Raw genomic sequence first — 45208 nt, 5'->3', positions numbered from 1 at the left:
CCGTCCTGCGCCGCCCTGCCCCCCGCCCCCCCCGGCGGGGGGCGGCGGGGGGGGGGGCGTTCGTGGTGGGGGGGGGGCCCCCCCCCCCCCACGCCCCGCCCGGCGGGGCTTCGCCCCCCGGACCCCCCTTCGTAGGTGGTTGCGTTGGGGTTGTTTTGGGGCGGTTTGTTGGTGGGTGCTTTATTTGGGGGCCTGGTAGGACGTGGTCTTACGGCTGGACAGCTTGGCGGGCTTTTCGTGTAGTGAGCACGTCGAATCGGGTGGGTTCGCAGGACCGCAGAACCCTGGGCACCGCGGTGCAGCGTTGAAAGGCCCGTCGTTTATGCGCTCCTGCTGAAAACGAGGAAGGGGCTTCCCTTTTCGATCTCGGGCTGGCCGCGAACTGCTGCGATGGCGGCGGCACTGACGTGGTCTCGTTCGCGCCTGGACGAGTCACGGCCGGTGGGTCGGGCGAGGCCACTGGCTTATACCCGGCCCGGAATCTGCTGTGCCGGTGGGTATTTGTGTTCGAGCTTGCGTTGTCAACGGAAGTTGTTGGCTACCAAGGTGATCGAGTTTCGGATGGCGTCGGTCAATGAAGTGTCGGTGTTGAGGGCGAGGCGGGCGGCGGCTATGGCGGCGCCGGTGAAGGCGCCGACGATGGTGGTGGCGGTGAATTCGTCGAGTTCGTCGGGGTAGGCGTTGTGGAGGGCGGTGGCCAGTTGTTCCTGGCGGGTGAAGGTGCGTTGGAGCATGGTCGCGTAGACGGATGGCACGGTGAGTACCAGGCGGGCTCGGTGTTGTTCGAATTCGTCACCCGGATCTGTGCGGGTGGCGGTGAGCATGGCGGCGAAGGCACGCAGTAGGGCGTCGGCGGGGCGGTCGGTGGGGTGGCGGGCGGCGATCGCTTCCAGGCCCGCGGTGATGATGTTGGAGCGGTCGCCGAAGAGCAGATCTTCCTTCGTTGCGAAGTAGTTGAAGAAGGTGCCGGGGGAAACCTCTGCGGCCCTTGCGATTTCGGTTGTGGTGGTCTTGTCGTAGCCCTTTTCGGCGAACAGTTGGTAGGCCGCGCGCATCAGGGCTCGGCGGGTGCGTTCCTTCTTCAGTTCGCGGAGTCCGGGGTCGGCTGTGCGGTGGGGTATCGATTCGCTACCGGGCTCGTCCATGGTCGAACTCTACTATGGTGACCACAAAATTATAGTTGCATCAAATTTATAGTCACTTCAAACTGGTGGCATGTGTGGAATCACTGGATGGGTCGACTTCAGCGGCGACCTCACCGACAAACGGACCATCGTCGAGGCGATGACGGCGACCATGGCCGAGCGCGGCCCGGACGCGGGTGGCGTCTGGCTCGATCGGCACGCGGCGCTCGGTCATCGGCGCCTCGCGGTCATCGATATCGAGGGCGGCGCGCAGCCGATGACCGTGCAAACCCCGAACGGCACTGTGGCACTGGTGTATTCGGGTGAGGCCTATAACTTCACCGAGTTGCGCGCGGAACTCGTGGCCCGCGGCCATCGCTTCCGCAGCCGCTCGGATACCGAGGTGGTGCTGCGCGGCTACCTGGAATGGGGTGACGCAGTCGCCGAAAAGCTCACCGGCATGTGGGCTTTCGCGCTCTGGGACGCTCGTGACGAGCGGCTGGTGCTGATCCGGGACCGGCTCGGCATCAAACCGCTCTACCTGTGGCCGACCGCCGACGGGGTGCTGTTCGGTTCGGAACCCAAAGCGATATTTGCCAATCCGCTCGCCCGCCCGGTGCTCGGGCTGGACGGTCTGCGGGAACTGTTCACCATGATCATCAACCCGCGCGACGCGGTGTGGGACGGTATGCGCCAGGTGGATCCGGGCACGGTCGTCACCGTGACCAGGGACGGTATCCGGACGCGTCGTTACTGGTCGCTGCCGGTCACCGAGCACACCGACGATCTGCCGACCACCGTCGCGACCATCCGCGGCATGCTCGAGGAGAGCGTAGCGGGCCAACTGGTGGCCGACGTGCCGCTGTGCACGCTGCTTTCGGGCGGACTGGACTCGTCGGCGCTCACCGCCCTCGCCGCGGCCCGCCTCGCCGAATCCGGTGAGAAGGTCCGGTGTTTCACCGTCGATTTCGCGGATCAGTCGGAGAATTTCGTCGCCGACGAATGGCATGCGACACCCGATTCACCATTCGCGGTGGAGGTCGCCCGGCATGTCGATGCCGAACACACACGGGTCGTGATCAATTCGGCCGCGCTCGCCGCACCCGAGGTCCGGGCGGCCGTGGTGGCGGCCAGAGATCTGCCGCTCGGCTTCGGTGATGTCGACGCCTCGCTGCTGCTGTTGGCGCGGGCGGTGCGCGACCACTCCACCGTCGCGCTGTCCGGCGAAGCGTCCGACGAGATCTTCGCGGGTTACCGCTGGTTCCACGACCCGGCGGTCCGGGACGCCGACGGATTTCCGTGGCTGGCGGTCATGCCCGCAGGCACCGGGATACGCACCGAAGTGCTGCGGCCGGAGGTTGTCCGGACGCTGGATCTGGAAACCTATGCGCGGGATGCGTATCGGGACGCGATCGCCGAGGTGGCGGCGCTACCTGGGGAGGGCGAGTTCGACCGCAGGATCCGCGAGATCTCGCATCTGCACCTGACCCGTTTCCTGCGGTCCATGCTGGATCGCAAGGATCGCATGAGCATGGCGACCGGCCTGGAGGTCCGGGTCCCGTATTGCGATCACCGGCTCGTCGAATACGTGTACAACGTGCCGTGGTCGATGCGGACCCATGACGGCAGGGAGAAGAGCCTGCTGCGCGCGGCGACCGCGGACATATTGCCGGAATCGGTGGTGCGGCGGGTCAAGGGCCACTATCCGATGGCTAAGGACAGCGCCTACTTCGAAGCGATACAGCGGCAGGCCGGCGCGGTGCTGCGCGAGCGGCCCGACCATCCGGTCCTGGAGTTGATGGACCGGGCCGTCGTCGCCGAACTCGTCGCCAAAGCGCCGGACGGTTTATCCCTCGGGCACCGGTTCGGCTTGGAACAGTTCCTCGATTTTGTTGTCTGGATCGACCACTATCATCCTGAATTGCCTTGACGCACAAACAAAAACGGGACGGCACCGAGCCGTCCCGTTTTCTTATTCGAATCAGCTTGCCGTCGAACGGAATCCGCGCAGCCGCAGGCTGTTGCTGACGACGAACACCGAGGAGAACGCCATCGCGGCCCCGGCGAGCATCGGGTTCAACAGTCCCGCCATCGCGAGCGGAATCGCCGCGACGTTGTAGGCGAAGGCCCAGAACAGGTTGCCCTTGATGGTGCCGAGGGTGCGGCGGGAGAGCCGGATGGCGTCGACGGCGGCACGCAGATCGCCGCGCACCAGGGTCAGGTCGGCGGCCTCGATGGCGACATCGGTGCCGGTGCCCATGGCCAGACCCAGATCGGCCCTGGCCAGCGCCGCCGCATCGTTGACGCCGTCGCCGACCATGGCGACCACCTTGCCGTCGGCCTGTAGCCGTTCGATCACCGCAACCTTGTCCTGCGGCAGGACCTCCGCGATGACCTGTTCGATGCCGACCTGATCGGCGATGGTGCGGGCGGCGGCCGCATTGTCACCGGTCAGCATGACGGGTGTCAGTCCGAGCGCACGCAGCCGCGTAATCGCCTCGGCCGAGGTCGGTTTCACCGCGTCGGCGACGATGAGCACGCCGCGCGCGCTGCCGTCCCAGCCCACCGCGACAGCTGTCCTGCCCTCGGATTCCGCTGTGCGCATGGCCTTTTCGAGGTCCGCCGACAGGTGCTGCGACCAGTCGGCGAGCAGTCGGGCCCGGCCGACGATCACCGCGTGACCATCCACCACGCCCTGTACGCCGAGTCCCTCGATATTGGCGAATCCCTCGACCGCGGGCAGCTCGCCGAACTTCTCCTTCGCGGCCTTAGCGATCGCCTGCGCGATCGGGTGCTCCGACGAATCCTCCAGCGCGCCAGCCAGTTCCAGGACACGGTCCGCATCCGTGCCGTCGGTGGCGACGGTTTCGATCAGTGTCATCCGGCCGGTGGTGACGGTGCCGGTCTTGTCCAGCACCACGGTGTCCACCCGACGGGTCGACTCCAAAACCTCCGGACCCTTGATCAGGATGCCGAGCTGCGCGCCGCGTCCGGTGCCGACCAGCAGCGCCGTCGGCGTGGCGAGGCCGAGCGCGCACGGGCAGGCGATGATGAGCACCGCCACCGCGGCGGTGAAGGCCGCGGCGACGGAACCGCCGGTGCCGAGCCAGAATCCGAGCGTCGCCACCGCCAGCGCGAGCACAACGGGAACGAAGATGCCGGAGATCCGGTCGGCCAGCCGCTGCGCCTGCGCCTTGCCGGTCTGTGCGTCCTCGACCAGCTTTGCCATCTGCGCGAGTTGGGTATCCGCACCGATTCGGTTGGCCCGCAGCATGATTCGTCCGCCGACGTTTACCGTCGCGCCGACGACCGTGTCACCGGGGCTGACCTCCACCGGCGCCGATTCACCGGTCAGCATCGAGGCGTCGACCGCCGATGAGCCGTCGACCACAACGCCGTCGGTGGCGATCTTCTCGCCGGGCCGCACCACGAAGCTATCGCCGACGGTCAACTGCTCCACCGGAATTCGCTGCTCAACGCCACCGCGCAGCACCGAGACCTCCTTGGCCCCGAGCTCCAGTAGCGCGCGCAGCGCCGCACCGGCCCGGCGCTTGGATCGCGCCTCGAAGTAGCGTCCGGCCAGGATGAAGGTGGTGACGCCAGCCGCGGCCTCCAGGTAGATGCTGCCGCTGCCGTCGGTGTGCGAGACGGTGAATTCGAATGGGTGCCGCATGCCCGGCATCCCCGCGGTGCCCCAGAACAGGGCGTATACCGACCAGCCAAGCGCCGCAAGGGTTCCCATCGACACCAGGGTGTCCATGGTCGCGGTGTAGTGCCGCAGGTTGGTCCAGGCGGCCTGGTGGAAGGGGAGCGCGCCCCACACCACCACCGGTGCGGCCAGCGTCAGCGAAAGCCATTGCCAGTTGGTGAATTGCAGCGCCGGGATCATGGCCATGGCGATCACCGGCACGGTCAGAACGAGGGAGACCAGCAGCCGGGTGCGCAGCGCCGCGGTCGGATCGGCCTCGGCCGCCGCCGTTTCCGGCTCCGCCTTCCCGGCGGGTAGCGCCGCGGTGTAACCGGCCTGCTCGACGGTGGCGATGAGCCGCGCGGGCGAGACGTCGCCGGTGAATTCGACGCGCGCCTTCTCGGTGGCGTAGTTGACCGTCGCGGTCACGCCGTCGAGCCGGTTCAGTTTCTTCTCGATGCGGTTGGCGCAGGACGCGCAGGTCATACCGCCGATCACCAGCTCGACCTGGCCGGTGGCCGTTGATTCTGTCGTGAGGGTCATCGGGGCTCCTCTCATCGCCGATATCCGTACCATACCCCCCTAGGGTAATTAGATGTCAAGGCTGAGTGTGCCGAGTGCCCGGCCGAATGGCCGGGCACAGCGGATATCAGGGCCGATAGGTGACGAGCCGAACGGCGGGCGCCGAAACCACCTGGGCGTCGCCGTCGGGGTCGAGTCGGATGTGCAGGAAACCGCCCTCGATCCGGATCAGCACATCGTCCACCTCGTCGGTCGGCCTGCCATCCCGTCCGGTGATCAGGTATCCGCTCACCAGCTGGACCCGGTGTGCCTGGCGCCAATTCGATTGCATGACGGTCTCTTTCGGTTCGGCCGCCGGTGCGGGCGGGAAGTCCAGCTCGGGCCGGGCGACGTGGTTGAAGTAGTTGGAGAGGGTATTGAGCGCGACATGTCCGATGGTTTCGGCTATTTCGGCATCCGTTACGTCCCGCGCCCGGGCCGCTGCCAGTGCGTCGTCGGTGATATCGCCGCGGGTGCGCATGACCGCGGCGGCGAGCTGAAGTACCGCGTCGGTGTGCGGATCGTCGGCGTGTGCGTCGCGCGTGGCCCGGATCTCGTCATCGGTCAGCCCCAACTTTCCGGCGCGCATGGTGTGCGCGGCGACGCAGTAGTCACAGCCGTTCTCGGCGGCGACCAGTAGCGCGAGGCGTTCGCGGGTGCGGGCGCGCAGGTTGCCGCGGGTGAGCGCGTCGCGGAAATTCAGGTAGCCGCGCAGGGTGGCCGGGCTGTTCGCCATGGTGGCGTAGAGGTTCGGTACGCGACCGAGCTGGCGCCGCACCTCGGTGAGCAGTTCGCCCTGTTCGGCATCGGCGGTTTCGGCGGTCAGCAGGGGTAGCCGGGACATCTGCACTCCAAGTTGTTCGAAATCTGGTGGTACCGAACGGTTCCGAACAAGACGGTACTGATCGGTACCGTCTTCGTCAAGAGGAACGGTACCGATCGGTTCCGTTCTGCTACGGTGGGTGCATGGCAACACGGGCGAGGCAGCGGCTGCTCGATACCGCTGAAGAGCTGTTCTATGTGGAGGGTGTCCGCGCGGTCGGGCTGGAGCGATTGCTCCAGGAGTCCGGTGTCGGCCGCGCGTCGTTCTATCGGCACTTCGCGAGCAAGGACGACCTGGTGGTCGCGGTGCTGACGGAGCGAGACCAGCGCTGGCTGGCCTGGCTGCGAGAAGCGGTGGCGGACAAGACATCCGATCCGGTGGACCGGCCACTCGCCGTCTTCGACGCGCTGGCGGAGCGGTTCGCCCGCGACGACTTCCGCGGATGCGCCTTCATCAACACCATGATCGAGGTGGCCGATCGCGACTGTGCCGCACATCAGGTGGCGGACCGGCACAAACAGCATGTGGCCGAGTACTTGGCCGAGCTGTTGACGGCGGCGGGGCAACCCGACGCGTCAACGCTGGCAAAAGAATTCGCGCTGCTCGTGGACGGTGCGATCGTCACCGCGTTGCGCGAGGGTACGCCGGAGGCGGCCGCCAGGGCGCGCGCCATCGCGGAGCGTCTGCTCGCGTAGTCGCGATCGGCCCATCGCTTCTCGTACTTCCGAACGATTCCGCTCGACTACTACTGCCCGTAGTATCCGATTTGTGTGGATCGGTGATCGGCGATGAATTTCGGACTCGGTGGGCTGCTGACGGTGCTCGCGCCTGTCAGGCCTGGTACGGCCCGCAGGACGTCAGCTCGGGTCGGAGCCGCGAATGGCGGCGAACCAGAGCGCGGACGCCGCGGCGACGCAGGTGGCGCCGAGGAAGCCCGCGAGACCGCCCCCGGCGATGTAGACCCATAGCAATCCGGCGAAGGGTGCGGCGACCGCCGACTGTGCGTCGAACAGGAGCCGTCGTGAAATCCGCAGCGTGCCAGGGGCATTCGGGTCAGGACGGGACGGATTGTCGATGAGCCTGCCGGGCGGCTCACTGGAGCGCACCCGTCCCGACGGGTACACGCGCAACTCGCCGACACGCGGAATGCGACCGTCGAGCGTCGCGGTGGTTTCCGTCATCGGCAGCAGTGCGGGCTCGAAGTACACCGGCAGCCAGAGGTTTCGGCCGCCGACGGTGAGTTCCAGCCAGGACCGGCTGTCCAACCGGTGCTGTTGGCGCACCCGTTTCGCCGCGCCGGTCGCGCCGGTCAGGCCGTTCGGCAGGTATCCCAACGCCGTTGCGACCCGAAAGACGCTGTATCCCAACACAAGCACCGCGACGGTGACCAGTCCGGCAACCTGATCCGAATCGCCGAACGGCGCCCAAGCGGCACACACCGCGAGGACGCCGATCGTCACAATCGTTGGATAGGCCAGCGGGTGGCCCGATCCGGAACTCACTTCAGGAAGCCGACTTTGGTGTAGTCGGGCGACGCCATGCCGAACGCGCCCCAGTTGGCGAGGTCGGCGCGCACCGCATGGGTGCCTGAGGCCTGGGACAACGGCAGCGAATGGCCCTCCGCCCAAATCATCTGGTCGCAGCGATTGGCGAGTTCGAGCGCCTTGTTCTCGTCGAGCTCACTCATCGTCTGGTCGATCAGCGCGTTCAGCTCGGGTGAGCCGACGCGGGCCTTGTTGCTCTGCCAGTTGGCCGGGTCGTACCAGTAGATTTGCGGGAGGGAGATCAACGGCAGCACGCTACCACCCCAACCATGTTGCGCCAGTTCGAAATTGCCCGGATCGATAACGTCGGTGAAAAGGCCCGTGCCCGGCACGGTTTGGATCTCCACCTTGACGCCGACCTTGGCCAGGTTGTCCTGGATGATCTTGGCCGTATCCACCCACTGCTGCTGCTGATACATGACGTCGCGGAGCACCAGCTTGCGGCCATCCTTCTCGCGCACGTCACCGTTGAGCTTCCAGCCGAGCGCGTCGAGATCGGCCGCCGCCTGCTGCGGATTGTAGGCCATCGGCGCCGAATTGTCCTGGTAGCCCTTCTGTCCCGCCATGAAGATGTGGTTGTTGAGCGTCTTGGGGTTGGCCACGATGCCGTTCTGGCCCGAGTTCACGATGGTCTGCCTGTCGATGGCCTTGCCGATCGCCAACCGCAGCTTCGGATCCTCCAGAATCGATCCGGGGGCGCCGTTCAAGGTGACCACGTTGAAAGACGGCTCCGGCGCTCGGCGCAGCACGACGCCGGGTGCGTTGCGTGCGCCCGTCACATTCGCCAGCCCGGACATGTACGCCTCGTCGAGCTCGTTGTTCTGGATCGCGGTCAACCACGCACCCGCATCGAGCACGCTGAAGGTGATGGTGTCCAGCTTCGGGGTCTCACCCCACCATTTCGGGTTGCGGCTCAACGTGATTCGCCGCTGCGTCCGGTCGATATTGGTGATGACGAACGGACCGGAGCTCAGCGGCAGGCTGTTGCGCGCGAAATCATTGAAGGTCTGCGGACTTTCGGTCACCTGCTTCGGGTAGAGCGGGCCGAACTGACCCTTCCATTCCGAATACGGTTTCGCGAAGGTGATGATCGCCTGCCGATCGTCGACGCCGCGTTCGACCTTCGCGACACGCTCGAAGCCGGCGGTCGTGGTGATCAGGAAATCCTTGTTCGCACCGGACATGGCCGCGGCCTGTGATCGCAGATCCTCCCAGGTGATGGGCGAACCGTCGGACCAGACGGCCTTCGGGTTGATCGTGTACGTGACCTGCTGCGGGTTGGTATTCGTCAGTTGGATGTCGGTGAAGTAGTTGTGGTCGACGGTCAGGTTGCCCGACGCGTCGCTGATGAACGGCGCCGGCATCAGCGGCCCGATCACCGCCCCGACATCCGCGTCGCCGCCGTCGACATGCAGGTTATTGAACGTAGCCGGGAATGAAGTGATCGCGAGCCGCAGATTGCCACCGTCTTTCAGCTCGCTGCGGTCGTGCGGATTGATGTCGTTGGTGGTGCCGATATCCACGTTGGCCGGCTGCGACGTATCGCCCGCACCGCCGCACCCCGACAGCAACAATCCGAGCGCGACCACCGGGATCGCCATCCGTACCACCGTTGAACGCGTCCGCATGGATCGCTCCTTCCGTCGACCGGTCATTTCACGAAGCCGATTCTGGGACATCAACCTCTCCTAACGCGCGACGACCGGAACCGGCACCGCATCGATCAGCTGACGGGTGTATTCGTGCGTCGGCGCGCCGAGAATCTGTTCGGCGGGCCCGGATTCGACGATCCGGCCGCGGAACATCACCGCGATATCGTGCGCCAGGTTGCGCACCACCGAAAGATCGTGCGAGACGAACAGATACGACAGACCACGCTCGATCTGCAAGCGGCGCAACAGATTCAGCACTCCGGCTTGAATCGAGACGTCGAGCGAGGACACCGGCTCGTCCAGCACCAACAGTTCCGGATCGAGGGCGAGTGCGCGCGCGATATTGATGCGCTGCTTCTGGCCGCCGGAGAAGTCGGCCGGGTAGCGGTCCGCGTGTTCGCGGCGCAGGCCGACCTGTTCCAGCAATTCCGGTACCCGGCGGTCGATTTCGGCGCGGGGGCGGCCGTCGATACGCAGCGGTTGGGCCAGCGCGTCGAAGATCGGCAGGCGCGGATCCAGCGAGGCCGCCGGATCCTGGAAGACGATCTGCATCTTGCGCCGGATCTCCCGCTTGCGGGCCTTGGTGAGCGCGGCGACATCGCTGCCGAGCACCTCGATGCGGCCCGCCTCCGGTGCCACCAGATCCATGATCTGGGTGAGCGTCGTCGATTTCCCGGAGCCCGACTCCCCGACCAGGGCCAGCGTGCGGCCCGCGCGCACCTCGAAACTGATGCCGTCCACCGCGCGCACCTCGCCGCGCCGCCTGCGGAACACCACGCCGGAGGTGATCGGATAGGTCTTGTGCAACTCCGAAACCCGCAGCACCACTGTGGCGTCCACGTCCCGCTCGGTCTGCGGCTCCGTGACCTCCGCACGGTATGCGGTGAACAGGCCCGCCGTATCCACCTCGGCGGTGCGGATGCAGGCCGCGCGGTGCCCCGGGCTCGTATCCTCCAGTGGCGGTTCCGCGGCCCGGCAATCGTCGATCGCGACCGGGCAGCGCGGTGCGAACGAGCAGCCGGACGGCAGATCGTGCATCGCGGGCGGTGCGCCGACGATCGGTGTGAGCGGCGCGCGGGCGGGGCCGTCCATGCGTGGGATGGAACCGAGCAGGCCCACCGTGTACGGCATCCGTGGTGCGTTGAAAAGCTCTGCGGCCACGGCTGTTTCGACGATCTTTCCGGCATACATCACCGCGACCCGATCGGCCAGCGTCGCCGCGATCCCCATATCGTGGGTGATCATGATGACGCCGGCGCCGGTGATATCGCGCGCCTTGCGCAGCAGGTCGAGGATCTGCTTCTGCACCGTCACATCCAGCGCGGTGGTCGGCTCATCGCAGATGATCAGCTCCGGATCGTTGGCGATGGCCATCGCGATCACCACCCGCTGGCGCATGCCACCGGAGAATTCGTGCGGAAAGGCCTTGGCGCGCAGGGCCGCATCCTCGATGCCGACCAGCTGCAGCAGCTCGATCGCGCGCTGCCCCGCCTGCTTCGCCGTCAAATTCCCGTGTGCCAGAAGCGCTTCGGCGATCTGATCGCCGATTCGGTAGACCGGGGTGAGCGCCGACAGCGGATCCTGGAACACCATGCTGATCGCCGAGCCGCGCAGTTTCGACAGTTGCTGATCACCGAGGGTGAGCAGTTCGCGTCCGCGCAACCGGATCGAACCGCGCACCCGTGCCTGCTCGGGCAGCAGGCCGATCACCGAAAGCGCGGAAACCGACTTGCCGGAACCGGATTCGCCGACGATGGCCAGCACTTCACCGTCGTAAACGGTGTAGTTCACCCCGCGTACGGCGTCGACGCGGCCCTCTTCGCTCGGAAACGAGACGTACAGGTCGGACACCTCGAGCAGCGGTGCGGTCGTATTCCGCATGATCACACCTTCGCCTTCCGTCGCGATCTGGCCCGTTTGGCGCTGGGATCGAATGCGTCGCGCAGTCCGTCGCCGATCAGGTTCGCGCACAGCACGATGGTGATCAGCACGCCGCCGGAGAACATGAACAGCCACGGGTAGGTGAACGCCGATGGTCCGCCTTCCGAAATCAGCGAGCCCAGCGACACATCCGGCGGCTGGACACCGAATCCCAGATAGCTCAAACCGGTTTCGGCCAGGATCGCCGAACCGACGTTCAGCGTGGTGTCGATGATCAGGATCGAGGCGATGTTCGGCAGGATGTGGGTGAGAATCACGGTGCGCGTCGGAGCGCCCATATACCTTGCCGCCCTGACGAATTCGCGGTCGCGCAGGCTCAGGGTGAGGCCGCGCACAATGCGTGCGCTGATCATCCAGCCGAATAGACTGAGCAGCACGATCAGCAGGATGATCGAACCGCTGCCCTTCGTCTTCGGCGCGAACAGCGCGATGATGATGAAGCTCGGCACCACGAGCAACAGGTCGACCAGCCACATGATGGCGCGATCGGTCCAGCCGCCGAGCAAACCGGCGACGGTGCCCGCGAGGGCCGCGATCGAGGTCGAGACGACCGCCACGCACAAGCCGATGATCAGCGATTTCTGCATGCCGCGCACGGTGCGCGCGAGCACGTCCTCACCGGGCGCCGTGGTACCGAACGGGTGCCGTGCACTCGGCGGTTTGAGGAATGCGCTGCGATCGAGATCGTGATAGCCGTACGGCAGGAAATGCGGCAGCACGAAACTCGCGACGAACAGCGCGATGAGCACGACCGCCGCGATAACCGCCGGTCTGTTGCGTAAAAACCTGCGCACCACCAGCTTTCGGCGGCCGGCTGCCATCGGCTCCGGCGCGCCCTGCGTGATCACTTCGACTTCGGTCATGACACCCGCACCCGTGGATCGAGAATCGCGTACACCACATCGGACAGCAGACCCGAGACCAGCACCACCAAACCGGCGAAGGCCGTCACGGTCACCACCGGATACAGATCCTGCCCGTTGATCGAATCGATCAACCATTCGCCGACGCCGTGCCAGCCGAAGATCTTCTCGGTGAAGGCGGCGCCGGTGATCAAACCGCCGAGGCCGTAGGCGAACAGGGTGGCCATCGGGATGAGCGCGGTGCGCAGCCCGTGCTTGTACAGTGCGCGCCGCCTGGTCAGGCCCTTCGCGCGGGCGGTGCGGATGAAATCGCTCTGCAGCACGTCGAGCATCGCGTTGCGCTGGTAGCGGCTGTACCCGGCCATGCCGGCGAGGGCGAGGCCGAGCGTCGGCACGATGATGTGTTTGAAGCGATCGACGAACTGATTCCACAGGCCGTGCACGGCATTCGCCGACGTCTCACCGGTATACATCAGCAACTGCTGCCCGCTGATCGTATTGATTTGCAGCGCACCGTATTTCAACAGCGTCGCGAGCAGGAACACCGGCGTGCTCAGCAGCACCAGCGAAATAATGGTGGTGAAGTAATCGCTGAATTTGTATTGCCGGATCGCGCCCGCCGCGCCGATCAGCACGCCGAGTACCGTGCCGACCACCGAACCGATGATCAGCAACCGCAGACTGACCCCGATCCGACGGCCCAGTTCGGTGCTCACCGGCTGATCCGCGAGCGTTTTCCCGAAATCGCCGTGTACGACGCCCTTCAACCATTCTCCGTAGCGCTGCGGGATCGGATCGTTGAGGTGCAGCTCCGCCGCCTTCGCGTCGATCACCGACTGCGGTGGCCGCGGATTGCGCTGCTCGAGGCTGTCCAGCGGCTTGAAAGTGAGCGAGGCCAGGCTGAACGTCATGAACGATGCCAGCAGGAGTAGTACGACATAGTTGAGCGCACGTCGCAGCAGAAAGCCGGTCATCGGTCCCCTGGTTCTCGGTCGGGTATCTGGTCGATCATAAAGACGCGCCCGGCTCGACGTGCGCTACGCGCGCATTCGACTTAGACCTCTATTCTGGCGGCACAGCCGCACGTGGCAATGTCAACACGGGGGGAGAAGCATGAACTATCCACAATTTCCGTCGCGGTACGAGCCGTACCCGGGATATCCGGCGCACACCGCGCCGCCCAGCGGCACGACCGCGATCATCGCCGGGGTGCTCGCCGCCATCGGCGCGGTCGGGCAATTGCTCAGCGGCGCGGTAAACGTCGCCTTCGGCCTCTCGGACGCGATCGACAGGTTGCGCGACTACGACTCGACCGGGCTAATGGCGCAGAGCTGGTACAAGCCGTTCGTGGTTAGCACCGGGCTGACCGCCATCGTGGCCGGGGCATTGCTCGGCGGCGGCGCGATCGCACTGCTCAAGCGGCGACGATTCGGGGTGATCACGATCGTCATCGGCTGCGCGATCGTCGTCGTGCTCGGCGTCATCTCGTTGATCATGACACTGAACTACTCCGCGGATAGCGAGCCGCCGGTACAACTCGGCGGTGTGGCCGGGGCGATCGGGCTGCTGTTCCCGGTGTCAACAGCGGTGCTCGCGTTGGTGCCGAACACCCGGCGCTGGTTGGAATTCAAGGCGACCCAGCCCTATCCCGTCCCTGCGGGCTACCCATACGGAAATCCGCAAATGTACAGCACGCCAACCGGTTTCGGTTCCCCGCCGCCTTATCCGGCCGCACCGGGAGCGCCGAGCATGCCGGGATCCCCGCTCGCCGCAGGAACCCCGGCTGTGCCGGGAACCTCGGTCGGGCCGGAAACTTCTGCTGCGCCAGGACTGTCAGTTGGTCCGGGAACTTCGGCTAAGCCGGGAGCGTCGGTCGGGCCGGAAACTCCTGCTGCGCCAGGACCGTCAGCCGTGCCGGGAATCCCGGTCGCTTCGCAGTGGTCTTCTCCGCCCGCGCAATCCGATCAGCCGCTCGGCGCGTTCGACTATCCGCCGATGCCCGAGTCCGGCGCGTCCGAACCGTCGGCCGATGATCAGTGGCGGCGTCCGTCGTCCTGAGGTTCGGCCCGCGCCCACCGGGTATGGGCCGTCCGGCAGGATGGAATAGGTGACACCCCTGCACCTGCCCAAGCCGAAATTGGTGGCCACCGATGTCGACGGCACCCTGATCGACCACAACGAGCGGGTCACCGCGCGCACCAGGGCCGCGGTGGCCGCGCTGCTCGCCGACGGCGTGCCGTTCGTGCTGGCCACCGGCCGCCCGCCGCGCTGGATCGAACCGGTGGTGCAGGGGCTCGGTCACGCGCCGCTGTGTGTCTGCGGCAACGGCGCGGTCATCTACGACAGCGCCACCGACCGCGTGCTCGACAGCAGGACACTCGACGTGGAAACCCTCGCCTGGATCGCCGAGCTGGCCGAACGGGCGCTCCCCGGCTGCGGTCTGGCGGCCGAGCGGGTCGGGGCACGGGCGCACGACGCGGCGACACCACAGTTCGTCAGCTCACCCGAATACGAACACGCCTGGCTCAACCCGGACGACACCGCGGTCTCCCGCGCCGAGGTGGTCGACGCACCCGCCATCAAAATGCTCATCCGGCTACCCGGCGCGGCCAGCGGTGCGATGCGCGCGGCGCTGACACCGCTGATCGGCGACCGCGCCGATATCACCTACTCCACCGATCACGGTTTGATCGAACTGTCCGCGCCCGGTGTCACCAAGGCATCCGGCCTGGCCACCGTAGCGCAGCGATTCGGGGTGGCCGACGCGGCGATCGTCGCCTTCGGCGATATGCCCAACGACGTCCCCATGCTGACCATGGCCGGCCGCGGCGTCGCCATGGCCAACGCCCACCCGGAGGCACTCGCCGCCGCCGACGAGGTGACCGCGGCGAACTCCGCCGACGGCGTCGCCGTCGTGCTCGAACGCTGGTGGGGCTGAACCGAAGGCGACCATTTGGCGGGGAGCTATCCGGCCGTCGAAGCTACTATTTGCGCACCACGTAGCGCAGATGCAGGACGCCGGGATCCTCCAGCGTGCGTACCAGCTCGAGTTCTATGTGCTCGGCCGGGAGCCCATCGAACAGTCGTCGGCCGCGGCCGAGCAGCACCGGCCGGAGCTGGATGTCGATCATGTCGAGTACGCCCGCCTTCAGAGCCTGCTGGCCTGTGTAGGCGCCGTGCATCATCACGTTCCGCCCGCCCGCGGCCTGTTTGGCCTGTTCGACACAGGCGGCGATGCCCTCGGTGACGTAATGCACTCGGTCGTAAGGGTTCTCGGTCGGCGGCCGGTGTGTCGGCACGAAGATCGGCACCCCGTCGTGGTGGTCCCCGCCCCAGTAACCGGCGAAGTCTCCGGTCCGTTTCCCGGTGATCACGGCCCCGGTCGCCATGGCCTCGTCGAATACGAGTCGGCTGTTGGGGTACGTGGGGCGGAAGGTGTGGGGCACGCCCGCGTCGGACGCGCCTCCGCCGCTGAGCCAGTCCATCAGCCGCATCCCGTTGGTGCCGGCGGGGTTCTCGGCGTTGTCGTCCGGACCGGTGATGAACCCGTCGAGTGACATGGCCATGGTCAGGAATACTTCAGACATTCCATTTTCATCCTTCACATCCAGTTGGCGATATGCGTTAGGACGAAGCGGGCGTCGGAAACTCATCGTGGGCGTGCCAGTCCAATGCGAGGCATTCTCATCGGCATCACCGCGCGTTCGGGGCATCAGCTAACAATGTGCTCTGCACGCGAACTGGCCTATGGGGAATCGGAGCTGGCTGTCCGCGGGAATTCTTACTGGCCGCTGTCAGGCGCTGTCGTCCGCGGACCGCGCACAGCTGGCGAGAATGCGGGGTCCGTCTGCTGGGCGCTGTCGACGACGTCGTCTTCAGTCTGCGCGCGGGCGGAGCGGGGGCTTAGGTATGCCTATCGGTTGGTGGTGTGCCCCGAGGGGATGGCGACGCCGGGAGTTGGAGGTGGGGTCGGTGTCGATGCGGTGCTCGGTGCGACCGTGCCCGGCTGTGATGATGAACGATCCTGCGGCGCATCGCGTTCCGGCGTCGCTTTGGCCGGTGCGCTCTGGTCCGCGATCGCGCCCGGTGTGGGCACCTCGTCGCGTTGAAATGAATCCTGCTGCGGCACAGCACCTTCGGTGGTGAGTGATGAGTCGGCCGGCTTCTGCTCATCGGGCGCGGTGACCGTCGCGGACGGAAGGCTACCGCTCCGCGTGGCCGCGTGGTCGGATACGGAATCCGAGCTGGCCGATGGTCGGGCCGGAACATCGTGCGGAGCAACGCTTCCGGATGTCGATAGACCGGTAGGGGCATTCGCGCCGAGCGTGGCCGGACCGAGGCGGACCGAGACAGGTTCTATCGCCGAGTCCGCGGTATCGGATTGCGCCGGAGCATCGGCCGACGGCTCTGGTGCGGTTGCCTCGTCGGATTGGGGCGAATCGGGTTGTGCGGCAGGCGGTTCAGGCGCGGCGGCCGGTCCGGGCTGCGTGGGCGGGGTTTGTGCTCCGGGATGCCCGGTCGGTGCGACACCGACGTTCCCGGCCCCCGGTGCGGCGCTGCCCGGCGAGGCCGAACCACGCTGCCCCGGTGCGGATTCCCCCGGGCGGATCGAATTCGGTTGTGCGGCAGTCGAACCAGGAGAGATCGGTGCATTCGGGCGCGGTGCGGTCACCGGTCCGGGAACGACGGGCGGGACCGAACCGGATCGAGGGGCAGATCCGGCATTCGGGCTCGTCGCGAGTGGGGGCAAAGCGGCTGATCCGGGAGCCGCGGACGGGGTCGGTGCGGATTGGGCGGGTCCGGCGTTCGGCTTCGCGCGGGGTGGGGGCGCAGCGGCCGTGGTGGGCGAGATAGCACCGGATCGGGGGTCCACTACGGCATTTGGGCTAGTGCCGACCGAGGGCGCGGTGGTGGATTTGGGGGCGGCGTTGAGTCCGGCCTGTGGGGCGGTAGCCGATTGTGTGGCCGGTCCGGTATTCGGTGCGCCGACCGGGGGCGTGGCGGCAGGTAATTGGGGCGATGAGTTGGATCCGGTGTTGGGCGCGGCGGCCGCTTGTGGGGCGGGTCCGGTGTTCGGCGTGCCGACTGCGGGTGCGGCGACAGGTGGTTGAGCCGTTGTGTCATATCCGGCGTTGGGTGCGGCGGCGGGGTCGGTGTTCGGTGTGCCGACTGCGGGGGCAGGTGGTTGAGCCGTTACGTCGGATCCAGTGTCGGGCGTGGCGGCTGGTTGTGCGGCTGGCCCGGTATTCGGTGTGTCGACTGCGGGTGCGGTGGCAGGTGGTTGGGGTGCGTCGGATCCGGTGTCGGGCGTGGCGGCCGCTTGTGGGGCGGGTCCGGTGTTCGGCGTGCCGACGGCGGGTGCGGTGGCAGATAGTTGGGGCGTTGAGCCGGGCCCGGCGTCGGGCGCAGCGGGTTGTGGGGCGGAATCGGGTTGGGGTGGAACTGCTTGTGGGGCAGCGGGTTCCGGGGTGGGGGTGGTGCGGCCGGGGACTGAGCGGCCGGAGGGGTCGCCCTGTGCGTCGGGGATGAGTTGGAGCAGGGTGGAGAAGTCGACTACCTGGGCGCCGAGGGTCGGGGTCGCGATAATGACGCCGTTGGTGAAGAGGCGGTAGAGGCCCGCGTGTCCCGGTAGCGACATCTCGGGGCCGAGTGGTGTGCCGACGCTGCTGTTCGGGCCGCCGATCCTGCGGTATTCGACCTCGATCGGAGATTCGATGCCGGAACGCGGATCCGGTGTGCCGCTTGGTACTTCGCGGCCCGCGAGTTCGCCGGGCGTCGGGCCGACGGCGAAGGTGCCGATATCGGCCGGGCTGCCGCCGTCGGGTGCGGCGGAGTATTCCGAGCGCAGGATCCGGCCCTCGCGCAGCAGTACGGTTCCGGCGGTGGCGGCGACCGCCGCGGCCGAGCGCGCATCCTCCTTCGCGGTGCCCGGATACATCTGGCAGTCGTCGGTGTCGCAGGTCTGCGCGTACGAATACCGTTGTTCGGCAAGGGCATACGAGCGGGCGGCGATGGCCTGCGCGCGCAGCGCCTCGACCCCGCCCTGATCGGCCCAGTTGGCCAATACCTCGGCGGGCACCACACCGAGCAGATAGTCCTCGACCGCCACCTGGTTGACGGTGCGTGCCTCGCCGTTGTCCATGGCGACACCGAGCGCACCGCGATATTCGCCGCCGCCGCACAGTTTCAGGTGCTCGACCGCAGGGCGTCCGGGTCCGGGATCCATCGGATAGGCCCACGGGTCGTCGGTGGTGGCCTGCCAGACGGTATCGCCGTCGCAGCCGACGGTGACGACCACATTGGCTCGCCCATCGGGCAGCGCGGTGAGGTGAGCGGCCTGGTCCGGGTTCAGCATTCGGCCAGCGACCCGTAGACCGGCCTCCGCGTACGTATCGAGCGCGCTGCCGTCGCGGCCCATCAACCGCACCCGCACCGGAACATCCGGCACCGTGCCGAGCGCGGCGCCCGGATAGTAGTGGTCGAGGATGTGCTCGGCGGTCCAGCCCTGCACGGCGCTGTCGAACGCGCCGACCTGACTCATGCCGCGGCCGTGCCCGTAGCCCGCCGCGCCGCGCAACAGCGGCGTATCCGGGTGCCACCAAAGCAGTACGGTGCCGGTGAGCAGCACGGTTCCCCCGGTGATCAGGGCAGGTGTGAGTCGCGGCAGGCCGGGTGTGCGCCGCCCGAGCGGGGCGAACGTCACGCGCGAGAGCCACGCGAGGTCAGGGCGCGACCATCCCGCGGGCCGCGCCGCGTGCCCGCGTAGTCGGTCCTTCTCGTCCCCGTTCCGGTGCTGCCTGCCTCGCATCCGTTCACTCCCACGGTTTTCCAGGACCGGCCGGGTTTGCTACCTGTCGGCATGTCGCCCAGCGCCGTCGCCACTCGAGAGCTACATTCGAGCAATTGAATAAACCTCAATCAGAGGTTTAGCATATGTGACAGTTGTGACTAAAGTGATCTTTGATGCGTCCGGCGCGACCCTATTTTTCGCGACCGAGACGACAGCAGGCGCAGCGATCACTGGTTCGACCTGAATGGAGACGCGCGTGCCGTACCGAAAAGCGAAACGTTCCTACGTGCTCCCGGTGGTCACCACGCTCGCGGTAGCGGCCCCGCTCGCGACCCTCACGCTGAGCGATTCGTCCGACTACCGCACCACCACCGATTCCGGTATCGCGGCGGTACCGGCTCAACTCGCCGAGGTGGTGCTCAGCCAGGCGCCCGATATCGTGCTCCCACTGCGCGAGCTGACCGGCCTGAACCTGCCCGATCTGCATCTGTCCGATCTGCGGATGCTGCCGCTGCCGACCTCCATCCCGGTGCCCGCGGGCATTCCGGTGCCGCCGGGCATCGAGCTGCCTTCGGAAATACCGCTGCCGAAGCTGAATCCCCCACAGGCTCAAGCCAATCCGAGCCCCGCCCCGGCGCCGAACGCGAATTCCGGTCAGCCCGGCCCGATTTCTCCGCAGGCCGGGCAGCCCGCACCACAAGCCGGGCAGCCCGCACCCCAGACCGGGCAGCCCGCGCCACAGCCCGCACAGCAGGCGGGCCAGCCCGCACCGCAGGTCGGCCAAGCCGCCCCGCAGACCGGACAACCCATCCCGCAGACCGTACAGCCCGCGCCCAGGCAACCCGCCAAAGCCCCTGCGGTCCAATACATTTCCGACAGCACCCAGCTGGCGCCCGGCACGACGCCGGACACTCCGGCCCTAGCGCCGGGCGCGATACCGCCCGACCTGCTGAACAAGGTCGGCGCCCAGGTGAAGGAACTCACCAGGGATAAGCCGTTCAGCGTCGTCGCGCTCACCGCGCCGACCCTGGCCGACACCACCGCGCTGATCCGCGCCAAACAGTCCGACGGCACCTGGGGTCCCTGGTTCAACACCGAATCCGTGGACACCCGGCGCACCGATCGCGGCCCGGCCGACCGCACCACCGGCACCGAGCCGATCTACGTCGGCAACACCAACGCGGTGCAGATCCTGGTGACCCGCAAGCAGGCGGCCGCGCAGGTCCCGCCCGCGCCGCAGCCGCCGCTCACCGATCCGGTGGTGCCACCGCCGCCCGCACCGGCGCCGGCCGCCGCGCGCGGTGACGACCCGGCCCAACTCGGCGCGGCCGCGCTCAAGGCGGTGCTGATCGATCCGGGCCGCGGCGCGATCGATGCCGCCCTCTCCGATGTCGCGGGCGCGCTGCCCGGCGGCGGGCCGAATGTGATCAGCCGCTCCCAGTGGGGCGCCGACGAATCCATCCGCTGCGAAAACCCCACCTACGACGATCGTCTCGGCGGTATCACTGTGCATCACACCGCCGGACGCAATGACTACAGCAAGGCCGAATCCGCCGCCATCGTCCGGGCGATCTACACCTATCACGCGAAAACGCTCGGCTGGTGCGATATCGGCTACAACGCGCTCGTCGACAAGTACGGCCAGATCTTCGAGGGCCGCTACGGTGGGCTTGACCGCCCGGTGCAGGGCGCGCACGCGGGCGGCTTCAACGAGAACACCTCGGGTGTCGCGCTGATGGGCAATCACGAATCCGAGCCGCCGACCGATGCGGCGCTCAACGCGATCGGCCAGTTCATCGGCTGGCGGGCCAAGATGGCCGGACTCGATCCCAAGGCCAATACCACCATGTATTCCGAGGGCACCGAGTTCACCTCGTATGCCCAGGGTCAAGCGGTGCAGCTGCCGGTCGTATTCGCGCACCGCGACGTCGGCAACACCAGCTGCCCCGGTGACGCGGCCTACGCGCTGATGGATCGCATCCGCGATATCGCCGCGAGCGTCGTCGCGGGTGCGCCCGCCGCAGCAGCACCGAAACCCGCTGATCCGCAGCCGGATTCGAATGTCCCGGCACCCAGTCAACCGGACCAGCCCGCGCCGCGACAGCGGACCGGGCAGCCGGATCTGACCGCGCTGGCCGCGCTCACCGCCAAACTGCTCGGCATGGTCAACGACAACCTCGTCGCCAGGCACTGGTCCGAGCGCGGCGGCGCGAACGGACCGCTCGGCGCGCCGCAATCCGACGTGCTGCCCGCGGCGCAGGGCCAGCAGTACGCGAAGTTCGTCAACGGTTACGTCTACACGACGCCCACCGGGCAGGTCTTCGAGGTGGCCGGGGCGATCCTGGACCGATTCCTCCAACTCGGCGCGGATGCCGGTGTCCTCGGCCTGCCGTTGAGCAACGCCTACCCGGTGCCGGACGGCTTGCGCTCCGACTTCCAGAACGGCTCGCTGATCCTCAACCAGGTGACCGGCCTCGTCAGCACGGTCTGGAAGACCTACAACGACACCTATCAGCAGGGAATGGGCAACAATCCACCGACCGGCACCGCAACGCCCGCTCCGGCGAAGTGAATTCGGTTCAGCCGCATCGGTATTGATCTCGGGTCAGGCTCGGTCCGCACCGGACCGAGCCTGCCGCATATCCGGACCAGCCCGCCGAACCATCAACTTTCGGTGCGCAATCACCGCCGATAGGCCACGTGAGCGCCGATCAGACCGCGCGCTCGACATCGTCGGGCACCGCATCGCCGAGGGATTCGGTGAGCGCGCGCAGCAATCCGGCGAGCTGGGCACGAGACTCGGTGTCGAGTGCGGCGAGCATGCGCTGCTCGTTTTCCAGGTGGATGGGTAGCAACTCGTCGACCAGCGCGCGGCCCGCCGGGGTGAGGCGGACGCGAATCGCGCGCCGGTCCTCGGGACACTGGGCGCGTTCGACCCAGCCCCGCGCCACCAGGCGGTCGATGCGGTTGGTGATCGCGCCCGAGGTGACCATGGCGACCTTGATCAGCGCGCCCGCGGTGAGCCCGTCGGCGCCCCCGGACCGGCGCAGCGTCGCCAGCACGTCGAACTCCCAGAACTCCATCTCGTATTCGGCAAAGAACTGCTTCAGACCCTGTTCGAAGAGTCGGTTGAGCCGCTGGACCCGTCCGATCACCGCCATCGGCGAGGTGTCGACCTCGGGCCGCTCGCGCCTCCAGTGCGCCGTGAACAGGTCGATCGCATCGGCCACGGCCCTCTCCTCTCGATAACCAAATATCTCAACATTGATCTACTTGACGATGAGACATCCGAAGGAGTAGATATCTCAACGTTGAGAATATCAATGAGGAGTCACCGATATGACCACACTCGCCGAGCGCAACGGATCCTCGGTCGCGGGCACCCTCGCCGTCACCGCGCTCACCCCGATCGTCTGGGGTTCGACCTACGCCGTCACCACGGAATTCCTGCCGCCGGAGCGCCCGCTGTTCACCGCGCTGATGCGCGCGCTGCCCGCGGGTCTCGCGCTGCTCGCGATCACCAGGACGCTGCCGCGCGGCGCGTGGCTCTGGCGCTCGGCGGCACTGGGCTTCCTGAATATCGGCGCCTTCTTTCCGCTGCTGTTCCTGGCCGCGTACCGACTGCCCGGCGGCGTCGCCGGTGTGCTCGGCGCGGTCGCCCCGGTGTTCGCGCTGCTGTTCGCGATCGGCGTGCTGCGGGAAAAGCCCAACGGGCGCAAGCTGATCGCGGGCCTGATCGGCGTGCTCGGCGTCTCCCTGGTCGTCCTGCGGGCCAACGCTCAGCTCGACACCGTCGGCGTGCTCGCCGGACTGGCCGGTGCGGCATCGATGGCCATGGGTACGGTGCTCACCCAGCGCTGGGGGCGGCCCGACGGCGTCGGCCCGCTGGCGATAACCGGTTGGCAGCTCACCGCGGGCGGTCTGTTCATCCTGCCGCTCGCGCTGCTCGTCGAGGGTGCGCCGCCCGCGCTGGACGGCCGGGCCATCGGCGGCTACCTGTACATCGGCGTGCTCGGCACCGCGGCGGCATACTGGCTGTGGTTCCGGGGCATTTCCAAGGTGCCCGCCACCTCGGTCGCCTTCCTCGGCCTGCTCAGCCCGGTGTCGGCGGCGGTGATCGGCTGGGTCGCGCTGGGTCAGGCATTGAGCCCGCTGCAGGTCGCCGGAATCGTCATCGCGCTCGGTAGCACCGTTGTCGGTCAGTTGGTGCGCAAGCCCGCGGCGGTCCGCCCAGCGGAACGGGCACTGGCCGACGTCGAGGTTGCTGTCTGATAATTGGGCTTGACCTTGACGTTACGTCAACTTGCAAGCTGTATGCACCGACGAAATCGAAAGGAGGAACGGTCGTGAATAACGGGGAATGGTCCATTCAGGATCTGGCGAAGGCGGCCCGTACGACCAGCCGGACGCTGCGCCACTACGGCGAGCTCGGGCTGTTGCCGCCGAGCCGGACCGGTACCAACGGCTACCGCTATTACGACCAGGACTCCTTGGTGCGGCTGCAACGCATCCTGCTGCTCCGCGAACTAGGCCTCGGCCTTCCGGTCATCGCCGAGGTGCTCGCGGGCGAGCAGGACACCAGCGCCGCATTGCGTACGCACCTGGAATTGCTTCGGCAGGAACAGGATCGGATCCGGCGCCAGATCGAATCGGTCCAAACAACGCTGCACAAGACGGAACGAGGTGAACAACTCATGGCGGCAGAGGTTTTCGACGGCTTCGACCACACCCGGTACAAGGATGAGGTGGTCGAGCGCTGGGGCAAGGACGCGTATGAGCGCGGCGACCGCTGGTGGCGTTCGATGTCGAAGGATGAGCAGAACGCGCACTTTCAAAAGCATCTGGATATCGCGGCCGACTACGGCCGGACGCATGCGGCCGGGCTCGCGCCCGACAGCGACGAGGTGCAGGCCATCGTGCAACGCCACTACGACTGGGTCGCCCTCGGCTGGCAGACCCCGGTGCCGGAGCTGGACTATTTCGCCAACCTCGGCGAAATGTACGTAGCGGACCCGCGTTTCGCGGACAACTACGACAAGCACGGGGCAGGCACGGCCGAATTCGTCCGTGACGCGATGAAGGCCTTCGTGGCTGCTAGGCGGTAACCGGCACCCCGGTTGCCATCCGCCCGAGGGGAACGCCCGCACAGCACGAGCTGTGCGGGCGCTTTCGCGTCCGGATAACGCCGGTCGTACGATCGGAAGTATCGGCCCAGCTGGGGAGGATGGCTTCACAATGACGTATAGCTATTTACCCGCGCGACCGGACGTCCGGTTCCGTGTGCGCAGCGTCTTCGGTCCCGCGGCCGTGACGCTCGGAATTCTCTTGGCGCTGAACAACTTCTGGGGCGCCCGCGGCGTCCTGTTCGGCATGATCAGGAACGATCAGCATCTGGACCGCTCGTTCGCGATCTTCGCGCTCGCGGGCGCGATCCTGCTCGGTGTCGCCCTCACCTACGGTGCCTTCCTGTTGGCGCTGCGGGACGAGGCCGGGCGCTACACGATTCAGGTCGCGTCCGGCCTGCAGGTGTTGGTCGCCGCGGTGGCGCTGATCTGTTCGCTGGTCGGCTACCGGCCCGAGTACGGCATCGATTGGCTACCGAGTGGCCGGATCGCCTACGACATCTGGTGGGCGGCGTCGAACGGCCTGCCCGGTGAGCTGACCGCGCTGCTGCACAATGCCTGGCTGCCGAGTCTGATCAGCGGCGTCCCGGCGCTGCTCACCTTCCTCGTCACCGGATCCCGCCACACCGAGCGTTGGGTCGCGCGCGGTCGCCCGAGCCGTTCGGTGTTCGCGACGCGAACCTCATGAGCGCAGCGCCCGCAGCAGCTGCTCCTCGGTGATCGGCGGCACCGGGACCGGATGGGCGGCCGCGGCGCGCAGGCCGTCCAGTATGAAGGCCAGGTTCCGCCGCCAGGCATCCGGAGCGATCGCTGCGGTGAATTCGACGACTCGAGTGTGCGACCAGGTGATGAAGGCGATGTCCTCCAGCGCCCAGTCGGCCCGCAGCGCACCGGATTCCTGTGCGCGCGTGACGATTCGGCGCATCAGCCCGTGCCCGTACTCCTGCGCCCTGGCGAATGCCGCGCTGGGTGCGGCGCGCAGGGACAGCTCGTTGAGGATGCGATCGGACGCGTGTAGTTCGCAGATCTTTTCCACGAGGTAGACGAAAGCGTCCCAGGGGTCGTCGATTTCGAGCGCTTCCTCGGCGATGCGGGTGCCCGCCTCGATCCGGTCCTCGACGGCGGCCGCGATCAGGTCCTCGCGGGTGGGGAAGCGGTTGTAGAGGGTGCCGATAGCAACGCCCGCCCGGGCCGCTATCTGCTTGAGCGGCGCGTCCAGCCCGCGCTCGTCGAATACGGCGCGGGCCGCCGCCACCAGCGCGTCGCGGTTGCGCCGGGCGTCGGTGCGTAGCGGCTTGTCCTCGGGCACTCGCCGATCCTACAAATCCGGGACTCGAATTATCTTGAGCCGAGGTTCAACTTAATGCTACCGTCGGCTGGCTAACTTGAACCGATGCTCAACTTAATGAGGTAGTGGTATGACCAAGACCATCGCCATCTTCGGATTCGGTCCCGGACTGGGCATGGGCACCGCGCGGCGCTTCGGCCGCGAGGGGTTCCGTATCGCCGTCATCGGACGCGATCCCGTCAAGGCGAAGGCGCACGTCGAAGACCTTGCGGCGCAAGGAATTACCGCGACGGCCTACACCGCGGACGTGATGGACGAGGCGCAGGTGTTCCGGGTGGTCGACGAAATCACCGGCGCCACCGGGCCGATCGATGTCGCGATGCACGGCGCGGCGGCCGAGATGGCCGACCGGGTGGCCTCGACCCTGGCCGTCGAGCCCGCGGCATTGCGAATCCCGTTGACTATCAAGCTCTATTCGCCGATGTGGATGGTTCGCGCGCTCGCCCCGGCGATGATCGAACGCGGCGACGGGGCATTGCTGTTCTCCTCCGGCCATTCGACCCGTCATGTGCAGCCGTATCTGGGCAATTTCGGTATCGCGCTCGGCGCTCAGCACGCCTACGTCCAGCAGCTGGCGGCCGAACTCCGGGACAGCGGCGTCTACGTCGGGCTACTGAGCATCGGCGCGCTGATCGGCGCCAGCAAGGCCGAACGGCTCATCGAGGAACATCCGGAACTCATCCCGCCGGGCCTGGAGATCGTCCGGATGACGAACGACGAGCTCGGCGAGCGCTACTGGCGTATGTACACCGAGCGCGACCGGGTCGAGGTCGAGGTCGGATTCCCGAGCTGAGTCCGATGGCCGTCGGTGCTCGTCACGGCGAACAATCGGCGAAATGCCGATGACCGCGATCGGAAAATCGCCCGAGCACCGGCGGTCCCGGCCGGACCCCCTGACTCGCCCCGGTCTCGCTGCGGACTTCCGATACGCTGGGCTCCCGTGACCGTCGCATCGTCCCCGGGTAACTCCGCCACTTCCGCCTCGCAGTTCGACCTGATCGTCGTCGGCTCCGGCTTCTTCGGGCTGACCATCGCCGAACGCGCCGCAACCTTGCTCGGCAAGCGGGTGCTAGTGCTCGATCGCCGCCACCACATCGGCGGCAACGCCTACTCGGAGCCGGATCCGGAAACCGGGATCGAGGTGCACAAATACGGTGCGCACCTGTTCCACACCTCGAACGAGCGGGTCTGGGAGTACGTCACCCAGTTCACCGAGTTCACCGGTTACCGGCATCACGTCTACGCGATGCACAAGGGGCAGGCCTACCAGTTCCCGATGGGTCTGGGCCTGCTCTCGCAGTTCTTCGGCCGCTACTTCACCCCGGACGAGGCGCGCAAGCTGATCGCGGAGCAGTCCGGCGAATTCGATACGAAGGATGCGCAGAACCTCGAGGAGAAGGCGATCTCGCTGATCGGCCGCCCGCTGTACGAGGCGTTCATCCGCGACTACACCGCCAAGCAGTGGCAGACCGACCCGAAGGACCTGCCGACGGGCATCATCACCCGGCTGCCGGTGCGCTACACCTTCGACAACCGCTACTTCAACGACACCTACGAGGGCCTGCCCAAACAGGGTTATACGAAGTGGCTGGAGAATATGGCCGCCTCCGAGCTCATCGAGGTGCGGTTGAACACCGACTGGTTCGACGTGCGCGAGGAACTGCGCGCGCAGAGCCCGGACGCCCCCGTGGTCTACACCGGCCCGCTGGACCGCTACTTCGATTACACCGAAGGCGAATTGGGTTGGCGCACCATCGATTTCGAGACCGAAGTGCTGGAAACCGGTGATTTCCAAGGCACCTCGGTGATGAACTACAACGACGCGGACGTGCCTTACACCCGCATCATCGAGCCGCGCCACTTCCACCCCGAGCGCGACTACTACCCGAACGACAAGACCGTGATCATGCGCGAGTTCTCCCGTTTCGCGCAGACCGGCGACGAGCCCTACTACCCGATCAACACGCCGGAGGACCGCGCCAAACTACTCGCCTACCGCGAGCTGGCGAAGCGGGAAACCGCAACGGCGAAGGTGATTTTCGGCGGACGCCTCGGCACCTATCAGTACCTGGACATGCATATGGCCATCGGCAGCGCGCTCAGCATGTTCGACAATGTCCTGCGGCCGCACCTGGAGTCGGGCGCGCCACTTGTCGATGAGGAGGCGTAGATGAGCGACACTTGCGCAGCCTCGCTTATCGAAGCCGACCGGGTGCGGGTGTCCCGCAGAATCACGGAAAGCAACGCATGACCTCCCAATCGATCCTGGAAGAGATGACCACCGAGACCCGCGCCAAATCCCTGCTGCAGCGGATCATTCTGCCCAGACCGGGTGAGCCGCTGGACGTGCGCACCCTCTACCTGGAGGAATCGCCGACCAACGCCCGGCGCGCGCATGCGGCCACCCGCACCTCGCTGTCGATCGGCGCGGAGTCCGAGGTCTCGTTCTGCACCTACTTCAACGCGCTGCCCGCCAGCTATTGGCGGCGCTGGAGCATCCTGACATCGGTGGTGCTGCGGCTGGAACTGGCCGGGCACGGCCGGGTGGACATGTACCGTTCGAAGGCGGACGGGTCCCGAATTCATGTGCAGGGCAAGGAATTCGCGGTCGATTCCGGGCAGGAATCGACAATCGTGGAATTCGAGACCGAGCTGAGCCCGTTCGAGGACGGCGGCTGGATCTGGTTCGACATCACCACCGACACCGCGGTCACCCTGCTGTCGGGCGGCTGGTACGCACCGGTCGAGGCGCCGGGCGATGGCACCATCGCATGCGGTATGCCCACCTTCAACCGCCCCACCGATCTGGTGAAAACCCTTGCGGCACTTGGCTCGGACCCGCTGGTGCTGGATAAGGTGACCGCGGTGATCGTCGCGGACCAGGGCAACCGCAAGGTGGTGGACGAACCGGGGTTCACCGAGGCCGCCGCGGTGCTCGGTGACCGGCTGATCCTGCGCGATCAGCCCAACCTCGGCGGCTCCGGCGGTTACAGCAGGGTGATGTACGAGGCGCTGAAAAACACTGCGGCGCAATACATCGTCTATATGGACGACGATATCGAGATCGAACCGGATTCGATCCTGCGCGCGCTGGCCTTCGCCCGCTTCACCAAATCGCCGATGCTGGTCGGCGGGCAGATGCTCAACCTGCAGGAGCGCTCGCACCTGCACAGCATGGGCGAGGTGGTGGACCGGGGCGTTTTCATGTGGACCTCGGCGCCCAATGTCGAATACGACCACGACTTTTCGAAGTACCCGCTCCGGGATCGGGATAATTCGAAGCTGCTGCACCGCCGCATCGACGTCGACTTCAACGGCTGGTGGACCTGCGTGATCCCGCGGCAGGTGGCCGAGGAGATCGGCCAGCCGCTGCCGCTGTTCCTGAAGTGGGATGACGTCGAATACGGTTTGCGCGCAAGGGATCACGGCTATCCGACGGTCACCCTGCCGGGTGCCGCGGTATGGCATATGGCCTGGAGCGACAAGGACGACGCGATCGACTGGCAGGCCTATTTCCACCTGCGCAACCGCCTGGTGGTCGCCTCGCTCCAACTGCCGGGCAACGGTCGCGGCATGGTCGTCAACACGATCAAGGCGACGCTGAAACATCTGCTCTGCCTGGAGTATTCGACCGTCGCCATCCAGAACCTGGCCATCCGCGACTTCCTCGCCGGGCCGGACCGGCTGTTCGAACTGCTGCCGAGCGCGCTCGGCGCGGTGCACGAACTGCGCAGGCAGTACCCGGATGCGGTGATTCTGCCGTCCTCCACCGAACTGCCGCTGGCCAGCCACATCGGCGTCGGCGCCGTCGGCGAACCGGCCAATCCGCTGGCGAAGATCGTCCGGCTCGGCAAGGGCGTGCTGCACAACTTCCGCCCCGCGCGGCCGGAACATCACGACACCCCGCAGCTCAACGTGCCGACGCTGGACGCGCGCTGGTTCCTGCTCTCGCAGGTGGACGGCGTCACGGTGACCACCGCCGACGGGCGCGGCGTCGTCTACCGCAAGCGCGATCCGCGTCAGGCGCTCGGTCTGTTCAAAGAAGCCATGCGGTTGCGTAAGGAACTGGCCGCCCGCTTCCCCGAAATGCAGGAGCGCTATCGTGCCGCACATCCGCGGCTCACCAGCACCGCGGCCTGGGAACGCGCCTTCGGCATCGACCAGAACGGGAGCAAGTAGTGAACGCGGTCAATCCGAGCCTGCGGGATTTGAGCGAAGGCCGTTCCGATACAACGGATTCCGGTGCGCGCCCGCCGGAGGTGGCGATCATCAACGCGGTGCAGGCCACGATCGGCGCCAAGCCTGCGGTGGTCTCGGCCGCGCGGGGCATGTCGCACTTCGGTGAGCACGCGCTCGGCTGGGTCGGCATCGCGGCGGCGGGTTGGCTGGTCGACAAGCCGCGGCGTAGGCAGTGGGCCGGTGTCGCGGTAGGTGCGGTCGGCGCGCACGCGGCATCGATCGTCATCAAGCGGGTCGTCCGCCGTCCCCGCCCGAACGACCCCTCGGTGCAGGTCAACGTGTCGACGCCGAGCAAGCTCAGCTTCCCGTCCTCGCACGCGACCTCGACAACGGCGGCTGCGGTGCTGCTCGGGCGGCTCACCGGGCTACCCTTGCCTGCGGTGCTCGTTCCGCCCATGCTGCTTTCGCGCGTGGTGCTCGGCGTGCACTACCCCTCCGACGTGCTCGCCGGGTCCGCGCTCGGCGCCGCGTCGGCCGCTGTCGTGCTAGCCGCCGAAAAGAGATTCGATAGTGACCGCACAGGAAAGAGCCGGGGTTGAGATGAGTGAAGAGCCGACCGGCGCCGACCTAGACGAGGCCGTGGTCAAGGGTCCGCCGAAGACGTTGGCGGGCGGGCTGATCAAGGCCGTCCGTCCCCGGCAGTGGGTCAAGAACGTCTTGGTGCTGGCCGCTCCGATGGCGGCGGGTCAGAAGGTACTCACCGACGGCCACGTACTCGGGAACATCGGCATCGCATTCGTGGTGTTCTGCCTTGCCGCGTCGGGCATCTACCTGATCAACGACGCACTGGACGTGGAGGCGGACCGGGCGCATCCGACCAAGCGCTATCGGCCGATCGCCGCGGGCGTCGTCCCGGTGAATTTGGCCTACATGCTGGCCATCGCGCTGTTGGCGGTCTCGATCGCGGGATCGTTCGTGGCGGATTGGCGGCTGGCTGTCGTGATGACGATCTACATCGCGGTCCAGCTGGGCTACTGCTTCGGGCTCAAGCACCAGGCGGTGCTGGACATCTGCATCGTGTCGTCGGGCTTCCTGCTGCGTGCGGTCGCCGGTGGCGCCGCCGCGAATATCCCGCTGTCCCAGTGGTTCCTGCTGGTCATGGCGTTCGGGTCGCTGTTCATGGCGGCGGGCAAGCGCTATGCCGAACTGCAGATCGCGCTGGCCACCGGTGCCAAGATCCGTAAATCGCTGGAGTACTACACGCCGACCTACCTGCGGTTCATCTGGACCCTGGCGGCGACCACCGTAGTGGTGTTCTACGGTCTGTGGGCATTCCAGCAGGGTAATCAGAAGGACACCGAGTGGTACGCCATCTCGATGATTCCGTTTACTATCGCAGTCCTGCGTTACGCGGTCGACGTCGACGGTGGCGAGGCCGGTGAACCCGAAGAGATCGCGCTGGGGGACCGTGTCCTCCAGTTCCTCGCAATCGCTTGGATTGGAGCGGTAGGTGTCGCTGTCTATCTCACCTGACGAGATGTTGGTGGCGGGAGTGGAGCAGGGCGAATACGAATCCGAGCAGCCGGCCGCAGCGCCGGCTCGTTCGGCGCGCGCCGCCTTCCTATCCCGCACCACATTCGTCGGTGGGATAACGCTCACCGTTGTGCTCTTCGCGGTCGGTGCGTGGAATCGGCGGTGGATCGCCGACGACGGGCTGATCGTGCTGCGCACCGTGCGAAACCTCTTGGCGGGCAACGGTCCCGTCTTCAACGAGGGCGAGCGCGTGGAAACCAACACCAGCGCGGCCTGGACCTATGTGGTCTGGTTCTTCAGCTGGATCACCCAGGCGCGGCTCGAGTACGTGGTGCTCGGCGTGACGCTGGCGGTTTCGCTGGCCGCGATCGTCTTCGCCATGCTCGGCACCGCCCGGCTCTGGGGCGGCGCCACCTCGGCGTTCATGCTGCCCGCGGGCGTGCTCGTCTACATCGCGCTGCCGCCCGCCCGCGACTACGCCACCTCCGGGCTGGAGAGCGGCCTGGTCATTTTCTGGATCGCGGTGCTGTGGCTGCTGCTGATCCGCTGGGCGCAGGCCGATCGGGTGCGCCTGCCCGGACTGCTCGGGCTGGTGTTCTGGGCCGGGCTGGCCCCGCTGGTCCGCCCGGAGATGACGCTGTTCGCCGCGCCCGCGCTGCTGATGATCTTCTGCGCGCCCGTCCCGCAGACCCGGTTCCGGCCGATCGTGGTGCGCGGCTTCATCATTGCCGCCGCCGGGCTGCTGCCGCTGGGCTATCAGATCTGGCGGATGGGCTACTACGGTCTGCCCTATCCGAACACCGCGGTCGCCAAGGACGCGGCCGGCAGCAAATGGGGCCAGGGCTTCAAATATCTGTGGGATCTGGTGGGTCCCTACTACCTCTGGGTGCCGCTGCTGGTGCTGTTGATCGTCGGCGTGCTCATGGGCCGCTCGGCCATCGCGGGTAAGCGGCGGGAGCGGCGGGAATGGACCGTGCGCCGGGTGCGCGAATGGTTCCGTTCGCCGAGCGCGGTGGTGACGCTGGTGCTCGGCAGCGCGCTCATCCTCACCGTTTACGCGCTGCGCGTCGGCGGCGACTTCATGCACGGCCGCATGCTGCTGGCCCAGCTGTTCCTGTTCCTGCTGCCGGTCGCCGTCGTGCCGGTCCGGATGCCCGATTTCCGCAAGCGGCGGCTGTCGGCGGGCGACTGGTCGTTCGCGCTGGTGCTGTTCGCGCTGATCGGCACCGCGGGGTGGGCGCTTTTCGCGGCCAACACCACCGCTATCAAAGCGGGCACCAAGATCACCTCGACCGGCATCGTCGACGAACGCATCTACTACGTGCTCAACACCGGCCACGATCACCCCATCCTGGCCGAGGACTACCTCGACTACCCGCGCATGCGGGCGATGGTCAACGTCATCCGCGATACGCCGAACGGCGGCCTGCTGCTGGCCTCGCCGTCCTTCATGGACTGGTACACCGCCCCGCCGCCGCTGCCGATCCCGCAGGGCGGCGACGAGCATACGGTCTTTTTCCTGAACCTCGGCATGACCAGCATGAACGTCCCGCTGAACGTGCGCGTCATCGATCAGATGGGCCTGGCCTACCCGTTGGCCGCACACAGCGACCGGCTCACCGACGGGCGCATCGGGCACGACAAGAACCTCTACCCGGACTGGGTCGTCGTCGACACCGGCATGGTCGACCGGCATCCGTGGATGCCCTGGTATCTGGACGAGAAGTGGGTGACTCAGGCCCGGGTGGCCATGTCCTGCCCGGACACCCAGGCGCTGCTGCTCTCCTCGCGCGGCCCGCTGACCTTCGAACGCTTCCGGCACAACCTCAAGAACGCGCTGCGCTTCGCCAAGTACCGCATCGATCGCGTACCGAAGTATGAGATCCAGCGTTGCGACTTGGTGGATCCCTATCCGACACCGCACCATTGAGTCCGGCTGCACGCGTGGTTACTTCGACTGCAATGCGGCCGTCGTGCCGGAAACGTCCGGCATGGTAGGAGCGATAGGCCTACTGGGCACGCCCATGCGGGTGTGCCCACCGTTTGCACTGTTGATTACCCACAAAGTGGCGTGCACCGCTTTATATCGGTTTGATAACGCTGAGATAACCGGGGCACGCTAGGCTGCCCCTGATACGCCCGCCGTCGGCCTACGTTGCGGTATGCCGTCGGCGGTCAACGTAAACGCGGCCCCGCGGGCCGCACGAATGAAAGGCCGAAACCTGATGCGAGGCGTGTTCGGGCGTCTGAGGACTCGAAGAGCCGGTTCCTGGCTCAAGCGGTCGGCGCTGGTGTCGCTGGCCATCGTGCTACCGCTCGGCGCTTCGCTGACCGCACCCGCCGTTACGGCGTCGGCGGCGTTCAACCCGGCGGGCATGGACTTCTGGGTCGATTCGAGCATGGGGCCGATCAAGTCGCGGATCTTCCGCGCCGCCGACGGCAACACCAGTCGCGTCGTCTACGCGCTCGACGGTATGCGGGCGCGCGGCGATCTGAACGGCTGGGAAATCGAAACCAACGTCGCCGACGCGCTCGCCAAGGCGAATATCAACGTGGTGATGCCGGTCGGCGGGCCGTCCAGCTTCTACGCGGACTGGAACGCGCCGAGCAACTTCTTCGGCATCAACACCGGTTCGGCGGGCTCATCGGGTTCGGCGTCCGGCTCGTCGATGACCGGATCCAGCAACTTCCAGGAGGTGCTCGGTAAGACCAGCACCTACAAGTGGGAGACCTTCCTCACCTCCGAACTGCGCAACGCGCTGCGCGACCGGCTCGGTTTCAGCCCGAACCGCAACGGTGTTTTCGGCCTGTCCATGGGCGGTAGCGCCGCGCTGACGCTGGCCGCCTACCACCCGGACCAGTTCAGCTTCGCCGGATCCTTCTCCGGCTACCTGAACATCTCCGCGCCCGGTATGCGTGAGGCGATGCGCGTCGCCATGATCAGCGCCGGTGGCTACAACATCGACGCGATGGCGCCGCCGTGGGGTCCGCAGTGGTTGCGGATGGACCCGTTCGTCTTCGCGCCGCGCCTGAAGGCCAACAACACCCGGCTGTGGGTGGCCGCGGGTAGCGGTATCCCGAGCGCGGGCGATGTGTCCTCCCCGATGGACGTCATCCAGGGCACGCCGCTGGAGGCGCTCGCGCTGGCCAACACCCGGGCCTTCCAGGTCCGGATGATCACGCTGGGCGCCGACAATGTCACCTACGACTTCCCGGCCGTCGGCGTGCACAACTGGCGCAACTGGGAGGACGAGGTCTACCGGATGATTCCGGACCTGTCCGCCAATATCGGCTGAGTATCCACTCGCGAAAAAGCCGCCCGATTTGGGCGGCTTTTTCCGTTTTCGGCCACTGTGAATATCGCGAATCGGCTACCGCCTCGGCAACGAATCCGCGTCGAGCGCCGGGTTTAGTTGTGGCATGGATCACTTTCCAGCAACATGTAAGCATTCTCCGTCGATTGATACTTGGAGAACATGCATACAGGTCGGAATGCCCTAGGAAATATGGGCTGTGACTGATGGTGCGCGATGAGGTGGTAGGTCAGCTAGCTCAATATTTGCTGATCGCCGCTCGAACGAAAGGTCGAGTCGAATGCGAGATAGGCGCTGGAAACGTAGGCCCGGTACTTCGGCAGCGTCCGGATCATGGGCGCGGCGGATGGTCATCGGATTGGTCACCGCGCTACTACTGCCGCTCGGGATCACGCTGATCGGCGGCGCAACCGCATCGGCGGCCTTCAACCCCGGTGCATTCGACTTCTGGGTCGATTCGCCGATGGGCCCGATCAAATCGCGCATCATCCGCGCCAGGGACGGCAACACCGATCGGGTGGTCTACGTGCTCGACGGTATGCGCGCCCGTGAGGATCTGAACGGGTGGGAGATCGAAACCAACGTCCCGCAGACGCTCGCCGACTGGAATATGAACGTCGTCATGCCGGTGGGCGGCCAGTCCAGCTTCTATGCCGACTGGAATGCGCCGAGCAACTTCTTCGGCATTCCGCCGGGCACCGGTTCGAGTTCGGGTTCCGGCGGACTGAACATCCTCGCGGCCGGTCCGGGCAAGAGCTACCGGTATCAGTGGGAGACCTTCCTCGAGAACGATCTGCGTCCGGCCCTGCGCGACCGGCTCGGGTTCAACCCGAACCGCAACGGTGTATTCGGCCTGTCCATGGGCGGTAGCGCCGCGCTGACCCTGGCCGCCTACCACCCCGATCACTACAGCTACGCCGGCGCCTTCTCCGGTTATCTGAATATTTCCGCACCGGGTATGCGCGAGGCGATCCGGACCGCGATGATCGACGCGGGCGGTTACAACGTCGACTCGATGGCACCGCCGTGGGGCCCGCAGTGGCTGCGCATGGACCCGTTCGTCTTCGCGCCGACGCTGATCAATAACGGCACCAGGATGTGGGTTGCCGCGGGTAACGGCCTGCCGCGGCAGGACGACCTGAACATTCCGCTCGATCAGGTGCTCGATCGCATCTTCAAGGGCGGTCCGCTGGAGCAGATGGCGCTGTGGAATACGGTCGCCTTCAAGCTGCGGATGGATTCGCTCGGGGCGCGCAATATCACCTACTCGTTCCCGCCGGCCGGTCTGCACGCCTGGACCAACTGGCAGGACGAGGCGTATCAGATGATTCCGGATATGTCGGCCAATATCGGCTGACCCGACCGGTCAAGGCCGCCCGGCACCGATCGAGGTGCCGGGCGGTTCGTCGTTTACGCCCGTATTGGCTGATCGGTCGCTGACTGTTCCGAGAGTTGGCCGCGGAAACCGGCATTCGGATAATTGCGGCCGCACCTCGGCAAATGCGGTGACTTGATCACGATCCGGTATCGGCATGCGTTTCCGCTGGGTCGACTCCGAATAACGACCTATAGAAAGCGGTAGCGCGGCGAATGCGCGGCGGTTGCGGTCAACGGTGATCGAACGGGCGAAAGGTCGAGTCGATGCGGTCTGACGTGGTGCGCGGAGCGATTGCTGAAGGCCGGTTGCGTGGTCGCCGCCGATTGCGGCGCACGGTCGCCACCGTGATGCTCGCGCTTGCCGTGCCCTTCGGAATCGGCGGGTTGGCCGCACCGGCGACGGCGAGTTTCAATCCGGCGGGCTTCGATTTCTGGGTCGATTCGAGCATGGGCCCGATCAAGAGCCGCATCTTCCGCGCCGCGGACGGCAACACCCGCCGCGTCGTCTACGCACTGGACGGACTGCGCGCCAGAAACGACCTGAGCGGCTGGGAGATCGACACCGAAATCTCCAGGGTGCTGCCGCAATGGAACATCAATGTGGTGATGCCGGTCGGCGGCCAGTCCAGCTTCTATTCCGACTGGATCGCGCCGAGCAACACCAACGGCCAGACCACCACCTACAAGTGGGAAACCTTCATCACCGAGAATCTGCGCGACGCGCTGCGCGACCGGCTCGGTTTCAGCCCGGTGGGCAACGCGGTGTTCGGCCTGTCCATGGGCGGTAGCGCCGCGCTCGCCCTCGCGGCCTACCACCCGGACCAATTCCGTTACGCGGGTTCGTATTCGGGGTACCTCAACATTTCCGCCCCCGGTATGCGCGAGGGTCTGCGGCTCGCGCTGCTGGATGCGGGCGGATTCAACATCGACGCCATGTGGGGTCCGCCGTGGGATCCCAAGTGGCTGCGCAACGATCCGTTCATGTTCGCACCGCTGTTGCGGCGCAACGGTACTCGGCTGTGGATCTCCACCGGCAACGGTATGAACGGGCCGAAGGACGTGATCAACGCGCCGATCGATGCCTTCCACCTCGGCAACGCCATGGCGCTGGAGACGATCGCGCTGGCCAATACCCGTGCCTTCCAAGCCAGGATGGACGGCCTCGGCCCGAATAACGCGGTGTTCGACTACACGCCGGTCGGCGTGCACAGCTGGCATTACTGGCAGGACGAGGTATTCAAGATGCTTCCGGATATGAGCGCGAATCTGGGTTGACCCAAATCTTGCGGCGCCGCATGAATTTTCGGTGTTCCGAGAAGACATCACCTGCCGGACGCGATAGGGTCACCGCACCATCACAGCTTGCCCACGGGCGGATTTCGGCCATCGGGTTGCCTCGGCCTTGCTAAGGCATCGGTGACCGAATATCGTCCAGCGAGCGCAAGTGTGACCAGATCGATGTAGCGCCGTTGGATGTGCCGGAAGGTCGGGATCCGGTAAGTCCATGACGTGCGTCTCGTTGGCAGCACGGGTGTTGTCGCGTCCGCAGGGGCCCGCGGCCACACCACAACAGCAGAAAGAGAGCAGGATTCATGCGTTTCGGCAGGGCCGCCGCGCCGGAGAAGGATAGGTCGGGACGGCGAGGCGCACCTCGCGGTTTGCGTAATCGAATTCTTGCTGTCGGCGCGGCCGCGCTGGCACTACCCATCGCCGCCGGCGCCGCGGCCCCGACCATGGCCACCGCGGCGCCCGCCGCCGTCGCCGGTCCGGCGCTGCGCGTACCGTCCGGCGGCGCCGAGGATCTGATGGTTCCGTCGTCGATGGGCCCGATCAAGGTGCAGGTCCAGTGGGCGGCCCGCGGCGGTAACGCGGCGCTGTACCTGCTCGACGGCCTGCGCGCCCGCGACGATCGCAACGCCTGGTCGTTCGAGACCAGCGCGCCGCAGATGTTCGCCAACGACAACATCAGCCTGATCATGCCGGTCGGCGGCCAGTCCAGCTTCTACACCGACTGGTACGCGCCGAGTAACACCAACGGCCAGAAGACCACCTACAAGTGGGAAACCTTCCTCACCAAGGAACTTCCCGCCTTCCTCGCGAATTACGGTGTCTCGCCGAACAACAACGCGGTGATCGGCCTGTCCATGGGTGGTAGCGCCGCGCTCGCGCTGGCCGCCTACCACCGCGAGCAGTTCAAGTACGCCGGTTCCTACTCGGGTTACCTGAACCTGTCCGCACCGGGTATGCGCGAGGCGATCCGCCTGGCGATGCTGGACGCGGGACGCTTCAACGTCGACGCGATGGCCGCGCCGTGGAGCCCGCAGTGGCTGCGGATGGACCCGTTCGTCTTCGCGCCGCAGCTGCGCGGCCTGCCGATGCACATCTCGGCGGCCAACGGCATTCCCGGCCAGTTCGACCACCCGGATTCGGCCATCGGCGTGTTCAACACCGCCAACGGTATGGCGCTCGAGGCGCTGTCGCTGGTGAACACCCGCGCGTTCCAGGCCCGCCTCGGCGCGCTCGGCATCCCGGCCGAGTTCGACTTCCCGGCGGCCGGTACCCACTCCTGGAAGTACTGGGAAGACCAGTTGGCCAAGTCCCGCAAGGGAATTCTGGACGCCACCAACGCTTGGTGATTTCGTGAAACTTGAAGCGGCGGCTTGTCCCGCCTCTCCGCGACTTTTCGCCGGTCGTGAGAGCCGCTCGGCCCGGTTAACGGGCCGGCGGCAGGCGAAGTAGTCGCTTTTTGGGCGTACCCGACGAGTTACCCATGTGCTCGCGAAATCAGTTGTCGCGGTGGGTAGCTCGTCGATGCGTTTGAACTGGCTGGTCTATTCCCGTGTGTCTTACCGGGAACTGGCCGGTTACGGGGGTAGAAAGCTCTTGTGGCTGGGATCGCGTGCGGTAGATGGGGGAGAATCGGACGACGGGCCGGAGCGGCGCGTATCCGGTTGACGTTGCTTGCCACGGCCATGGTGCTACCCCTGGCGGCGGGCCTATCCACCGCCGCCCAACCCGCGAGCGCACAACCGGCGGCGGCCGCCCAGGGCGCCACGGTGCAGAAGGTGGTGTGGCTCAACGACCGCCGCGTCGCGCTGTGGGTGAACTCGCCGTCGATGGGCAGCCCGATCCAGGTGCAGCTGCTGCTCGCACGCGACTGGAATACCCGCCCCGACGCCAAATTCCCGGTGCTGTACCTGCTGGACGGCCTACGCGCGACCGATGACGAGAGCGGCTGGACCAAGGATGCGGGCGCGGTCGACTTCTTCGCCGATAAGAACGTCACCGTCGTGCTGCCGATCGGCGGTCAGTCCAGCTTCTACTCCGACTGGCTACAGCCGAACAACGGCAAGAACTACAAGTGGGAAACCTTCCTGATGAAGGAGCTGCCGCCGCTGTTGGAGGGGCAGTGGCGGGCCACGGATGTGCGTGGCATGGAGGGGCTTTCGATGGGCGGCACGGCCGCCATGTTCCTGGCCGCGCGCAATCCCGGCTTCGCCAAATACGCGGCCTCCTATTCCGGCTTCCTGACCACGACCACGCTCGGCATGCCGCAAGCCATTCAGTACGCGATGCGCGATGCGGGCGGCTTCGATGCGAATGCCATGTGGGGGCCGCCGAACGGCCCGGAGTGGGCGGGCCACGACCCGTACGCGCTGGCCGACAAGCTCAAGGGCGTGAGCCTGTACATCTCCAGCGGCAGCGGCGCCACCGGGCCGTTCGATCAGGCGTCGGCGATTCCCGGGGTCAGCACCAACTTCGCCGGGATGGGTTTGGAGATCCTGTCGCGGCTCACCTCGCAGAACTTCGTCACCAAACTGGCCAAGCTGTCGATTCCGGCGCAGGTGAATTACCGTCCATCCGGCACCCATTCGTGGCCGTACTGGGATTTCGAGATGCGGCAGTCGTGGACGCAGGCGGCGTCGGCGCTCGGCGTCGACGCGGGTAAACCCGGCTGCGCGGTGGGCGGCGCGATCGGCGCCGTTGTCGCGGGCAACAACTGGCTCGGCGACTGTCTGACCCCCGAATATCAGGTGAACGGCGGTGTGGCGCAGGACTTCCGGGGTGGGCGGGTGTTTTTCACGCCCGGCACGGGTGCGCACGCGGTCGGCGGGATGATCGGCGGCGGTTACCAGGTGGCGGCCGCGGTGCTCGGTTTGCCGACCGGTGACGAGCGTCCGCTGCCGGATGGGCGCGGCCGCTTCCAGACCTTCCAGAACGGCTCGTTGTATTGGACGCCGCAGACGGGCGCGCAGGTGGTGCGCGGCTCGATCCTCGACGAGTGGGGCAAGCAGGGCTACGAACGCGGTCCGGCCGGCTATCCGACCGGCCCGGAAATGAAGACGCCGAATAAGGACGGCGCGGTGCAGGGCTTCGAGAACGGCCCGTTCTACTACAGCCAGAAGACGGGCGCGCATCGCGTGCAGGGCCTGATCCTCGGCAAATACGCGCAGTTGGGTTATGAGAACAGCTGGCTCGGCTTCCCGGCGGCGGAGGAGCAGCCGATCAAGGATCTCGGCAGATACTCCCGCTTCGAGGGCGGCAATATCTACTGGAGTCCGCTGTCGGGCGCGTGGGCGGTGCGCTCGGGTCCGGTCATGGACACCTGGAAGGACACCGGGTTCGAGAACGGTCGACTCGGATATCCGATCAGCGACGAATTCCCGATTCCGGGCGGTGTGCAGCAGAACTTCCAGGGCGGATTCATCACCGTGAAGGACGGAAAGCCCGAAGTCCATTAGAAGACACCCATGGTCTTCTCAGAGGTTGCCGCTAGCCTGGACGGCGACCTCCCCCCGTTTGCACAGATCGAGGACAGAGAAATTCATGGATCGGACCCGTGGAAAGCTTGTCGGCGTCGTGCTTGCCGTCGCCGCAACCGGCCTACTCGCCGCGTGCGGTGGCAATGACTCGACCGCGTCGAAGACACCGACCCTGAGCAAAACCACGACGTCGGCGCAGAGTTCGGCGGCGGCGGCGCCGAGCAGCGCCGCAGGCGACACCGGCAATCCCGCACCGGCGCCGCAGGCCGCGCCGCAGACCACCGTCGCGCCCGAGCGCCCGCAGCCGGTGCCGACCGGCGCGGTTCCGCCCGCCGACACTTCGAAGCTCACCGACAAGGACAAGAAGTTCCTGGACGCGCTGAAGAATCAGGGCATCACCGTCTCCAGCCCGGATATCGCGTTGAGCGTCGCGAACTACGTTTGCCAGAGCACGCAGTCCGGTGCGAAGCAGGAGGACATCGTGCCGTTCGTGAACGCGATGGCCGGCTCCGATCCGTCCTTCGATCCGGCCAAGATGCCGGTGGAGAAGGCGGGACAGATCTATATCGACGCCGCTAAGCAGACGTACTGCCAGTGAATTCTCGACGTGGTTACCGACCCCGCCGGTCGCGACCGGCGGGGTGCCTGCTGACCCTCGCGAAGATCGCCGCGGTGATCGCGATCATCATCGTCATCGCGATCATCATCTGGTACATCGCGGCGGGCCGGTACCGGCCGCCGGTCGGACCGACGCCGCCGCCGAAGCGGCCGGATACGCAGTCGGCGAGTTGTCCTGACGTGCAATTGCTTTCGATTCCCGGCACCTGGGAGTCGAACAGCAACGACGATCCGCTCAATCCGACCGCGAATCCGAACTCGTTGATGCTCAACATCTCCCGGCCGGTTCAGCAGGAGTTCCCGAAGGAACGACTCCAGGTGTACACCGTGCCGTACGTCGCGCAGTTCTCCAATCCGGTCGCGCTCCCGCCGGACGGTCAGGCCTCCTACAACGTGAGCCGGTCCGAGGGTGCGCAGCGCGCGGTGGACGCGCTGACGGACATGAACAAGAAATGCCCGCTCACCACCTATGTGATTGCCGGATTCTCGCAGGGCGCGGTCATCGCGGGCGATATCGCCGCATCGATCGGGGCGAACAAGGGCCCGGTGCCGCAGGACCTGGTGCTCGGCGTCATGCTGATCGCCGACGGCCGCCGCACCGGCGAGAACGGGCCGGGGCAGGCCAAGCAGATCGGTTCGCCGATTCCGCAGGGCGTCGGCGCCGAGGTGGCGCTGCGCGGTCTGGACCTGATGGGCATCACCATGACCGGTCCGCGCGACGGCGGTTTCGGCAAACTGGCCGACCGCACCTACACCATTTGCGCCCCAGGCGATTTGATCTGTGACGCACCCCGGCAGGCCCTCAACCCGTTCAATATGATTCCCAGCCTGCTGACGCTGGTGCGGGCCGCGGGCAACCCGGTGCACAGCCTCTACAACAGTTATGTCGTCGACGGCGACGGCACCACCGCGACCCAATGGACGACCAACTGGGCGGAGGGGCTGGTCCAGAACGCCCCGCACCCGAAGCATTCCTGAGCTCGCCCGGCGTCTTGGTCAATTCGCACAGGCCAGACCGGGCGGGCGGGTGTGACCGACCAAGTGAGCCGTGACAACCGCACTCACCTTCTCCGGCACGCTGTAAAGTGCGCTGATGATCGCGACCGCACCGAAGCCCGACCGGTGCGGCGCGCCGGAACTTCGTTGACAGCCAGGAGCATGAGTTCATGACAGAAGCCGCCGCACCGGCCACTACGGCGGATGCTGAGTTGAGCGCGCTGGGCACGCCGCTGCGCAAGTTCCGCTTCGCCGCCGCGGGCGAGGGGAACAAGCAGGAGGGCGGCGCGCGCAAGTTCATCCAAACGGCGCAGCAGGCCGAGGAATACGGTTACGACACCTTCGTGGTGCCCGATCACCTCGGTGACCAGATCGGCCCGATCGCCGCGCTCGGCGCGCTGAGTCAGGCCACCGAGCGGATCCGGCTCGGAACCTCGGTGCTGGCCAACCCATTCCGCCACCCGGTGGTGCTGGCCAAGGATCTGGCCACCATCGACGTGCTGTCGAAGGGCCGGCTCGAGGTCGGCATCGGCGCGGGCTGGAAGCAGGACGAATTCGCGGCCGCCGGAATCGAATACGAGCGGCCGGGGGTGCGGCTCGAACGACTGGACGAGGCGCTGACGATCCTGGACGTGCTGCTGCGCGGCCAGGAATGCAATTTCGACGGCAAGCACTACCAGGTGCACGGCATCAAGGGCACCCCGAGGCCTCGGCAGGGTCCGCGCCCGCCGATCTGCACCGGCGGCGGCGGTCCGCGCATGCTGCGCCTGGCGGCCAAGCACGCCGACATCATCTCCGTCGTTCCGGTGACGACCCAGAACGGCAAGGGTTTGCTCTCCAGCATCACCATCGATAAGGCCATCGAGAAGGTCAACCTGATCAAGGAGGCCGCGGGGGACCGGTTCGCCGAGATCGAGCTGAACTGGGCCATCACCGCGGTCGTCATCACCGACGATCGGGAGAAGACCGCGGAGATGGCGCTCAACGCGTTGGATAGGGGCCTTTCGCCCCTGCTCGAGGTCGACGTCAAGCTCTCGGTCGAAGACATCCTCGCCTCCCCCTATGTGGCGATCGGTTCATTCGAGGAGATCGCCGAGCACATCAAGCGTGTGCGGCAACTCACGTCGATGTCGTATGTGGGTGTGTTCCCAACGCAAATGGATGCTTTCGCGGGTGTGATCCCCCTGCTGCGGGACGAGTGATCCGCTGTTCTCTGTAACATGACTGAGGTTTGAGAACATCTAGCCGATAGCGGTCACCGCGCAGACCGCATTAATCTGCGAGCCTGCTCACGTATTTTGGAGCACCCGCGGGCGATAGCGAGTCGGGGCCTCACAGGTAACAAGCGGCGATGTCGCCGTATTGCTGCGATGTGCCTCGGAGGAGAAGAAGAAGGAATGGAAGAGACTTTCGACGACTACCTGGACGAACACGGGAACATCCGGATTCCCGAAGGTCGCACCCTGGTCGATCACGTCGAGAAGCACACTCGCAACGACGCGAATACGTTGGCGTACCGCTACATCGACTACTCGCGTGAGCGCGACGGCGAGGTGCACGAGCTCACTTGGCAACAGTTCGGGGTCCGGCTGCGCGCGGTGGCCGCTCGACTGCAGCAGGTGACCAACCCGGGCGACCGGGTCGCGATCCTGGCGCCGCAGGGTCTGGACTACGTGGTTTCCTTCTTCGCCGCGATATACGCGGGCACCATCTCGGTGCCGCTGTTCGACCCGGACGAGCCCGGCCACACCGATCGCCTGCACGCGGTGCTCGGCGACTGCGAACCGGCGGCCATCCTCACCGCGAGCTCCTCCGCGGCGGGTGTGCGCCAGTTCTTCCGTTCGCTGCCCGCGCAGCAGCGTCCGCGCATCATCGCGGTGGACGCCATCCCGGACAGCGTCGGCGACACCTGGGTGCGGCCCGATATCGCCATCGACGATATCGCCTACCTGCAGTACACCTCGGGCTCCACCCGGGTTCCGGCCGGTGTGGAGATCACCCACCGGGCCGTCGGCACGAACCTGCTGCAGATGGTCGACGCGATCAACCTGGACTGGAATTCGCGCGGCGTCACCTGGCTGCCGCTGTTCCACGACATGGGTCTGCTGACGGTGATCCTGCCCGCGGTCGGCGGCAAGTACATCACCATCATGTCGCCGAGCGCGTTCGTCAGACGACCGTACCGATGGATCAAGGAACTGGCCGCGGTCTCCGACGGCGCCGGAACCTTCGCCGCCGCACCGAATTTCGCATTCGAACACGCCGCGGCGCGCGGTCTGCCCAAACCGGGGGAATCGCTCGACCTCTCCAATGTCATCGGCCTGATCAACGGCTCCGAGCCGGTGACCACCTCGTCGATGAAGAAGTTCAACGAGGCCTTCGCGCCGTACGGCCTGCCCAAGACGGCGATCAAACCCTGCTACGGCATGGCCGAGGCCACCCTCTTCGTCTCCGCGACCAAGGCCGAGGACGAGGCCAAGGTCACCTATGTGGACCGCGTCGAGCTCAACGCGGGCCGGATGGTGCCGGTCGAGCCCTCGGCCGAAAATGCCATCGCACAGGTGAGCTGCGGTTATGTCGCGCTTTCGCAGTGGGCCGTGATCGTCGATCCGGAGTCGGTGGAGACCGGCGGCCGCGAGGTGCCGGACGGGCACGTCGGCGAGATCTGGCTGCACGGCAACAATATGGGCATCGGCTACTGGGGTCGCCCGGACGAGACCGCCAAAACCTTCCACAACCGGGTCGTGCACCGGCTGCCCGCCAACAGCCACGCGGAAGGCGCTGATCCGGAAGCGAATTGGATGCGCACCGGCGACTACGGCGTCTACCACGACGGCGAGCTGTACATCACCGGCCGGGTGAAAGACCTGGTGATCGTCGACGGCCGCAACCACTACCCGCAGGATCTCGAGTTCTCCGCGCAGGAGGCGAGCAAGGCGCTGCGGCCCGGATTCGTCGCCGCGTTCTCGGT

The 45208-nt window shown here is 66.5% G+C and carries 35 protein-coding genes (1 of these 35 running past the window's edge); 23 read left to right on the top strand and 12 right to left on the bottom strand.

All coding sequences use genetic code 11. The features are described 5' to 3' along the window. Positions 1-521: 521 nt before the first annotated feature. Positions 522-1145: a TetR/AcrR family transcriptional regulator gene (locus tag LGY53_RS40625; protein WP_225731987.1), complete on the bottom strand. Its 624-nt coding sequence runs from the start codon at positions 1143-1145 to the stop codon at positions 522-524. Between the two features lie 70 nt (positions 1146-1215). On the opposite strand from LGY53_RS40625, the gene asnB reads away from it, so the two are divergent. Continuing rightward, a complete protein-coding gene (asnB, locus tag LGY53_RS40620) occupies positions 1216-3054 on the top strand; it encodes an asparagine synthase (glutamine-hydrolyzing) (protein WP_225731986.1) in 1839 nt (612 codons plus the stop codon). A 51-nt stretch (positions 3055-3105) separates the two neighbouring features. On the opposite strand, the gene LGY53_RS40615 is transcribed toward asnB, so the two are convergent. Further along, entirely contained in the window at positions 3106-5355 is a 2250-nt protein-coding gene (locus tag LGY53_RS40615) for a cation-translocating P-type ATPase (RefSeq protein WP_225731985.1), read from the bottom strand. 106 nt (positions 5356-5461) lie between these two features. Then, positions 5462-6217, bottom strand: a complete 756-nt coding sequence (locus LGY53_RS40610) for a carboxymuconolactone decarboxylase family protein (protein ID WP_225731984.1) — start codon at positions 6215-6217, stop codon at positions 5462-5464. Positions 6218-6339: 122 nt separating this feature from the next. On the opposite strand from LGY53_RS40610, the gene LGY53_RS40605 reads away from it, so the two are divergent. Continuing rightward, on the top strand, positions 6340-6891 hold the full coding sequence (locus tag LGY53_RS40605) for a TetR/AcrR family transcriptional regulator (protein ID WP_225731983.1): 552 nt from the start codon (positions 6340-6342) through the stop codon (positions 6889-6891). 162 nt (positions 6892-7053) lie between these two features. Here LGY53_RS40605 and LGY53_RS40600 read toward each other — a convergent pair whose 3' ends face one another. From LGY53_RS40600 to LGY53_RS40580, 5 genes are read right to left on the bottom strand one after another with little or no spacing between them, the layout of a single operon-like run. Further along, positions 7054-7698, bottom strand: a complete 645-nt coding sequence (locus LGY53_RS40600; protein ID WP_225731982.1) for a hypothetical protein — start codon at positions 7696-7698, stop codon at positions 7054-7056. After that, positions 7695-9368 (bottom strand): ABC transporter family substrate-binding protein, encoded by a 1674-nt coding sequence (locus tag LGY53_RS40595; RefSeq protein WP_225731981.1) that lies wholly within the window; start codon positions 9366-9368, stop codon positions 7695-7697. The genes LGY53_RS40600 and LGY53_RS40595 overlap by 4 nt, the downstream gene beginning before the upstream one ends. A 60-nt stretch (positions 9369-9428) precedes the next feature. Next, entirely contained in the window at positions 9429-11273 is a 1845-nt protein-coding gene (locus LGY53_RS40590) for an ABC transporter ATP-binding protein (protein ID WP_225731980.1), read from the bottom strand. Positions 11274-11275: 2 nt separating this feature from the next. After that, the gene (locus LGY53_RS40585; protein ID WP_225731979.1) at positions 11276-12196 is read right to left on the bottom strand and encodes an ABC transporter permease; all 921 of its coding nucleotides are present in this window, start codon (positions 12194-12196) and stop codon (positions 11276-11278) included. Then, on the bottom strand, positions 12193-13170 hold the full coding sequence (locus LGY53_RS40580; protein WP_225731978.1) for an ABC transporter permease: 978 nt from the start codon (positions 13168-13170) through the stop codon (positions 12193-12195). The genes LGY53_RS40585 and LGY53_RS40580 overlap by 4 nt, the downstream gene beginning before the upstream one ends. 139 nt (positions 13171-13309) lie before the next feature. On the opposite strand from LGY53_RS40580, the gene LGY53_RS40575 reads away from it, so the two are divergent. Together LGY53_RS40575 and LGY53_RS40570 are read left to right on the top strand one after the other, a co-directional pair. After that, on the top strand, positions 13310-14254 hold the full coding sequence (locus LGY53_RS40575) for a hypothetical protein (protein ID WP_225731977.1): 945 nt from the start codon (positions 13310-13312) through the stop codon (positions 14252-14254). A gap of 49 nt (positions 14255-14303) precedes the next feature. After that, a complete protein-coding gene (locus LGY53_RS40570) occupies positions 14304-15134 on the top strand; it encodes an HAD family hydrolase (RefSeq protein ID WP_374111315.1) in 831 nt (276 codons plus the stop codon). 46 nt (positions 15135-15180) lie between these two features. On the opposite strand, the gene LGY53_RS40565 is transcribed toward LGY53_RS40570, so the two are convergent. Then, positions 15181-15783 (bottom strand): dihydrofolate reductase family protein, encoded by a 603-nt coding sequence (locus LGY53_RS40565; protein ID WP_225731976.1) that lies wholly within the window; start codon positions 15781-15783, stop codon positions 15181-15183. A gap of 326 nt (positions 15784-16109) precedes the next feature. Next, the gene (locus tag LGY53_RS40560) at positions 16110-19004 is read right to left on the bottom strand and encodes a SpoIID/LytB domain-containing protein (RefSeq protein ID WP_225731975.1); all 2895 of its coding nucleotides are present in this window, start codon (positions 19002-19004) and stop codon (positions 16110-16112) included. A gap of 238 nt (positions 19005-19242) precedes the next feature. On the opposite strand from LGY53_RS40560, the gene LGY53_RS40555 reads away from it, so the two are divergent. Beyond that, positions 19243-21558 (top strand): N-acetylmuramoyl-L-alanine amidase, encoded by a 2316-nt coding sequence (locus LGY53_RS40555; RefSeq protein WP_374111314.1) that lies wholly within the window; start codon positions 19243-19245, stop codon positions 21556-21558. Positions 21559-21697: 139 nt separating this feature from the next. Here LGY53_RS40555 and LGY53_RS40550 read toward each other — a convergent pair whose 3' ends face one another. Beyond that, positions 21698-22216, bottom strand: a complete 519-nt coding sequence (locus LGY53_RS40550; RefSeq protein WP_225731973.1) for a MarR family winged helix-turn-helix transcriptional regulator — start codon at positions 22214-22216, stop codon at positions 21698-21700. A 109-nt stretch (positions 22217-22325) separates the two neighbouring features. Here LGY53_RS40550 and LGY53_RS40545 point away from each other — a divergent pair, with 109 nt between their 5' ends. The 3 genes from LGY53_RS40545 to LGY53_RS40535 all read left to right on the top strand — a co-directional run bounded on the left by LGY53_RS40545 (position 22326) and on the right by LGY53_RS40535 (position 24797). Continuing rightward, positions 22326-23258 carry an EamA family transporter gene (locus LGY53_RS40545; protein ID WP_225731972.1) on the top strand — a complete coding sequence of 311 codons (933 nt, stop codon included), beginning with the start codon at positions 22326-22328 and terminating at the stop codon, positions 23256-23258. A 74-nt stretch (positions 23259-23332) separates the two neighbouring features. Next, entirely contained in the window at positions 23333-24091 is a 759-nt protein-coding gene (locus LGY53_RS40540; RefSeq protein WP_225731971.1) for a MerR family transcriptional regulator, read from the top strand. A 130-nt stretch (positions 24092-24221) separates the two neighbouring features. Beyond that, positions 24222-24797 (top strand): hypothetical protein, encoded by a 576-nt coding sequence (locus LGY53_RS40535; RefSeq protein WP_225731970.1) that lies wholly within the window; start codon positions 24222-24224, stop codon positions 24795-24797. Here LGY53_RS40535 and LGY53_RS40530 read toward each other — a convergent pair. After that, the gene (locus tag LGY53_RS40530) at positions 24792-25418 is read right to left on the bottom strand and encodes a TetR/AcrR family transcriptional regulator (RefSeq protein WP_225731969.1); all 627 of its coding nucleotides are present in this window, start codon (positions 25416-25418) and stop codon (positions 24792-24794) included. The two genes, LGY53_RS40535 and LGY53_RS40530, sit on opposite strands and share 6 nt — an antisense overlap. 109 nt (positions 25419-25527) lie before the next feature. Between LGY53_RS40530 and LGY53_RS40525 the strand changes: the two genes are divergently transcribed. From LGY53_RS40525 to fadD32, 15 genes are all read left to right on the top strand, one after another. Continuing rightward, positions 25528-26250 (top strand): SDR family oxidoreductase, encoded by a 723-nt coding sequence (locus LGY53_RS40525; protein WP_225731968.1) that lies wholly within the window; start codon positions 25528-25530, stop codon positions 26248-26250. Positions 26251-26397: 147 nt separating this feature from the next. Continuing rightward, the gene (glf, locus tag LGY53_RS40520) at positions 26398-27627 is read left to right on the top strand and encodes a UDP-galactopyranose mutase (protein ID WP_225731967.1); all 1230 of its coding nucleotides are present in this window, start codon (positions 26398-26400) and stop codon (positions 27625-27627) included. A gap of 77 nt (positions 27628-27704) precedes the next feature. Beyond that, positions 27705-29636 (top strand): glycosyltransferase, encoded by a 1932-nt coding sequence (locus LGY53_RS40515; RefSeq protein ID WP_225731966.1) that lies wholly within the window; start codon positions 27705-27707, stop codon positions 29634-29636. A gap of 80 nt (positions 29637-29716) precedes the next feature. Continuing rightward, positions 29717-30235, top strand: coding sequence for a phosphatase PAP2 family protein (locus LGY53_RS40510; protein ID WP_374111316.1), 519 nt, complete (start codon positions 29717-29719; stop codon positions 30233-30235). Between the two features lies 1 nt (position 30236). Further along, positions 30237-31169, top strand: coding sequence for a decaprenyl-phosphate phosphoribosyltransferase (locus LGY53_RS40505; protein ID WP_225731965.1), 933 nt, complete (start codon positions 30237-30239; stop codon positions 31167-31169). A gap of 4 nt (positions 31170-31173) precedes the next feature. After that, complete coding sequence (gene zomB / locus LGY53_RS40500) at positions 31174-33099, top strand: flagellar motor control protein ZomB (RefSeq protein ID WP_225731996.1); 1926 nt, start codon at positions 31174-31176, stop codon at positions 33097-33099. A 295-nt stretch (positions 33100-33394) separates the two neighbouring features. Continuing rightward, positions 33395-34465, top strand: a complete 1071-nt coding sequence (locus tag LGY53_RS40495) for an alpha/beta hydrolase family protein (RefSeq protein ID WP_225731964.1) — start codon at positions 33395-33397, stop codon at positions 34463-34465. Between the two features lie 298 nt (positions 34466-34763). Next, positions 34764-35840, top strand: a complete 1077-nt coding sequence (locus LGY53_RS40490; RefSeq protein ID WP_374111313.1) for an alpha/beta hydrolase — start codon at positions 34764-34766, stop codon at positions 35838-35840. Positions 35841-36208: 368 nt separating this feature from the next. After that, positions 36209-37135 (top strand): alpha/beta hydrolase family protein, encoded by a 927-nt coding sequence (locus LGY53_RS40485; protein WP_225731995.1) that lies wholly within the window; start codon positions 36209-36211, stop codon positions 37133-37135. Positions 37136-37452: 317 nt separating this feature from the next. Continuing rightward, positions 37453-38496: an alpha/beta hydrolase family protein gene (locus LGY53_RS40480; protein ID WP_225731962.1), complete on the top strand. Its 1044-nt coding sequence runs from the start codon at positions 37453-37455 to the stop codon at positions 38494-38496. A 336-nt stretch (positions 38497-38832) separates the two neighbouring features. Continuing rightward, positions 38833-40602, top strand: coding sequence for an alpha/beta hydrolase-fold protein (locus tag LGY53_RS40475; protein WP_225731994.1), 1770 nt, complete (start codon positions 38833-38835; stop codon positions 40600-40602). Between the two features lie 85 nt (positions 40603-40687). Further along, positions 40688-41221 (top strand): DUF732 domain-containing protein, encoded by a 534-nt coding sequence (locus LGY53_RS40470; protein ID WP_225731961.1) that lies wholly within the window; start codon positions 40688-40690, stop codon positions 41219-41221. Beyond that, complete coding sequence (locus LGY53_RS40465; RefSeq protein ID WP_374111312.1) at positions 41218-42219, top strand: cutinase family protein; 1002 nt, start codon at positions 41218-41220, stop codon at positions 42217-42219. The genes LGY53_RS40470 and LGY53_RS40465 overlap by 4 nt, the downstream gene beginning before the upstream one ends. 188 nt (positions 42220-42407) lie before the next feature. Beyond that, positions 42408-43439, top strand: a complete 1032-nt coding sequence (locus tag LGY53_RS40460) for an LLM class F420-dependent oxidoreductase (protein ID WP_167471408.1) — start codon at positions 42408-42410, stop codon at positions 43437-43439. A 195-nt stretch (positions 43440-43634) separates the two neighbouring features. Beyond that, positions 43635-45208, top strand: the 5' portion of a protein-coding gene (gene fadD32 / locus LGY53_RS40455) for a long-chain-fatty-acid--AMP ligase FadD32 (RefSeq protein ID WP_225731960.1). 337 nt of this gene lie beyond the right edge of the window; the window shows 1574 of its 1911 coding nt (coding positions 1-1574); its start codon is at positions 43635-43637; its stop codon lies beyond the right edge, outside the window.

It is taken from the genome of Nocardia sp. JCM 34519.1 (assembly GCF_020361265.1).
GTDB lineage: Bacteria > Actinomycetota > Actinomycetes > Mycobacteriales > Mycobacteriaceae > Nocardia > Nocardia arthritidis_A.
This window is presented reverse-complemented; position numbering and strand designations above follow the sequence as displayed.

Coding starts and splice junctions, on each gene's coding strand:
- LGY53_RS40565 (WP_225731976.1), bottom strand. CDS start 15,783: ATGTCTGAAGTATTCCTGACCATGGCCATGTCACTCGACGGGTTCATC.
- LGY53_RS40595 (WP_225731981.1), bottom strand. CDS start 9,368: ATGCGGACGCGTTCAACGGTGGTACGGATGGCGATCCCGGTGGTCGCG.
- asnB (WP_225731986.1), top strand. CDS start 1,216: ATGTGTGGAATCACTGGATGGGTCGACTTCAGCGGCGACCTCACCGAC.
- LGY53_RS40560 (WP_225731975.1), bottom strand. CDS start 19,004: ATGCGAGGCAGGCAGCACCGGAACGGGGACGAGAAGGACCGACTACGC.
- LGY53_RS40480 (WP_225731962.1), top strand. CDS start 37,453: ATGCGTTTCGGCAGGGCCGCCGCGCCGGAGAAGGATAGGTCGGGACGG.
- LGY53_RS40625 (WP_225731987.1), bottom strand. CDS start 1,145: ATGGACGAGCCCGGTAGCGAATCGATACCCCACCGCACAGCCGACCCC.
- LGY53_RS40610 (WP_225731984.1), bottom strand. CDS start 6,217: ATGTCCCGGCTACCCCTGCTGACCGCCGAAACCGCCGATGCCGAACAG.
- LGY53_RS40580 (WP_225731978.1), bottom strand. CDS start 13,170: ATGACCGGCTTTCTGCTGCGACGTGCGCTCAACTATGTCGTACTACTC.
- LGY53_RS40485 (WP_225731995.1), top strand. CDS start 36,209: ATGCTCGCGCTTGCCGTGCCCTTCGGAATCGGCGGGTTGGCCGCACCG.
- LGY53_RS40535 (WP_225731970.1), top strand. CDS start 24,222: ATGACGTATAGCTATTTACCCGCGCGACCGGACGTCCGGTTCCGTGTG.
- LGY53_RS40575 (WP_225731977.1), top strand. CDS start 13,310: ATGAACTATCCACAATTTCCGTCGCGGTACGAGCCGTACCCGGGATAT.
- LGY53_RS40515 (WP_225731966.1), top strand. CDS start 27,705: ATGACCTCCCAATCGATCCTGGAAGAGATGACCACCGAGACCCGCGCC.
- LGY53_RS40615 (WP_225731985.1), bottom strand. CDS start 5,355: ATGACCCTCACGACAGAATCAACGGCCACCGGCCAGGTCGAGCTGGTG.
- zomB (WP_225731996.1), top strand. CDS start 31,174: ATGTTGGTGGCGGGAGTGGAGCAGGGCGAATACGAATCCGAGCAGCCG.
- LGY53_RS40505 (WP_225731965.1), top strand. CDS start 30,237: ATGAGTGAAGAGCCGACCGGCGCCGACCTAGACGAGGCCGTGGTCAAG.
- LGY53_RS40605 (WP_225731983.1), top strand. CDS start 6,340: ATGGCAACACGGGCGAGGCAGCGGCTGCTCGATACCGCTGAAGAGCTG.
- LGY53_RS40470 (WP_225731961.1), top strand. CDS start 40,688: ATGGATCGGACCCGTGGAAAGCTTGTCGGCGTCGTGCTTGCCGTCGCC.
- LGY53_RS40585 (WP_225731979.1), bottom strand. CDS start 12,196: ATGACCGAAGTCGAAGTGATCACGCAGGGCGCGCCGGAGCCGATGGCA.
- LGY53_RS40460 (WP_167471408.1), top strand. CDS start 42,408: ATGACAGAAGCCGCCGCACCGGCCACTACGGCGGATGCTGAGTTGAGC.
- LGY53_RS40545 (WP_225731972.1), top strand. CDS start 22,326: ATGACCACACTCGCCGAGCGCAACGGATCCTCGGTCGCGGGCACCCTC.
- LGY53_RS40525 (WP_225731968.1), top strand. CDS start 25,528: ATGACCAAGACCATCGCCATCTTCGGATTCGGTCCCGGACTGGGCATG.
- LGY53_RS40495 (WP_225731964.1), top strand. CDS start 33,395: ATGCGAGGCGTGTTCGGGCGTCTGAGGACTCGAAGAGCCGGTTCCTGG.
- LGY53_RS40490 (WP_374111313.1), top strand. CDS start 34,764: ATGCGAGATAGGCGCTGGAAACGTAGGCCCGGTACTTCGGCAGCGTCC.
- LGY53_RS40475 (WP_225731994.1), top strand. CDS start 38,833: ATGGTGCTACCCCTGGCGGCGGGCCTATCCACCGCCGCCCAACCCGCG.
- LGY53_RS40590 (WP_225731980.1), bottom strand. CDS start 11,273: ATGCGGAATACGACCGCACCGCTGCTCGAGGTGTCCGACCTGTACGTC.